Consider the following 49,310-nt stretch of genomic DNA (forward strand, 5'->3'; position numbering starts at 1 on the left):
CCGCTCTCTGCATCGCGCCCCTTCGGTGGCATCGCATGCGGCAGTCGGCTGCCCGCGCGAAGGCGGGGGAGGGGTGGCAGGAGTCCGCGTACGTCTTCACCACGCGGACCGGCCGCCCGGTCGAGCCGCGCAACCTCTACCGCTCCTTCACCCGCGTCGCCCAGTCCGCCGGCCTCCGCGTCGTTCGGCTGCATGACGCCCGGCACGGCAGGGCCACGCTGCTCACTGCGGCCGGGGTCGCGCCCCGCGTCGTGATGGAGATCCTGGGGCACTCTCAGATCAGCATCACCATGGACGTCTACACGCACGTCGTACAGGACACCCAGCGGGAGGCCATGAGTCACATGGACCGACTGCTCAGGAGGCGGTCCGGTCGTCAGTGACCACGACCGTTGATGTCAGAAGTGGATGTCAAAGGCCCCGGACCATGATCGGTCTGGGGCCTTTTCCCTTGTGCCCCCGGCAGGATTCGAACCTGCGACACCCGCTTTAGGAGAGCGGTGCTCTATCCCCTGAGCTACGAAGGCGGGGAGATCTGTGTGATCCGACGTATAGCCTAGCGGATACGGGATCCCGCCTGGCAAGGTTCCTGTTTTCCCAGGTCAGAGCGGGTCTGCCGGGCCGGGTGAGCGGCTCACGGAGCGGGAGAACGTACCCCTTCTTTCCCCATCTTCCCTCGCCTGTCCCCACCCTTCTGTCCCCACCCTGTCCCCACTGCGTACCCATCGGAGAGGTACGTCTTCGCAGGTGACGACACCCGTTCAAAGCCGCAGGTGACGGGCGACTAAGGGAACGAGGGACTACCGCTTAGGGTTCGCGGCTGCTGCCTTGCTGGATGCGGAGCGACTCCCGGGCCCTGGTGTCACTTCGAGAGAAGCCCCTCCTCGAGGACGGATGTTCGAGATCATCGAGGGATGGACGGGGGGCAGGCAACGATCTACGCCGCAGGCCTTGCTGCGAGCGTTACCCTGCTGGGCGCTGCTATTGCCTACAAGGCTGGCCGGCGGCAGGTACGTGATCAGGCGGCTGTGGAACATGAGCAGTGGGTTCGCGGCCAGCGTGAGCAGGCGTACGTTGACTTTCTTGGCGCATGCGAGCGGGCGACGGAGGCCGTTCATCAGTGCCGAGAGCAAGCGGATGATCTCCAAGCTCGTCTTGTGCGCCAGGAGATCGAGATTGGGCAAGGTCAGCCTGTCTCGATGGAGGAGGCCTGGCGTTTGTACGATGCCGCTCGGCAACCATTGAACCGGATCATGATGCTGTCGCCGGGTGTGGTGATCGAATGTGCTGTAGCGACCGATGACGCGATCTCCAGCTTCTGCTTGGCCGTGCAGCGTGTCAGCCAGCAACTGATGCTGCGCCCGGTGGAGCAAGTTGAGCTGGACCTGGCTTCGGACAAGATGAACGAGGTCCACACGGCCCGAGCGAATTTCATCAATGTGGCTCGACACGTGCTGACTGGTGGGGTCACCACTATCGCGGAGTGACGTTGGCCCCCAAGAGGTTCCGGTGTCGAGGAGAAGAAGCCCTTGACGCCGGGCCCCAGGTGATCTGTCGCGCGGACGCCGGACGGCGGGGATCTCCCGTCGCCGCCTGCTCATCGCGTCAGTCGTTTGTGAAGCTCGCGCCGTAGCAGTCCTCACAGTGCTCGGAGCACAGCATCGCTTCGCCTTGAGTCTGGCCCTTGCCACAGGTCAGGCAGGTCGCCCGGGACCTCGCAGTGAACGTCACGTTGGCTGAGCCGCACGCGGTGCAGAGCACTCCGTGTATTCGAGGCAGCTTGCCGTTCGTGTCGGGTTGGCTGGCGGCGTAGCCCTGGAGCTGGACGTGTCCGCTGGCCATGTCTATCTCGGGTATGTCCGGGCGCTGTTGGTTGATGAAGAGCCACACCTGATGGCCGACCGTGAGGTTCGAGGTCAGTGGGTGGGCTTCGGCCTGGGTTATCCAGCAGCGGCCGTTCGGCTTGCGTCCGATGCCGTCCTCGGCTGCCTCGTAGTAGGTGACCAGCCATACCGCGAGCATGTCGTCCGACAGGCCTGGTCGCATTGCCGTTGTGCGCGGGGGCGTTGCTGTCATGGGGAGAGTTCGTCCTTGTCGCGGGGTGGGGGTCAGGGCAGGGTCATGCGCTGGGTTGCGGGATTCCAGCGGCATTCGCGGTAGAGCCGGTTGAAGTCGTGCATGGCGCCCGGGTCGTCGGCGTTGCAGGGCTCGTAGCCGTCTGGGGTGGGGCGGCAGTAGTAGCCGTACTCGGTGCATTCGGACTCGCCCGGGAGTTCGCTGGTCCAGACGGTGTTGCAGGTGTTGCCGGGGTGGCAGTGGGCGCGCTGGAAGCCGGTGATGGCGCAGCGGGCGATGTTGCATCGGTCTGCGTGCAGGGTGCCTGGTGGGGCGGAGCAATCCGGGCAGCGGTCTGTGGGCGCCGGGTTGAGGTGGATTCGCGGGTCGACGGCGCTGGTGGGGGTGGAGAGTCGGCCGAGCCAGAGGGTGCGGAGGGCGTTGTTGAGGTCGCGGCTGGGGGCGATGGTGTGGAGGTTCAGGGCGCGGTGGATGAGTTCGTGCAGGAGTGTGGGCGGGAGTTGTGCTGTGGCCCAGTGCAGGGTGAGTCCGCGGGTTGGGTGTTTGCGGGTCCAGGTGGTGCGCATGCGGGCCGAGAAGGTGACCGGTATAGAACTGTTTGGTGTGTATCTAGCGATCTGCAGATAGTTGAGTTTCAGCCATTCACGTCCGGTTTCGGCATAGAAGTTAATGATGGTTCGTCTGGCTTCATCCAGTTTCAGCGTTGTGCTGCGGCGGATGTGGAGCCAACCGCCGGTAGGGGTGCTCCGGTACTGGATGAGCGGCTCGTCCTGGTCCTCGTCGGGGACGATGTGCAGGCGGTGCGGTCGGCCGAGAACGTCGAATCCTGCGCCGCGGATGAGTTCCCTTCGAGGGTTGTCGGGTGTGGTCTCGGCGAGGCGTGAGAGCTGGCGGTAGATCCATGAACGGCGTCGTTCGACGAGGGTGGCGGCGTCGGTGTCGGTGGTGGAGTGCGGGCCGCGGACGATGATGTTGCCGCCCTGGGTGACGGTGACGGCCAGCGTGGTTCTGTTGCTGGTGCGAACGGTGACGTCGATGGTGCCGACGCGTACGGTGCGGTCGCTGGTGGGCATGGTCGGGGATCCTTGGGTGGGCGGGATTGGCTGGCTGACGGGGCTCTGGTGCGGCTAGTGCTGGTCGCAGACCCAGGTCTGCGGGGTGCCGTGGACAGGAAGGTCGAGGATGTGTCGGCGGGTACGGGTGCAGAGCTGGCAGGTGAGGTCGAAGGCGCGCAGCATGCGCAGTGGGCGTATTGGCTCGTCGTCGCGAAGGGTGATCGGCGAGTCGTGGCCTTTGAGGTGGAGGAGCCATAGCGGCTGAAGGTGGCGCTGCTTCGCGCGGATGGTCAGCGGGCTGTCGTTGCCGATGAGGGTGAACGTGTCGCCTTCTTTCAGGGCGGTGGCGGGGATGGTCGGGGTCTGTTCGACGGTGACGATGAAGCCGTTCGACGTGGTGGTGATGACGGTTCCTTGATTTCGGCGGGTGGGGCAGTCGGGTGGAGGGGGCGCCCGTTCCGGGGCGCCTTCTGTCGGCGATCGCATAGGCGTGGAACGCGGCGCCCCCGTTCCGATGTGTTAATTCTACTATGAATGAGGAGGGCGTCAAACTCGTTCATGCAGGTCACAGGGGTGGGGTGTGGCTTCTGGTCAGACCGTCGCGCTGTCCGGATACCGCTGGACGGTGGCGAGCATCAGAGCGAGCCCTCGGGCGAGCTTGCGGACTTCGCTGCTGTACAGAACGAGCTCGACGGCCTGTCCGTCAGTACCGACATGGAGGCGGTCGCTGTGCTGGGCCCGCAGCGACTTCGCCTCGTAGTGCCCGGGCCGGGCACGTGCCCAGTCCTCGGCGCCATGGAAGCGCCCCTTCTGAAACCAGGAGCGATCCATGGCCGCCTCGACGAACGTGCCCCATGCCCGAGCAGGCACGCCTGCGGCTTCGACCCTCGCGGTCGCCCCCTCGTTGTCGACCACGACGTACCAGCGGCCGAGCACCTCGCTGTCGAAGCTGAGGATGTTCCCGTAGCGGGCCTGCAGTGCCGGCCACACCATCCGAATCAGTTCCACCGCCCGGTCGACGGCCGCGGTCTGTGCCCTCTTGTGCGAGGCGACGGCTGCCTCCCACGGCTCTCGGTCGGTGGTGAAGCCGTCCTGCTGCTCGTAGTTGGCCACCCTGGTGCTCGCGCCCTTGTCGATGAGTGCGTATCCGAGGTCCTCGGCGTAACCGGGAGTCATCTCGGTGATCAGTTCGCGGCCGTCGTGGACGGTGTGCAGACGGAGGTAGCGCACGTACTCCTGCTCGTCGGGAAGGGGGCCGACGATGTGCGGGTTGCGCTGGGCGAATTCAGTGGGGACCAGTTCGTCGCCTTCGGCACGCTCGGTCCAGGCGCCGCTGGTCGTGACGACCTGCGAGAGATGCTTGGAGACCTTCGGGTACCAGGTGGCCTTGCGGCGGTTGATCTTCATGGGTGTCTTGTGCCGATCAGGAAGCGGTGGTGTTGGCTGCGGGGGTGAGGATCTCGGTGCCGGTCACGGTGTGGAGCACGTTCACGAAGGTGCTGGCCGTCAGGTCGGACAGGTCGAGGTAGGCGATGCGGATGCCGCGTACGTCATCGGCGTGGATGGTGGCCCTGCCGCCGGGCCAGCGCAGATCTGCGACGCCGGGCACCGAACCGTAGGCCACCTGCGCCTCGGGGCCGACCAGTTGCTCGGCCGTGGTCATGAACGCCTTGAGCGCGCTGAGCGTACGGTCGGTGCGCACGCTGAGGTCGGCGAGGATCCGGGTCCACGCGGGCAGGCCCGTGGTGTGGATGGCGTCGGCGACGGCCTGCGGATCCCCGATCGTGCCGGTCACTTCGTAGCGGTGGTCGCTGCGGCGGGGCCAGACGAAGGCATGCGTATGAGACAGGGAGACCTTGACGGCGCCGAACGCGCGTACCGGCGTCGGGGTAGCGACTTCCAGTGACATGACGGGGCCGTTGAGGAGGGCGAGGTCGCTGTGCCCGCAGCTGTCTGCTGTCCAGTCGGGTCCCAGCAGGGCAGCAAGGGTGCGGGTGTAGTCGAGCGCGGAGCGAGCAGTGCGCATGGAGCGGTTCCTTCGAAGCGGCGGGAAGTGGGAGACGGTGGGCTGGGGCCCGGCGGGAGGCTCGTGGTGGGAGCCTCCCGCCGGAGGACGTCAGGCTGCGGCCGCCAGCGGCTCGTGGTCCTGGCTGTCCTCAAGGTCCTCTGAGTCCTCGCTCTGCTCCGGCTCGTCGTCCCCCTGAGCGCCCGCCTTCTCTTCCTCCTGCTGGGCGCGGCCCTTGGCCACGGTCTCCGCTTCGACGGTGCTCAGCGCGTAGCCCTCCGCTTGCAGGAACGTCAGCCACGCGACGGTCTGCTCATTGATGTGGTTGCGCCAGGCGGCGTCGTCCATGTGCTCCACCTCGTAGGCGCCAGCGACATGGGCGAGCAGGACCCTCCAGGAGCGCGCCGGACTGGTGCGTGCGATGACCGCACCGAACGGGTCGCCCACCCGAGTCCACTGACTCTTGCCCTCGTTGGGGTCCTCGACGCCGAGGAAGCGTGCGGTCAGGTCGGTCCTCTTCCGGCTGACGTAGTTCTCGTACGCGTAGCTGGTGCCGGTGATCATCGAGAGGATCAGCGGCCACACGCGGGTGCTCGCCTCGGGCTGCTGGCACAGATCCTTGATGAAGTCCGCGCGGACCTCGCGGGCCTGCCTCCACGCCTTGTTGTTCGCGATGACCAGGCGCCGCTCCGCTTTGGCCGCCTCCTTGTGCGGGCCTGCCTGAGCGGTGTCCTTCTTGGCGGCCTCGGGGGTGAGCGGGTGGCCGTGGCGGTGCCAGGCGGTGCACAGCCAGATCACCTCGGCGTCGTTCGGGGAGACGCACGCCGCGTGACCGGGGCAGGCGTTGTGGGTCTGCGAGGTCTGCGGGGCGCCGTCATCGGTGAGGAGGTCGGCGAGCGGCCTCGTGCTGGTGTTGGACCAGTTCCACCGCCAGTCGACGACCGTGACCTCCGCGGCGGTCAGCTCAGCAGCCTGCCGGGCGCACTTGTCGGTGAGTTCCTTCTCGGCACGCAGGCCGGCAAGGGCGTGCTTCCAGTGGCCGCGCTTGGCGTTGTTCTCCCGCCGGTCACGCGCCTTGGCCCGCGTCAGGGTCCACAGGGCGTCCTCGACGCTTTCGACTTCCTGGAACTCGGCCAGTTCGATGAGGTTGAAGTCTTCCTCGATCGCCTCGGCCAGCGACGCGTCGGAGAGTTGGGCGGCCTTGCTGGCGGCGCCGATCTCAGCAGGCTTGAAGCCCATGGCGCGCGCGTTGCGCATCTTGCGGGCTTTGGGGATGTTCATGAGGGAGAGCTGCCGGGCGGCTTCGATGTCGTCGCGGACGGTGGCCTGGCGGCGGTGCTTGTTCTCGATGAACGACACCGTCAGTGCCGCATCGTCAACCCCGGCAAGGTCGTCGCGGACGATCGCGGGAACGAGCCGGTACGGCTTCTTCTTCGCCCGGGCCTTCTTCGCGGCGGCCAGGGCCGCGTTGTTGCGGCGCTGGCCGAAGATGATCCCGAGCTTGCCTTCGCTCTCGCCTTCCTGCGGGCGCAGCACGAGCGGGGTGAGGACACCGAGTTCATCGACGCTGGCCTGGAGTTCAGGGTCGGGCTGGGTGGTGTCCTCGCCGTCGGTCTCGGTGCGGTCCTTGCGGTGGTTGTACGGGTCGACAACAAGGTCGTGGGGATCGACCCAGACGAAACGGCCGGCGAATCCCTCGACGCTTTCCGGGCGTACGTCGGTGGTGGTGCTCATGGTGGTGGTCCTTTAAGTGAGAGGGCGGGCGCGAGATGAAGTGCGCCCGCCTGCTGTGGTGCGAGGGCCGGGCTCAGGCGGCAGCCGAGGTGCGGCGCTTGGCCGAGGCGGACCGGCGTGCCGTGCTCTTCGGCTTGGTCTTGGTCTTCGCGGCCGGGGCGTCGGTGCTGTCCTCGGCCGGAGGCTGGACGGCGGGAGGGACCGGCGTGCCGTTCGCCCGCAGCCGTAGCCGAGTCCCGTCGAAGGCGGGCAGCAGCACGGTGCGGATCGCGGTGAGGATCTCCTCCAGCGGCTCGGCCGTGGTGAAGCGGACCCCGCTGCTGTACCGCACTCCCTTGGGCAGCCGGGTGTTCTCACCGGCCGCACCGTCAGAGCCTCTCGTCTGCTCGGGGGCGGGGCCGCCCACGGCGAAGGTCTGCACGGCCCGGCCCTGCCACAGGCGACGGATGCCGATGGACCGGCCGTCGGGGTGGACGAGGCGGATCGACCTGTCTGCGAAGCCCGCAGGATGGTCGCCGGTGTCCTTGCTCCACCCGTCACCGAGGGCCTCGACCAGAGAGCGAGGTAGCAGGTACAGGTCGATCTCACTGAGGACGGCCGGCTCCGGTGCTTTGGCAGGCCCTGTGTCGGGGCCACTGATTCCGACGGCGTCTTGCTCGGCGGTGATGGTGCTGGTCACGGGAGTGTTCCTGATCCAAGAGAGGTGTGAGACAAGGGAGTTGCCGCTAGCCGGCAGAGGGCTTGCCGCCTGTGCGGACGACGGACGGGACACCTCCTGGGGCGTCTGGCTCGACGGTGCGGATCGTGTTCACCGCCTTTTCGCTCAGGTCAGTGAGGAGGTCCTGCTGGGTGAACCCGGCGAAGATGACGGGCCCTTGGACATCGGCGATGAGGGCTGCTTCGTCAAGGAGGAAATACAAGGCGAGGGCCGCGTACGGGTTCGGCCGCTGGTCTTCACGGACTTCCGCAGCCAGCGCGACGGTGCGCGAGCTGTCTGCGCCGTGTATGTAGCGGAGAGCTTCGGCGTCGTCGCCGAGTGCGTGGTGGACCTGGGTGCGCTGGACGGTGTCGTTGGTGCTCAAGTGCAGGTCGGTGATCGTGCCGTCGGTGGCGACGAGCAGGGCGTGAACGGTGTCGGGCATGACGGCCTTTCTGTCTGTAGTCGTTGAGGCACCCCCCAACGTCTAAGTTAATTCTACTATCAATAAGGGGTGGGTCAACTGCGTTTGTGCAGGTCAGGCGGGGTGGGGTGGGTCTACGCTGCAGGCGAGAGGGCTTGCTCCATCAGGTGCTCGGCCTGCCGCAGGGCGGCGATGATCCGAGCCTTGCCCAGCACCTCGTCGCGATGATCGAAGACGGCGCGTGCCTCCTTCATGGCGTCTTCGACGGCGTTCGGGTTCGCCAGGGTGTCGGCGCAGGCCACGGTGACCCGCGGGCCGAGCTGCCAGATGATCGAGTTCACTGCGGCGCAGGAGGCTGCGATCTGATCGATGTCGACCATCGACCACTGGAAGTCGGCAGGATCGAGGCCGTGTTCACGGATGTACCGTGCGGCCGAGCGCAGCAGGCCCCCGCGGCTCGCGTACGCCGAGGCCGATGTCGGCGATGGCATGGAGGTTCGCCTCGGCGATGGCGTCGGCGACTGGCGGAGGGGTGTGATACTCGCCGAGCCCCTGTCGGGCGCCGTGGGAGCGCAGGCACGTCATCACGGGCGACAGGACGTCTGTCGCCGAGCGCAGGAACGGGTCCTCGTGCGCGGTCAGGTCGAACAGGCCGCGCTTGAGGGCGGTTTCGGCAACGGCCCGCACGGCCTGCGTGCGGTACTCGTCGACCTCGTCGTTCAGCCACTCGTGGAGGATCCGCGCACGTTCGATCAAGTCGGGGCGGTGCATCCAGTGCATCGACCAGATCTCGCGCAGCATCTCGATCAGCTGTGGGCCGTCCTGGGCGAGGATCTGTGCCTTGAGGTCCGGGCCGTTCGGGTCCTTCTCGCGGATCAGTGAGAGGGCGGCAACGACGCCGATCGGCACCTCGATGCCCGAGCCGCCGTGCCGGTTGTGCCACCGCTCGGCCACCGCTTCACCGATCTCCAGGGCGCGCCGGTGCGGATCGCGCACAGGGTGTGGGCGAGGTGTCCGTCGGGCGCGCGGCCTGGAAGGTGCGGCCAGCTGTGCCAGTGTCGGCGACGGCGCCGAGGGAGCAGAGCGTGCAGGCTTCGCCGCCGCGGCAAAGGTGGCGGGTACCGGCTCGGGGTCGGCGGTGATCTCTGCGAACAGATCGAGTTGCTGGGTCATGGCGAAGCCGCCTTCTATGGGTGGAGTTGGGTACAAGGCGACCCGCCCCGGGCGGGGCGGGTCGCGGCGCTGAGGGTGCTGTGAGTGGGGAGTCCGGGGTTCCCCTCACCCCTCGATGGTTAATTCTACTACGGTAAGGGGTGAGGTCAATCACGGATGCCCAGCTCAGGAGGGGGGTTAGGCCTGATCGACCCAGACCATGCCGTACGGGGTCTGCCACAGCCAGGACAGTCCCGCCTTGTGGATCTCCGCCCGGACCCTGTCCCACCACACCCGACCGAAGCGGTCGGTGTGTGCCTCGACGGCCCAGGCGGCCGACGCTGCCGCCTCCGGCGCCCGCAGGATCTCGGCAGCCGACTCCCCGAAACCGTGGACCCGTTCACGCAGACTCATGTGCAGCTCGGCAACCTCGGTGCGCCAGAACTCGTCACGACGGCGCTCGTGGCGCTCGTACGACAGCGGCCACCCCCGCTCGGTGATCGCCCCGTTCTGCTGCAGCGCGATCCAGGCCGCCGCCCGCTCACGCGAGAGCACCGCAGGCCGGAACATCACTTCCATCACCTCGAGTTCAGCGGTGTCGTCCGCCCGTATCCGCGCCCCCATGTGGGCCGCGTTCGCGTCATGTCGCGCCTGGGCGCGCTCCCGTGCCGCGTTCTCAGTCCGGGCATCCCACACGGGAACGAGGTAGTTCCACGTCGTGTTCGTGTGCTCCGGGTGTGCGTACGTCACCTTCCACAGGCCCCGCATGTGCGTCTTGTCTCCTTGCTGGTCGTGCTGTTCTGGCTGGTGCCGGTGTTCGGGCGGCACGTCTACTGGGGCACCGGCGCGGCCTTGTGCTGGGCCACCCAGTCCTCGAAAGCGCGCGGGTCGACGGTGCGCAGCTGCTGGACGTAGAGCCCGGCCATGCGGGCGTGCAGGGTGGGGGCCTTGTCGGTGAACGGAACCCGCACCGGCAGGTGCCCCCGGCCTGACGGCCACGTCAGGCGGCTGGAGTCGGGTGCGGCAGCCGCGATGTACCAGTCGAGGTTCGCGACCAGCCGCACGGGCAGCTGGTCTTCGACCGGCTCGTCCTCCATGGGCCAGATGCCCTCGACGTCGTCGGCGAAGAAGTCGTGCGGACTGCCGACCGCTGCGTCGTGCGGCATGTTCACCCAGACGTGCTGGCCGTGCTCAGCATGCGGTTCGACGTCGATGACGGTGCGGTTGTAGGCCAGGCACGTTCCGTTCGTCTTCGACAGATAGAGGACGGCGACGCGATCACCGCGCTCGTACTCACTCATGTGGGCAACTCCGGTTCTGTAGCGGCTACTTCGATGCGTGCCGAAGGGCGCGGACGGCCTCGGCGCGGGCTGCTGTGGCCGGGCAAGGGCCGATGAGTGCCCGTACGTGGGCGACGACCTGGTCGTGGTCGTCCTGGCGGACGGCGCGCTGCAGTCCCTCGATGGCCTGCGCCACGTCGTCCACGCTGGTGGGGTGTCCCCGCCGGCACGGGCAGCTGTCTGCCCTGTACGCGGACAGCGCCGTGAGCAGAGGCGAGTGCTGGTCCTGCGGGACGCAGCCGCGATGACGCATCGCGGGCCGCGCACGGCGCAGATGGCTGTAGAAGCGCAAGACGGGCTGGCCGCACATCAAGCAGGCGACGGGCCACAGCACGTCGCTGCCCGGATACCCGCCAAGCGGCGCCCAGCCGAGCTCGTCGATACGGGCGACAGCGAGGGCGGCGGAGGTGACGTTGCGGAGCGTGGGCCCCAGCCCCGACAGATAGACGCCGAGCTCATCACCTGCGGCTCCGCCGACGGTGCCCGCCAAGCAGGCATTGCTGATCACGGTCGCGGTCTCCTCGGGCCGGATCATGCGGCGGTGTAGGCGCGCAGGACGGCGTACGCGGCGGTGATCGAAGTGTCGCTGGTGCGCAGAGCAAACGGCGCGCTCGGCTCGGCGGCGTTCGCATAGTGGAGGATCTCGAGCGGCCCGTGTGCCGGATAGAGGTTCGTGAACCCGTCCCGGGGCGGTGCACCGTTGATTTCGGGGAGGGCGTCGAGGACTGCGCGTACCTCCGACGGAAAGGGGTCTGCTGCGCCTTCGGCGAGGGACGAGGGCCTGGTCAGCGCGGCGCGTCCGCAGTGGATGGCCCGCTCGGCTGTGAGCCGGTTCATCCGGACGTTCACGCTCAGGGCACCGGGGCGTGGCGAGCGCATGTGGACGCAGAGGGCCGGGTTGGTGCTGTCCCCGCCCTCCAGTACGAGCTCTGAGCGTGCGGCTGTTCCTTGCGCCACGGCGGGCAGCCGGGCGTCGCGCAGCGGGAGGCTCAGCAGTCGCAGTGCCGCCAGGGCATCCCGGCGACCGAAGTGCGGCAGCACTTGGCCGTGGATCAGCTCTGCGATCTTCCCGCCGTTCGCGCTCTCCATCGGGGTGGTTGCGGTGAACGGCTTTGCGGGCTGGCGCGGCTCGCTGTCCTCGGAGACGAAGGCGCTGACGCCGAGTAGGCCATCACGGTTCTGGAGGCTGCAGCGCAGGCCGAGTGGGTGGGTCACGATCGCCGTGCCGAGCAGCCCGGTCACGACCCATTCCGGTCCGAGCGCGGTGGCGGTCTGTTCGGTGAGAGTGAGCAGGCCTGGAGCGACGAGCTGAGTGTCGTAGGGCATGGAGTGCTTTCTTCCGAAGTGCCGTTCCGTATCCGCTGATTGCGGTGAGGAGGGCGGCTGTGGGCGTGGTGAAGGGGTGCTGGTGAAATCTGTCCAGCACCCCCTCGTTACTAACTATTCTACTATGATTGGGGGTGGAGGCAACTGCGAAAGACCAGGTCAGGAGGGGGGTTACTGCGTGGTGGAGGCGGCGAGTGCGGCTTCCATCTCCTCGGCACTACGGCGCCCGAACACCTCGTCGTAGGTGAGCAGCCACGTCCAGCCGTCGAGCTTGTTGTCCGAGGCGCGTACGACACCCCCGCCGATGCCGTTGTGGATGTGCGGGATCGTCACCGACTTTGCGTTCACGCGAAGGACCTCGAACCAGGTCCGGCCTCGGAGCGCGAAGTCGCCCTTCTTGAAGTCGGCCTTGGACCACACCTTGAAGCCGTTCTTCTCGGCCTCGGCGATAACCGCTTCCCAGTAGGCGATTTCCTCGGTGAGCTCCTCGTGCCGGATCACGAGCTCCTGCACGGTGTCGGGGTTGGTGACGTCCCGGCAGTAGCCCCCGGCCGACTCTCCGCGCTGCCACTTCTGAACCCGCCGCAGGTCGGCCTGAAGCTTTTCGATACGGCGCAGGGTCCGCCGGGGCGCTTTACGGAACTGCTCGTACCCTTCAGCCGCCTTCTGGCGTCCGGACCAGTAGGAAGCCTTGCCGCTTTCGCTGATGCTCGTCCGCATCGCATGGTCCATGCGTTCGACGTCGCGGCGGGCGCGACGCTCGGAATGGTGCCCGACCAAAATCGGCTGCCCCATGGGGATGCCGTCGGCGATCTGGTGGCCACGCTGGTACGCGGACTCGGAGCGGGCAGCCGCATTGTCGGCGTAGCCGCTGAACAGCTCCGCCCGCCCCTCGGCACGCTCGACACGGTCCGCCTCGGCTTCGGCGAAGCTACGCCGGTCGCTCTCGTCGACCTTCACGTTGACCTCGAAGCCGGCCTCGCGCAGGGCGGCCGCGGCCGCGTTGATGTACCAGGTCTTGGCGGCACGGTCGCGGGACTGCCGGATGCCGAGCTGACCGATGGAGGGGAAATATCGGAAGCCGTGCCGGCGGACGATTTCGTAGACACCATCACCCTTCGCGCTGCCCTCTATGAGGGTTCCCTCGCTGCGTGTGTGGATGATCTCGATGGTCACTGTCGGGGTCCTTCTGCGAGTTCAGACAGGGTGAAGGGGATGAGGGCAAGACCGGTGTGCCAGCCGCCGAAGATGTCCTGCGCCGCCCGGTGAGCGGTGCACAGCTGATACCAAGTGCCTTGGCCAGCAAGGGCTTTGGACGCAGCAATGCGGAACGCGATCGCCTCACCGCGCGCATCGCGCAACGGCTTGTTGCCGTGGCCGCGCAGCCACACGCAACCGCCGGGTCTCACGACGCCTCCGGCGTCTTCGCGCGGGAGCACAGGAGAAGAGCCGTCTCCAGGGACACCAAGAAGTCGTCGCGGTCGAAGGCGAGGGACGACGCGGCATGGCGCGCCGAGTGCGGCCCGGCGCAGAACGCTTCCGCGTCCCCGTCCGGGTGCTGCTCGGCCCACGAGGACGCGTACTGGGTGAAAGCCCACGCGTACTGGCCTGCGGACGTCGGAGATTCGAGCTCGGCCGCCGTGGCCGAGCGGGCTTCCCACGCGGCAAGGAGAAGCACCTGCCGTCGCACTTCCGGGCTGGTCAGAGACCACAGGCTGGGCAGGCCGAAGACGACCAACGCCTCCTCCATGTTGTTGTCCACAGCGGCTATGGCCTGGGCCAGGAGGCGGTAGAGCGAGAGGATCTCCTGCTCGCCGTCTTCGCTCTCGCTGTTGCTGATGTTGTCCTTCACGGGCTTCTCCTTCGTGAGTGAGGGTGTGGTGGCCCAGGACGGCCACCCCGTGGTGCGGGATTCGGGGTTGTCGGGGCCGGGCTGGCGCGAGAAGTCGCGGGCCGCGTGCACCTGGTACTCCCACGAGCCGTCCGGCCACGGGCCTTCGCGGCCGATGACCGTGGCGGTGCCGTCCGGGAGACTGCGGGCCCACTGCTGGTTGATGTGCGAGACCCGCGTGCCGATCGGCAGGGGATGGCCCGTCACAGGAGCTCCGATTCGCCGAGGCCGTGTGCGTGGCAGGCGATGATCTCGGTGCGGAGCCGGTGCCTTGCACGGCGTCTGAATGCGCGGCGGGCTCGTCGCGCCGCCTGGCGGGTGGGAAAGTCGTCGCTGCGGCTGCGATCGCGCAGCCCGATACGGCCGATCTCCCGCGAGGTGAGGATCACGTCGCGCCCCCGGCGGCGCGCGCGGCTTCAAGATGACGGGCCGCGGCGATCAGCGTGCATGCCTCCGCGTCGCGGCCGAGCAGGACCAGCCCGCACACTTCGAACATCAAAGACCAGTGACAGGCCGGAACCTCGTCGGCGAACTCCTCGAACGTCACAGCCTGTTTGGCCCGGCTACGTCGGGTCCAGGCGCGGTGGACGATGCGCTGCATCGTGTGATTGGCCCGGCGGGTCTGGGTGCTGTTGAGGCCGAGGCTGCTGATGATCTCGGCGGCCGCCTCAAGCGGCAGGTGCTTGTCGAGCACGGTGGTCGTCGTCTTTCGGGGATCCGGAGATAGGGGGGCGCTGCTGTCCGGGGCTGCGCTGTGGCGCAGCCCCTCAGCGGGTGTCAGTACGCGGCCAGGCCGAAGAACAGCCAGCCGTCTGTTTCGTCGTCGGTGGTGACAGGCAGTGCGCCGGCGGGCCCGTACTTGGCACTGACCCGCGGATCGTCGCCGTCGAGCAGTTGCTTCGCGCGCACCACGGCGTCCTGCTCGCTGCGCTTCGGCTCGTCGAGCAGCGTCACCCCGTCCTTCTCGGCGATCGTTCCGGTGAAGCCGGAAGCCCCGTACTCCCACCGGGCTTGCTCGCGGGCGGCGTTGAACGCCGCTTCTATGTCGGTGCCGGTGGCGGTGGTGTAGAAGTCGACGGAGCCCATCAGGAGCCCTTTCAGTGCGTTGAGATGACGGCATGGCGCGGCCCGCCCCGGAACGAGGCGGGCCGAAGTCGCGGAGCGTCAATGGATGTGAACGCGAGGCCGGTTGGTGCGCATGACTCGTGCGCGGGCAGGCTGCTGGCCGTCCTGCTTGCTGTAGATCTCGGCGAGCACACGGTCAGCGCCGACCACCGCGGTGACCGCGTCCTCGAGTACGGAGCTGCGCAGGTCCGGGCCGAGCGTGCTGAACCATGCCTCCATCGCGGCGCCGTCCTTCTTCACCAGGCCCAGCGTGACCGCGTAGGCCTCCCAGGCGTGCACGGTCATGTGCGCGGCCCAGGTGATGGCGGTCGCGGCCTGCTCCTCGGTGATGTTGTGCATGGTGGCGACCTGCAGAACGGCGAGCGGGTCCGGCGTCATCGTGGGCATGAGCGATGCTTCCTTTTCTCGTCTTTCAAGCGGGAGCTGGGCGTATTTCCCCCTCCCCAACTTAGATTAATTCTACTATGCCTAGAGAGGGTGTCAATTGCGTTAATGCAGGTCAGGGCCCTGGAAGGCGCCTCGCGGCGCGCCTCTACGCTGCCGCGCGTGCCTGGCGGCCGGTGCGAGAGGCACGCTTGCGGATGCTTGCCGCGCCCGCGCGCCGCACCTCGGCCCGCTGTGACGTCACCCGGCACAGCCCGCACAACGGCTCCCCGAGCCGCTGGTGCGCCTTCATCCCGCTGCTCGTCCCGCACGTTCCCGCCTGCGAGGCCAGCTTCGACAGCGCGGGCGCCCCCTCGGCCACAGCGACGGCCCGTCCGTTGACCCACGTACGCGCCGCGCACACCCCGTCGAACCGGTTCGCCTCCGGCCGCACCCGCTCGTAGCACTCCAGCACGAACGGGCACAGCTGCGCGCAGCCCTCCATGAGCGGCCCGCAGGCCTTCATGACGTCACTGGGCCTGCTGCGGACCAGCTCCTCGCTGGGCACGTACCCGTCGAGGCCGGCGCACGGCGCGGCGGCAGTCCAGGCAGCGGAAGTAGTGGAGGTGATCACGGGGAAGGGCCTTCTCGTTGTCGCGTGGAATCAGAACAAGGCGGGCTGCGCCTTGGCGGGCGGGCAGATGGCATCCAGGGCGGCCGACGCCTTCAGCTCCAGGCCGCTGGCCCGGCGTGCCCACGGGCGGTAGAACAGGGACGTCCACAACTCAGGCGTACGGAAGGGGACCGGGCCCGGAACGTACGCGGCATCGTGCGCTGCGACGGCCTCAACCGCCGCACGCAGAGCCCCGTAACGGACGGGCGTCAGACGGGAGTTCACCGTCCGATGCACGTCCTGCCAGTACACGGTTCCGGACCGTGCACCGCCACGAGCATCGACGTCGTAGCGAAACCCGCACCCGCTGGGCATGGCCGACCAGCGCGTCAGGCATCCGGCATCCGGTTCCCCCTCGAGCCGGCGGACGCTGCGGGTGCGCTGCCCCTCGTCGAACTGCTTCTCGCCCCACTGGATGCGAGCTCGAAGATCCGGCAGGTCGATGAACTCCAGGAGCAGCGCCGGTGAGAAGAAGTCACGCACCGCCATCTGTATGTCGTCCTCGTTGAGGTTCACGCCCCGGCCCCGGCGGGTTCGCGGAGATGAGAGCAGGCGGCGAGGTGAGCCGTCGCAGCCTCGACGAGCGGCCTCAGGTCCAGGTCCCCTGCCTCGTAGCGGCACGGATGAGGCGGCAGGCTGTCATAGACCACGCACCGCCAGGCGGGTGCCGGCCCGTCCTCGGGCACGTGGCTCAGGTGCCAGCCCGCGAGCGTCCCGGGGGTCCAGCGGTTGAACGGCAGGGCGTCTTCGCCGGCGACCACGAACAGCGTGCCGTCGTCGGCAAAGGCGCATACGGCCAGGCCGCCGCGGGTCTCTACGTACGGGTGTAGTCCGGCCTCTTCCAGGGCGACGTGCACGTCGCTGTACACGGCGAGAGCGCGGCGCTCGTCCGGCCCGTAGTCGGCGCGGATCGCGGTCACCTCGGCAGTCACATCAAGCATGTCCATCCATCCTCCACGCTGGTTGTGCACTGGCCTATTTTTTCCAGTGCACAACCAGCTTCAATTACTTGACCTTCAGCGCCACGCGCTTGGTGAAGTGGTCGCCGAACCGGCTCCGCAGCACGCCGACCGCCAGGTCCAGCGTGTCCCATGCACTCTGCGGGATGTCCATGAAGAGCACCCCCGTCAACGGCAGATCACCCTTGGGCTGCTGTGTGAGCGCCAGCGCCTCCCATCCCTTGCCGCCCGGCCGGCGCTGAGCCTCAACGGAGCTCTCTCCGTGATAGGCGATCACTCGCACCTCGTCGCCCCGGCAGGCCACCTGGAACATGCTCGCCCTGGTGAATGCGTCAATGAGTTCATCGTCGGGCATGTAAGCGATCCCGCGGCAGATGGAGCCGTACTTCATGTGTGCCTCCCAAAGTGAGTGGGCCCTTCCTGCTCATATGGTTAATTCTACTATGTACGGCAGGGATGGCAAATCGGCCGTGTGTGGACCGCGGCACATTTATACATCAGCCTATTTCTGGCGGTGACTCTACCTCCCCGCCACCAGCCGCAGCTTCCCGCCTCCCACTCCGCATGGCAGCAAGCTGCTGCCGCGCCACCTCCGACAGCCCCTCCACCCCCGGCTTACGCCGCACCTGCGCCAACACCCGCTCATTCGCCTCCCGCTCACGGGCCTTGAACCGCTCCTTCTCTGCCCGTTGCTGCGACGCCCGCTGCTGCCTCGGACTCGTGCCACAGCCCCGGCACGAACGGCCCGGCTCATCCGGATGCGTCGGACACGAACCCGCCGCCGTTGCGTCGAGCGGAGCGCCAACCGGCTCCCCTGCAGCGTCAGCTGTGGGGGTAGGGGGGTTCTTCTCTGGATATTGGCTCTGGTTACTAACTAGAACGCCCGAAGATCCGGCGTCCGGTGAACCGGCGTCCGGAAAACCGGCGCCCGAAAACCCGCCTTCGGTCCCGTCGGCCGCCTCCCCGTCATCGCCCAGCCCGCCTCCGGACGCCTCCCCACTGGGCGCCGGGTCCCCCTGATCCAGCTGCTTCTTGAGCATGCGCGCTACTCGCCGCGCCTCCAACTTGCGGTACTCCTCGGCCGCCCACTCCTGCGCCGTGTCGTACACCTCGGTGATCCGGCTCAGCGTTCCGTCCGCCAGCCGCTCGGTCACCACCCGGTAGTAGCCGAAGTCCTTCAGCTCGCGCAGCGCCGTCTTGATCGCCTCCTTGCCCTCCTTGCCCGCGCTCGCGATCGACTCGGCACGCACCCTCCACTCATCCGGCTTCGAGATCAGGAACGCCAGCACGCCCCGAGCCCGAAACGACAGACGGGAGTCCTCAAGGGTGGCCGTCGGCAGCACCGTGAACCCGGTGCTGAGGTGGCGGCGCAGAATCGACACGGAACATGCCTCCAAGGCGGCAGTAGGGCTTCGAAAGATCAAAAGAGAAGGCGAACCCCACACCGTCCGTGCGGGGCCGCCACAGAGGCCGTCAGGAGGTCTTGCGGGCCCGGCTGACCTTGATGGTGCGGGCAGTCTTCTGACCGGCTGCCTTACGCCGGGGCACGACCATGCCGGCCCGGCGCAGAATCTGGATCATGGCCTTCTCGTCCGGGACCATCGGCACGACCAAGTCGGCGTCCTCGAACTGCTCGACCATCGCAGCGACATCCGGCTCCTCCTTGTCGTTGCCGCCGCCCCACCCCAGATGGTTGTCCCCGTAGTTGCCCTCCGGGGAGTCGTCGAGCATCGCTCGGGCCATCTCCTTGACCCGCTTGGCCTCCCGGAATCGCTCATGAGCGCGCACATAGTCGGCGAGCGCCTTCGCGCGGCCTTCGTCGTCGTGGACGAGAATCGTCTGCGCGGGCCGCCCCGGCGGCACACCCGGCCAGCAGGCATGGACAAACGGGCAGTTGTCGCAGATCACCGACAGGCCGGGACCGTCATGGTCGCGCCGCAGCTCCTCCGGGCAGTCCGCCTCCACGACACGGTCCACCCACCAACGCGCCTGAGCAGCCAGCCACTCATCGAAGACGAACTCCTCGATGTGCTCCTCGCCCGTATCCCGGCACACAAAGCGGAACCGGATGCGCTGCACGTCGATCGGGCCGAGCCTGTGCAGGTATCGCTGGCCAGGAACATCCGCGAACCCGACCGTGCGCAACAGGTCGGCGTACAGCAGGATTTGCCGCATCTCTGCTGCTGTCGGACCGAACCTCACGACCCGGTCCCACACGCGGCTCGACTTCGTCTTCACGTCCTCCACCGTCAGGTGCGCGGCAGGCTCGGCCGGACGATGCCGCTTGGGCAGCCGCGCGGCCGTGGCGGCATCGAGCTGTACGACATCGATGTGCCCGCGCAAGGTCCCGTCCGCGACGGTGCGCTCGATGAGCCACCCGTACTCGCGGCGGGCATCTTCGAGCAGACCCTGGTGGATGTACGTGCCGAGGATCGCGGCGCGCTTGTCCCCGGCGTTCGTGCGCTCGGTGCCGGCCAGGATGTATCCGGCGCGGCGTGAGCAGATCGTGTCCGACGCCCCCAACTGTGTCTGCACAGAACGGGGTCGGCGGGCATCAGCGGAGTGCGCTGCATCCCAGATCGACAGGGAAGCAGGCGCACTGAAGGTGGTGGCGGTCACAGCAGTCTCCAGGAGGGCACGCCGGGGCCCGACCCGTCACAGCGGGCCCCGGCGACGCAGGGTGTGAAGGTCAGGCGGCGGCGAACTCATCGGGCGGCAACTCCTCGAAGTCGCCCGGGTCCTCGGCGGCCCGGTCCTGCTGCTCAGCTGCCGCCGCCCGAAGCCGCGCCACGTCATCGCTCGTGGGGTCGCTGAACTTCTTCGGGTTCTTGACCTCGGCGGCCATGCGCTCGATGGCGGCGCGCACCACGAGCACCTCGGTGCGGCTGAGATCCTCGTCCGATTCGACCTGACGCCACAGCTCCTTCAAGCCGTCGACGCCCTGCTCGGCAGCCTTGTGGACCTTCGGCATCCACTGCTGCGCCAGATCCCCGGTCAGCTCCGGGGCGACCTTGGGCTGGTTGTGGATCGAGCAGCCCATCAGACCGAACACCAGCCTCTCGACGGTGAAGCCCGGCAGGGTCTTCGGCTTGCCGCTGCGCGGCACCTCGAACTTCAGCGATCGGGCACCGATGACCTGCGGATCGCTGTCACGCTGAAGCCGAACCCACACCGTCGCGTCGTAGGCGAGGGACTTGTGGCCCTCCACCCGCCAGTCCTTCGTCTTCGGGATCGGATCGCCGTTGCCGTCCACGGCAGCCACTTCCTTGCCGCGGGCGAGCAGGATCACGATGCCCGGCATGGTGCGTACGAGATACATGACCCGCTGCCACCGTTCGGATGCGTCGTTCCACAGGTTCATGGAGGGCCTGATCTCGGCATCCGGGTCCTGGCGCAGCTTCGCCTCGTTCTTCGGTGTGCGGTGGGCGCGCTCGTTGGTCCAGTTCACGAGCATCCGCCACAGCATCGACACCGAGTCGATCACCAGGACGACTGGCTTCTCCTTCGCTGCGGCAGCGCGCCTGGCCTCGGCGTGCACGGCTTCGATCTGGCCGAGGATGTCGCGGTAGCTGCCGTTGTGCTCAATCAGTAGGTAGTCCGCACCCGGCACGTTCGCGTACTCATCGGCTGTGTCTTCGCCGAGCTCCAGCCAGTACGCCTGGCCGGTCTGCTCGGAGCCGGTGAATGCCGCAGCCTGGTGGCTCTTGCCGCTCTTCTCTTCGCCCTCGATCAGGACGATCGGCCACGGGATGACGCCGGTGGGCTTGCGGGTGCGCAGGGGTGGCACGGTCGTGCTGGACACAGAACATCTCCAAGAGACTTACGGGAAGATGGACACTGGCCTATTTCTAGGCTGTGTGGATCTTCCTGATCTCGAACAGGGGGGACCACTCGGGGTGCAGGTCGATGAGGCGTCGCGCGTAGCGGCTCCGGAAGTCGTTGTTGAGCTTCCAGGGCTCCCCGCGGGTGGCGAGTCCGTACTGCCAGCGCAGGACCTCGAACAGCATCCCGATGCCGATGCGCTTCAGCCCGCGCTCGATGCAGTCGGCGGTGAGGCTCTCCAGGTGCTTGAGGATCCAGGGGTTGAGCTGGTCGAATGCCTCGAATCGTTCCTGGATCGTCAGCTTGCCGCCGGGATTCTCGGGTTGCTGTATGGCTGCGATGGGCAGCTCTAGCTGCACGGCCACTTACCCCTCCTCGTTCGATGTATCGCAGCCTATTTTGCATGTGGTCGGCGCGACCTGTGCGTGCACCCTTAATGGATGAAGTTAATTCTACTATGGATCGAGGGGGAGGCAACTCCACCGAACTGCTCCAAGGCAGCGAATCCGGCGGACGCGACGACGCTACGAACCCGCTGCGGCCTTGCCTCGCGCGGCGATCGCCGACCCGGGCCCGTCATAGCGGCCCTCCCGCAAAGCGGCAGCAACATCCTCCTGCAGCTGCCACACGCCACCACGGCTCTGCGTCATCGTGTGCTCGGCGCCCTCGAGGACGGTCGACAACAGCCACACGGGGGAGCCCCCCAGAAGGTAGTCCTCTGCCGGCAGCATTCCGTTGCCACGGTTGCGGGCGTTCGCTGCCTGATGCTGGCTGATGCCGAACAAGGCTGCGTACTCCTGCAGCCCCACCAGCGGCGGCAGCTCGCCCTTCTTCATCGGACGGACCGTCGCCTGCTGCTCCTCCTCCAGCTGGGCAAGGAGCGCCTCATCCAACTGCCGGCCGCGACTGCCCGGCGGCAGCGCGAAGTCCACAGCCAGACCACCGGGCCAATACGGCTTACCCGAGACGATCACGGCATCCTCGTAGGAGACGATGCCGGCCGGGATCCACCGGTCGCTGACCGCCGTCGGCGCAACGTTGTAGATCTTCGCGAACTCCTTGCGGCCCACGATGAGCGGCTTCGCCACGACGGCCTCCTTCCTGCTGCTCCACTGTCCGGGACATAGCAGAATAGCCGCTACGGTGGCGAATCCCGCACGCGAGGGAGCGCCGCCGGTAAGGCGCTCACTTGCTCATGCGTCGCCGCGCGTTCCGTTCCGCCTGCGGCGGCTCATCGCCGTAGAGCGCGGCTATCACCAGGTCGCGCTGCCCGCGGAAAGTGCGAAAGACCTGCTGGCGTACAAGATCGCTACTGATTCCGGTCGTGCCGATCTGCCCTGTCTCGACCAGGCGCGTGAACAGCGTGTTGTCGAGGTATCCGGGCACGTTCTTGTAGCCGAACCGGACCGCGCCCTGCCGTCCATCCTTCAAGCGGGGATCCTCACGCAGCGACTCGAACTGGCGCCGGGAGAAGTACATGCCGTGAATCATCTCCGAGGTGTGCGGCAGTACCGACCTCGGGTGACAGAGCTTGATCCAGCTCGGGTTCGCGTCGAGTCGCTGCTCACCATCTCCGTCTGCCACGCTCGCCGCATACCGGTCCAAGGCCCTCATGCGGCGCAGCTCCTTCGCAAGGTTCCGGTCGCCGGTCGGGTAGTAGAAGCCGCCCTTCTCCGCATCGAGCTTCTTGTACTGAACGAGGACCATGCTGTTCCGCGAGACGTTGTAGAAGATGACATCGCATCCCAACAACCGTTCCGCTGTTGCCCGGTTGGCGTTCCCGACGAGCAGCGTTCGTCCATGCTCGCGGAACTCTCGCCACGCGACGTGATCAGTGGCCTCGCTCAACCAGCCCCGCATCGTGTGCGTGTCATGGGCGATGAGGTGATCCTCCAGCGCCGGCTGGGCAGCCATCGTCTCCGGACGGCCAGCTCGGACCTGAGGCTCAGACTGACCCCGGCCCTCCGGAGACGATGACTCCGTGACCCAATCAAGGAAGAGCGGCGGCGTCCTGTCGTCGTAGAGCTCCTCCGCGGGAGGGTCCCACTCGGCCAGATCAAGGGCCCGGAAGCCCGCCATGCGCGCAGATATCAAGGTGCCGTCGCGCTGCAACGAGACCGCCTGGCCGGCACGCGAGGTGCCGAAGTCCCAGGACGAAATGGCGCCCTCGATCTCATCGACGGCGTCGCGGACATCAGGACGACGCTCCAGAAGAAGGCGCCGCAACTCTGAGCCCGCGGTCTTGGTCTGCTGCCCCTCTGCAACAAGGTGACGCTGCAGATGTCCCGGCACAGCATCGAGCAGTTCAGACAACGGCACCGGATGTTGCAAGCGACGGACATGCGTGACGCGCAACTGCTTCACCGAGTCTGCTGCCTTGCGGCCGCGAACGCACTTCCCGACGTACTTGACCTCGTAGCGTCCGTACTCGTCTTGGGCTGCGATCAGGGCCAAGTGCCGCCCCTTGAAGTTCAGTTCCTCCTTGCGTATGAGTGTCCACTCCCATTCGAGGCGCCGAGACCGGTGGATCTCCTCGAATGCCCTGACGTCTTCGTACTCGTAGCTCTCGCACTTGATGATCGCGACCATGGCTGCATTCTGACCCAACTCGCCTACAGAGAAGCCAGCTTCACCCAGAGCAGGTGGCCTCTACCGTGCCCCTGGGCGCCTGCCCTCCCCGGCAGTCAGCGGACGGATACGCGGCACCAGATGGCACAGGATCTTCCGAAGTCGCAGCCAACTCGAACCAGGTCGTCTTGCCAGCCAGCTCCCGGTAACTGCCCCAAGCAGCCGCCAGCACGTCCACGAGGAACAGACCGCGCCCGTGTTCGTCGTGCGTCGGCGGGACCTTGGCCTCCACATCTCGCGTGTCGGTGTCCGTCACCTCAACGCGGATCCGTCGGCCCGTCCACCGAATGCACACCACGCACGGCGCCATCGTGTGCACCACAGCATTGGTGACCAACTCGGCAGTGAGCAACTCAAGGTCATCCAGTGACGGAGCCTGCTGCCCCAGGTCCAGGCTCTCCACTCCCTCGCGTACGAGGCGACGCGCTGGCCCCACAGCCTGATCGTCGGCAGCGACCTTGAACGCGTAGGGCAGTTTGCGAAGGGTGAGGCGCAGCGTCATGAGACCTCCTCGGAGTGGCCGCGGCCTCCTTGGGGTCAGGCCGCACGGGCTCCGTGACCGGCCGAGTGCGGTCCGCCGGTGTCGGGACCTCAATTTGGCAGCCTGGGAGAGGCCGCACCATTTCGTCGGTGATATCACTCCCGTGATCCACTCCAGGTTGGGGCGGCCCAGTCATACGTGATCACTCGCGTGCAGCGAGCCATGCCTCCAGTGCCACCGCCGGGCGGCAGCCGGACGCCGCTTGCTGAGCTGAGCGTGCGGCTGTGCAATGACGGTGGAATGCACGGTGACCCCCGCAACAGCGAGGGTCACCAACTATTCGGCGAGTATCAGTGAGCCTTGTCGTAAGCCTCGCGGACGGCGGCCGACACGCGACCACGGTCGTTTACCTCGATGTTGTTGTCCTTCGCCCAAGCCCGGATTGCCGACGAGTTGGCCTCGCTGCCAGGCGATGCCTTGGCCTTCCCTTTTGCCTTCGCTGCGCCTCGAATCCTTCGAGTGCCGCCAGCTTGGATATAGGGGTTCAAGAGCTCCAGGAGCTTCTCGTAGTTCTCATCCGTGAGGTCGATCTCGACCCCGGCTCCGTCGATGAGGATGCTGTGCGTGGCGATGTCCGACGATTCCTCGCCAGTCAAATCGTCGACATATGTTGTGACTACCTTCTGGGCCATGAGGGGGATCGTAGGACACGCAGAGGTACATCCCGCAATCGCAAGCAGCCGGGCTCCGGCGCTGCTATCTCTCCGTTCCGTCACCAAGGCATCGAGGCGCTCAGGCTTCAGCCCTTGTCGGCGTAAGGAGGATCGAGCAGTAGAGCTTGGCGGGTCTTTCGATCCTCGACGCGCTGAATGGCTTCGCCGGTGCCAAGGACCGCGGCGATCAGGGCGAGGATCAGTCCGGTCGGCAGGTCCTGAACGTAGTAGGCGATCAGTGACAGTGCCGCGGCGGCGATGGCGTACAGGCGGGTGCTGTGGACGTGAATGAAGTCGATCAAAGTGATCAGTTCCCGTATGCGAGTCGGTGCAGGAGGTCCCAGCCGCGGCGTCCGATCGAAGGATCGTTGGGGCGGCCGGTGGTGAAGAGGTTGTGCTTGCGGTTGAAGCTGGCCACAGCCTTCTGGCTCTGCGGCCCGTAGTTGTCGGAGAGCGGCACCGAGCGGTCGAGCCAGCCGGTGTCCTTCAGCGCCTGCTGAAGACCCTTCGCAGACGGTGACGAGCGGCCCGGAGCAAGACCATTCGGAAACGGAGGCGGCGTGTACGTCCCACCGGCGGGCTTCCCGGGGATCGTGAGCTTCTGCCCAGCCGTGATGACGTACGGGGCCGTGATCTTGTTGGCCTGGGCAAGGTGCTCCCAGCTGACACCGAGCTTCTTCCCGATGCTGGAGAGCGTGTCGCCGCTCTTGACGGCGTACGTTGCTGCACCGCCATCCTTCGATCCCGTATCTGAACTGCCGCCAGAAGGCTTCGTCTTCAGGCGCGCGGCGACCCGGCCGCGGAGCCAGCCCATGGTGAAGCCCTTGGGGTCGACCTTTCCGGGCTGCCATTCCTTGTGCCCGATCACGCTCGCCGAGCCCCAGCCGTGCGCGCGGGACAGTGCGGCCGAGACTCGCTCGATCGCCTCCAACTGGGCTGCAGGCCACGGGTCACGACCGTCGCCGAGGTTCTCGCACTCGAAGCCGTAGAACGCCGTGTTGCCGTCGGTGTCGGCCTGGTTCGGCGAAGGAAGGGGTCGCTCTGCGGTGACCGCACGGAGCACGTCACCGTCACCACGGCCGGCATGGTTGGCACGGCCGTTCCCGACCAGATGGACCGTGCCGTCCTTCGCGATCACGCCATGGCAGAGCGGGCCTGGCAGCCCCGCATATCCGCGCTCGCAGATGCTGACGGTGTTGCTCGTGCCGGACGTCACCGTGTGGTGGATCATCACGCCACGGACGGGCCCCCAGGGACCCTTGTGGTTTCGATTGTGGGACCGCCAGCCAGAACGCTCGACGACACGTACGCCTTCAGCGTGCAGTGCCGCTACCAGCCGGTCAGGAGTGAGAGGTGTTGCCAACTCGGCGCTCGAAATCTCCCCGCGCCCGAACTTGATGTTGAACCTGCTCGCCCTCGGCTTACGGCGATGCCCCGCGCGAGACGATCCACAGCTGCAAGGCCATGAGGAGCAGCGGGGCCACGAAAGAAGAGATCACCAGACGCCTCGTCGCCGCAGCCTGCGTCTGGTCCTCCCGGCGCTGCTGCTCGGCCCGATCCAGACCCTGGTCGTGCTCACCGCGCAGCCCGGAGAGCCCTGCCTCGACTTGACTGATGCGCTGATCGACCGCCCGCTGATCAGCCCGGTATACGTCCTGCGTGACGACCTGATCGAGGCGCGCGGCGAGCTGGGCGAGGTCGCCGCGGAGATCCTCGCGCAGCTGCGAGACAGCACGGTGCAGCTCCCACAGGGTGGGCTCGGCACTCGGCGGCACGGACACCGCAATCACTCCCGGCGGCCCCGTGCCCTGCTTCGATCGTACGGGGCCCAAGAAAGCCTGCGATTCTTACGCCGAGGTGATCGCCAGCGACGAAATCCGGTGGCAGCGCGCGCCGCCTTCCTGCCAGCTTGTCTGGATGCTGCTGATACTTACGGGATCGAGCTGCTCGGGTAAGTCCACGCTCGCCTTCCCCGTCGGGGAACGGTTTGACCGGCTCGCTGTCCACGAGATGGACGAGAGCGGGGTCCCGCAAGCCCCTCCCCGGTACTGGCGAAACCACATCACCGAGAAGTGGATTCAGCGCGCGCTCGAGTACCAGGCCGACGGCATGGACCTCTTGCTGACTGCCCAGACTCCGCTCGGCGAGATCCTGGCCTCGCCGTCCGCGCCTCTGCTGGACGGGATCGCGATGTGCCTGGTCGACGTGGCCGATGCTGAACGACGTAGGCGTCTGGATGATCGTGATCCGGGACGCTGGTCGGAAGCCGCCATCGATGCGTACATCAATTGGGCGGCCTGGCATCGGGGGCACGCACAAGATCCCGAGCACCGCCCCGAGGTCATCATCGGCACGGGCGCACCCAATATGGCTTGGCATCGGTGGACGTCGTGGACGGCCAACGATCCGCGGTGGCAGACCCACATCCTCGACACCACGGACCGTGACAGGCAGGACTGCGTCGCCGAACTGGAGCAGTGGGTTACTCGGATGCGCGCGGATTTCCGGGCCCGCCGCCATCCTCTGAGCTTTGGCTGGATGGGATGAACCCCCACCCACAGATGCATTGCCATGCTCGGTGGACCGGGTGTGCCTGAAGCGGGAAGTGGCACGGAGCCGCCCTCGTACCGGCTTTACTCGCCGTCGATGAGGTGCGCGGAGAGGAAAGGGGAGAACGTGCCGGCAGGAACGTCGGGGGCCACGCCGCACATGCCGTCGGAGTCGCCGGGGACTTTGATCCACAGCAGGTATTCGGCGCCACCGACGCCGATCGAGGAGGGGACACCGAGGCGACGCCCGCCCGGGTTGCAGTAGTCGACGTGCTGCCCGCTTCCGTCCATCGCGCCGTTGCCGTTGCGTGAGGTATCGATGACGAAGCGGACGCCTGGAGCGCCGCGTGCTGCCAGCTCCCGGGCAACCTGATGCCCGTAGGTGCAGGAGACGTCCGTGGAGTCGTAGTTCGCCACCCCGATCGCGAAGCCTGCCGTACGGGCTACCCCTGCTGCGGCGAGCCGGGCCGCCATCTCGTCGGCCCGGATCCAAGTGGCGTTGCCGCCATCGAGATAGGAGCGCACCAGTGGGCACGAGGCCAGGGCGCCCGCAGCGTAGGCGACCAGCTGCGTGCGCTCGACGCGCATCGCCTCAGTCGGAAGGCTGCCGATCTGGCTGAGCGAGTCAGGTTCCACGATCACGAGAGCAGGCCGGTCGCCGATGCCCGCAACGAAGCCGTCAACCCAAGCCCGGTACTCCTCCGGAGACTTGGCGCCGCCGCTGGAGTGGCCGCCGTTGTCCCGGTTGAACATGTTGTACGCCGTCAGGATGGGCAGCCGCCCCACAGCGGCGGCCGCAGTCACATAGGCGTCGACATCACCCTGGACACCCTTGTTCCAGTCGCCGAACCACTTCGCGGCAGGACGTCGCACCAGAGCCTGGGTGATCTTCGCCGACAGCGGATCGTTCGAGTTGGCGGCCACCCACTTCGCAGCATTGGAGTCCGGATCAACGTAGAAGCCCTCACGGGCCGTGGACGAGGTGAGCCGCACGTCGCTGAGGTGCACGGTGACCGCTGTCCCCTGGCCGAACTGGAAACTCACCTGCCCGGCCGTGGTGTCGATTCTCGAGGTGAAGGGGAATACGACATGAGTGTCGACCGCGGGCAGCGTCACGGTCCTGTCCAGGGCAGCGGTCCACGGGTCTGCCCCGAGCCCGACCTGCGCCCGGAGGGTAGTCCCGGACTGGCTGGCGCGGGCGGTGAAACTCAGCGTGTACGTACAGCCGGACCGCAGGATGATGTTGTCCTGCCCGAAAGAGGCATCCCAGAGATTGGCGGCGTCAGTGGTGGCGGTGGCCTCCAAGCCGTCGCCGGGCGCGGCCAGGGTGACCATGGCCGGGTCGCCGGACCACCAGCCGGTGGTGCCGTCGGTGAAGGTGCCGTTGATGACGAGGTCTCCGTACAGTGCGGCCACGAGTAGCTCTGCTCCTTGGGTTACTTGATGTAGGTGACGCGCAGTCGCGGCGGATGACCTTGGCCGATGCCGTCGAACATGCCGTACGAGGTCTTGTTGGTGGTGTTCGGGTCGATCGCAATGCCCCGGAACTTCGACGAATCGAAGATCGAGGTGATGTCCACCCACTGACCGCTTGCGCGCGCCCACTTGGTGACGGCCTTCGAGCCGGTCTGGTCCGCCGAGAACTTGCTCGGACGTGAAGCGTGGCCGTGGACCTTGAGGACGGCGGTGCCGCCGGAGGCGTAGTACCAGTGGTTGGCGTACAGATACACCTCGACCTTGACGAGCTTCGCACCGGCGAGATCCTTGGCGAGGCTCCCACCGAACCCCACGAGCGCGGCCTGAGTGCCGTTGTCCGCCGAGAAGTAGCCGGCCACCATGCGGTTGCCGTAGTACGAGTTGTATCCGGACCGGTTCGCGTAGCTCCCCGACCAGGACGCGCTGTACTCCCGCTTCACCTTCACCGGAGGGTCAGGGACGACAGCGCCACCAGTGTTGTAGACGCCCGTGTCCGGTGCCTGCTCACCGATGTCCTCCACACTCAGATGCCCCATACGGCCCTTCGCGCCAGTGAGGGTGACCTGCTGGCCTGCAGGAGCGCCGCTATCGCTGGTGAACGTGAGCAGCAGCCGATTCCGCCCGGGCCGGATCAGATCATTCGGTGCGCACGGACCGATCAACTCCAGCCGTGCTTCGCGGCGCGTCGACGTGAGCGGATGGCGGGCCTCTTGCAACTGCGTGGAACTGATCAACGGCGCGGAGGCGTAGCCGCTGCGTAGCCGAAGCACCAGGGAGCCGCCGGTCTGGGAGCATTCCGCGGTGCCGTTGTAGACCACGCGGTACATGCGGCCCTCTTCGGCGTCGAAGGCCAACTCGACGTAGCCCATTTCGGTACCGGTGGTGGTCTTCACGCCGGTGGCCATCCAGTCCATGGCGACGATGCCGCGTGGCCCGTCATACAGGTCGGTGAGGTCGTCGCCGCCGATAGTGACCTTCCCCGCGACGTTCAGGTCCTGGAATGAGGCGTCTCCGGTCGAGCCGATCGCGGCGACCCTGGTGGTGCCGTCCCGCAGGGTCAGGTAGTTGGCTTGCCCGGAGACGAGCGAAACGACCTCTTCCCCGTCCTCGTCGTACAACCTCAGTCCCTGCGGCCCGAGTTCAGCCCGGGCCCCGCCGGTGACATCCCCGAAGATCGTGTGGGCCTGCGCGTTGTCGAACACCACCCACCCCGCGGTCGCGGCGGATGCCTCCAGGCACAGCACCGCGCGGGTCGTGCCCTGCGGTGCGGCCACCTGACCCGTGATGCGCTGCCACACCCCCGGCGCGTAGCTGGTGGCTTCGGCGACTCCGTAGCCGAGGATCTCGCCGGTGCTGTTTTCCCAGCGGGCTAGGATCTTCACGGCCTTCGCGGCAAGATCGTCGGACACCAGCACATCGATGCCGAGGAACAGCTGCGAGGCGGCCAGCACCGGCACAGTCGCCAACGGCAGCGTCCAGTACGTTTCGGCTGCGGCAGTGCAGTCGAGACGGATCCCGACCCCGGTCCGGTTACCGGGAGCGAACGACCACGCCGTGCCGCCCGCTGCGACAGTGTTCGCCGTGGCCGCGCCCTCGAACCCAGGATCCGGCACCAAGTTTGTGCCCTGGCCGACCGCAATGTGGTCGGGGGTGACGGAGCCAACGGCCAGGTGCGGGGTCGCGATGGCGCCGACCGCGATGTGCCCCTGCTGGATGACCTGCTGACCGAGATCCCCCGACACCGCGCGCCGGGCCGACGTACGCACGGCATCCGAGGCGACGCTGGGGATGCCGGAGGTATTCACTGCGACCAGCCGCACCCACAGCGGCGCGTAGTGGTTCACCGAGATGGTGACCGAGGCGCCGGAGGCGGCCTCGATAGTCGCGGTCGGCCACCGAGGATCCGCCTGCATGCTCGCCGACCTCAGCACATGAACCTGGACGCGCGACAGATCCAAGGGGGCCGCTTCTGCATAGGTAAAGGCGCCGTCCCAGGTGACTCTGAGCCCTCCAAGCACCGGTTCCACCTCCGGTACGGATGGGGCAGGTGGACGCGGGCCGTTCACTGCGATGACGCCGCTGGTCCCGTCTGGCTGCTGGCCGATGACCGCGCGCAGGGAGCCGCTCTCGTCGTATACGTCGACGGAGCCGTTCTCCAAGCTGGCGTTCGCCAGCTTCGGGGCGCGGATCGCGGTGCGGAGCAGCTTCTCCAGGCGGGCGAGACGAGTGCCTATGTCGGTGGGCAAGAGATGGGTCCTTGTTCAGGCGGCGGTGGCGTACTGGTGGGCGCCGGACGGTTCGAGTCGGAGGGTGGAGGTCTCCCCGGCGTCGGTGTCGGGGCGGATGGTGTAGCCGGTGATGCGGCACCAGCCGGACCACGTGCCCCACTCATCGCGGACGAAGACGTGGACGTCGTCGCCGATCTGCCACGACCCGATCGGCGCGGCCGGATGATTGCGGACGGTGATCTCTTCGACGTGGCCGAGGTTCTGTCGCCACGCCCGCTCGGCGCGCGCCCGCTGTGCGAGAACGTCACGGCCGCGGACGTCGGGAAGCTCGAGGACGTGCTCCAGGCGGAGCCGCTTGTTGCGTACGGCGTCGATGGCGCGCTGTTGGGCTCGGCCTTCGCCGGCTCCGGTGGCGATGACGACCTGCGCGTACTCGTCGGCGCTGTACGTGACGGGAGTGGAGTCGGTGATGTTGGTGTCGGTGGAGAACGCGATGTCCGTACGGCGTGCCCCAAGGCGCGGATAGCCGACCCGGATACGGCGCACCGGGCGCCGGTTTGCATCCCACCAAGTGGTGCAGGTGTAGTCCGGGGAGTCCGGGGTCTTCACCAGATCATCGAGCAGGTCACCGAGGACCGGGGTTTCCCACCAGTGCGAGTGCCACGGCTCCGCGGGTGTGCCCACCGTCGCCTTCGACGTGGTGGCGTCCACAGTGATGCCCAGGCTGCCATCGGGGATCGACTGCGCGTACGACACGATGTCCCGCATCACCCGGCACGGGTCGGTGTTCACGTACGGCCCGCGACCGCCGAGCTCACCGTCCAGGTCGTGGCGCTTGTGCAGGTACGAGGTCCAACCCGCGGCCTCCACCGGCAGCTTGTTGCCCTCGGGTTCGGCCTGCCAGATGAGCCCGCCCCACCGCAGCAGCCCGTCCCGCTCCACGTACAGCAGGGCGTTGCCAGGATTCTGGGTGAGCTCGGGCAACGACGACGCGAGCCGGGGCGACAGCGTGCCGCGCAGCTCTCCCGGCCCATTCAGCTCGGGCCCGAACTCGACGTTCTTCAACGGGAGATCGTGCGACAGCCACTGCCCCGTGAGGGCGTGCTGGATCAGGTACCGGTACGCCACAGCAGGTCACACCGGGCCTTCGGTGAACTCGATGTCCGCGATGATCGACGTACCGCCGTCGACGCCGAGGTCGCCCTTCCAGTCCTTCGACATCTTCGCCTGCATGTACAGCGTCTGCGTCGTCCCCCGGTACGAGGCCGGCAGCGTGATCGTGTCGGCGACCACAGCAGTCGAGCGCCGCACCACCTTGCCCTGATTGTCGTCAACGACCGTGTCCTGGCCCTCGATCGTGCCGAACACCGGCTGCAGCCTGCCGTACAGCGAATCGAAGTCCATCCGTAGACCAGCGAGCGTGATCGTAAGGATCAGCTTCGTCGCCCAGTCGGGCACCGGTATCTGCCAGCGCGCCTCAGACGGCCAGTCGTGCCACTTGTCGTCGTCCTTCCACGCCTTCGTCAACTTCGACGGATACGCCGTGTACAAGGTGCGCTCCCGGCGAGGGTTCGCCACCCGCCGCACGTCGCGGATCATCCCGGCCGTCACCGTGCCCGTGCTCGCCGGCAGGTCGACTCGGGCCAACGCCACACCCGTCACACCCTTGGGCGCCGACGACACGGTGGAGGACACGTTGGGGATGACGTCGAAGAAGTTGATCGCATCCGTCGCCGGATCCAGCCCGCCCTCGAACTCGGGGTCCTGCACCCGCAGCACGATCAAGTCGGAGCGCGGCGTCGCACCGGTGGGAGCGATCGGGACGGTCGCGGTGCCGATGTTGTACGCCGTGTACGAACCCTGCCACGTCGACGCCTTGCCCCTGATGACAGCGGACCCGTCAGCGATCTGCACACCGCCGCCGGGCACTGGCAGAGGTGTCACCTTCAGGTCTGTGGCTTCGGTGACGCCTTCAGAACCATGCGACAGATCCTTGATCATCTGCCGGAACGTCTGGGCGGAGTGGGTGGCACCGTTCACGAGCAGCGGGGCTTGGGCAAGCGTCATCGGGCGGGGGTCTCCTTCGGGTCAACCAGGGTCTTGAAGGCGTCACGCCACGCCACCTTCAGGCGGGCGGATGCGGTCGGATCGGAAGCGGTCCAGCGGATTTCCGAACGTCCCGGAGGCAGGCGGAAGTCGCCCAGCGGGGACGTGGTGGCGAAGGTGCCGCCGTTCTTCCTGGTCACGGTTCGCTGGCCGGGGCGGGTGTCGACCGTGACGTGCTCGCCGGCGGGGATGGTGATGCTGAGGTTGATCTGCCGGCCGGTCTCCACGTGCGTGATCACCGGGTTCGCGCACGGCCCGTAGATGGTGATCACCGGGTGGGCGTCGATGTTCCCGTTGTTGGTGATCCAGCCCGGCCGGTTCTGACCGGACAGGCTGCCGTCGCTCACGTGGATGGGGGCCTGCACCGGGGCGGTGAAGCCGCCACCGGACAGCCACCCGAGTTTCAGCTGCATGCTCTGCTCGGCGTCCGCGTAGTAGCGCGGATCAGCAGTGAACTCGACGTCGAGCGGCACCCATCCAAACACCGCCTCCTCCCACGACGCCTCGGCCTTACGGAGCCGCCCGTACAGGACACGGACCGGTGCGCCAGGCCACTTGATCCGCAACGGCATCACCGCCCCGCCGACCGTGCGCACCCGAGGATCGTCTGCGGCATCCTCGATCTGGGCCACGATGCGGGCCGCAGCAGCCGGATCACCGGGCGTCTTCACGCCGCAGTCGATGCGCAAGGTGCGAGCCTCGTACCAGTCCGGGCTCATCCACACGCCATCCGCAGCGGGACGCTCGACGACCTCCCCACGCACACCGGGGCGGGCCAGCCCTTCGATCCGGGCGATGGGGATGCTGGTGCCGTGGCCGAGTCGTATCCCGGCGAACTCCAGCTGGAAATCCCTGAGTTCCGTGCTCACCGCAGAACACCTCCGCGGCGGGCCCGGCGCATCTGATACGAGACGGCGGAGGCGATGTCGTTCGCGGTCGCTCCGGCACGTGTGACGTGGATGGTCTGCTGGCCGATCGCCGGCGCCTGATGCACCACCACGACCTGCGACCGACCCGCCCCGGCATCCACCAGGCGCTTGGGGGTGAGCCCGTATCCGAAACGGTCCGCGGTCTCGGTCAGTACTGCGGTAGCCCGGCCGCGTTTCGCGACCGCGTGCGGGATGTACGACTCGGCGCGAGTCTCCGGCTCGGCGAACTTGATCAACCCGTTCCTCGAGGAGTACACCCCCGGTTCCCAGATGCCGCCGTTCGCGTACGCCTTCCCGGCATTCGCCTTCACCAGGTCGGCAAGGAACCGGTCCGCCTTACTGCCCGTGGCCTTGATCTGGCCCTTGCCGCGGTTGGCGATCTCGATGATCCGGTCCTCGTCGAGCCCTGCCTTCTCGGCCACCGCGTGGATGCCGCGACCCTTGGCCAGGGCGCCGATGAGCTTCACGAAGTCGCCGAGCTGATCCGAGTCGAGGGTTTTGCCCGCTGACTGGGCCGCGCTGTTGGCCTGCTTCGCCTTCTTCTTGTCGCGTACGGCCTGGGCGGCGAGCGCCTCAGCGTTCTCATCGCCCTGCTCCGCCAGCCGCGTGGCCAAAGCCCCGTACCCGCTGGAGGCCAGCTTGGCGAGGTTGTTCTGGAACGTCGTGGAGTCCTTGACCGCGTTCTTCAACTGGCCTGTGTAGTCGGCCAGCGTGGCCTTCGCGGTGCCGGCGAGCTTCGTGAGCTGCGCAGCCATCGACTTCACGTACTTATTGGAGCCGCGCGCCATCTTGCGGGTGAGCGCGACACCGTCCTCGCCCATCTCCTCCAATGCCTTGGCGACATCGGTGCCAGCCCGCCGCGACACGGTCGCCAAGTCGTTGCGCCAGGCCGAGGCGGTGCGGACGGACTTACGCAGGTTTCGTTCGAACATGCCGAGGTCGAAGTGCTCCTTGCCGCCCTTGCCCTTGCGCTGCGATTTAGAGACGACATCGGACACCGAGAACCCGGAGCCGCCGAGTGGCTGGTACGACCAGTTCGACAGACCGCCATCCGCGTACCACTCGATGCCGGACGGGTCACCGCCCAGCCGCCGCACGATCTCCTCGGTGATCGCCCTCGACCGGGGCCGCTTCGACCTGCGAAGAGGCACATAGCCCTCGCCGTGCGTCTCGGGCTCACCCCACACACGCCACGATCCGGCCGGTGCGATTTGCGCGATGTGGTTCTCGCGGACGCCACCATTCGCGTAGTAGTCGATCACCGACCCGCGCGCCTGTGGGGCCTGGATCGCGTCCGGGACACCGTTGCCGTCCCGATCCCAGCTCGTGGCTCTGAGGGACACGCCGACGCCGATGGTCCGGCCCGTGATCCCGTTGATCGCGCTCTGAATACTCCCCGCCGCCGAGACGGGCCCGCTGGTGGGCACCGTGACGGTGACGTTCTTGCTGCCCGGGATGTCGGCGACCTTGATGCCCAAAGCTTCGAGCTGCTGCCGAGCCTCGCCAGTGGGCGCGGTGAGCGTCACGGTCTTGCCGCCGGGTACCCCGGCGATCTTCTGCTTGACCGCCTCCAGGCTGTCGATCGTCGCCTGCGTCGAAGCAGTGACGTTGACGTGCTTACCGCCCGGAGTCTGAGCGATCTTCGAGATCAGCGCATCCAGATCCGTGCGCGCCAGATCAGTCGGGGCAGTGACCTCCACACGGCGGTCCCTCAAGTCCTTGATCTTGAAGCCGAGCTTCTCCAGATCCTCGCGAGCATCGTTCGACAGAGTGGAGATCGTGATGGTCTTCTGGTCCGGCTGAGCCTTCAACGCCTGCTGAACCGCGATGAGTTCAGCCATCGCCTCATCCATGCCGGCCGTCTGCAGCAGGATCGACACCTGCGAGGGGACCAGACCGGCATTGTCGGCGAGCTTCGCCGCCTGCTCGGCGGACAGGCCGAAGCCCTCGGCCGTGGAGATCGCCGAATCCCGGGCCGTCTCCATCTGCTTCTGCGCGGCTTGCAGCGCCTCGGGAACGGACTTCCCGCTCGCCTCCGCGTACTGGTAGGCGGCGAGCGCGGCGTCCGCGGAGTTCGTCGACAGGCCCTGCAGCAGGTCGTACAGCTTCTGCCCGTTGCGGGTGACCGTGGACAGCGAGCCATCCATGTTCAGCAGGGACTTTCCGTATCCCTGGGCGTTATCGACGCCGCCCTTCAACGCCTCGGTCGCATCCGACACTGATCGGTTCAACCGTGCTTCGGCCGCGGACAGGTTCACCGAGCCGCCGGCCAGGATGTTCAGCGCGTCATGCAGGGCCCGGGCACGGGAGTCGGCGTCTGCCGTCGTGTCCGACAGGCGGCGCATCGCGTCGGAGAACTTGCCGAACGGCCCCACCGCATCGGCTGCGGACCGGCCCGCGGCACCGTTCACGTCGGCGAGATCGCGGGCGTCCTGCACCGCCTGGGACATCTCGCCCTTCACGGACCCGAGGGCCTCCGCGGCGTCGTGAGCCTTCTGGCCCACGTCGTTGTACATGACGCCGCCGCCGCGCACCGGCTCCAGGTTGATCGCGGCGACGTCCTCCATGCGTTTCTGGAGCTTCCCGAGCCCGTCGTCCTGACTGAGGTAGGCGTCGGTGAGCTGCTTGATAGGCACACCGGCGTTCTTCATGACGTCGACCAGGCGTTCCTTGCCGTCGAGGACCTTGGTGTCCATCAGTTGCTGGGCGGCTGCGGTACGGACGCTCTCGGTCACGGCACCGTTTGACTCGCGCAGCGCCTGGGTGAGACTGCTGATCCGCGACTGGTGCTCGGCCGCCGCCTGGGCGGCCTTCTGCTGGTGGGAGGCGAGCATCGACAGGCCGACACCAGCAGCCGCCAAGGCCACACCCCACGGCCCGCCGAGTGCACCCATCAGTCCGCGGGCCGCGCCACCGACTCCGGTACCGATCGCACGCGCTACTCCGGTGATCGGCCCGTTCGCGTTGCGGAACGCGGACGCCATCTGTCCCACCACCGGAATGCGGGTCTGCACCACCGCGAGGGCCTGACCGATCCGGCCAATCGACTGCCCTTGCGCAGCCGCAAGGTGCTGCTGGAGACGCATCTGGTCACCGAGAGACCGGTACGCGCCCACAACAGGCCCGGACACCGTCTGACCGAGCCGCGACATCATGGGCGCGACACGACGTGCCATGAGCATCGCGATGATCGCCGTCTGCACAGGCCCCGGCAGCGCCCCGAACCCGCGCACCAGACCGGCCACCACATGCCCGATCGGGACCAGCGCGCCCGATACGGTGCCCGCGGCGGCGGAGACCAGGTTCAGTGCGGTGACGATGATGTCGAGTGCGGTACCGCCCGCATCAGCTTCTCGCGCGACATCACTGATGGCGTCAGCGACGGGAGAGACGGCGGAGCCGACGTTGCGCAGGATGTCGATGAGAGCGCGGCCGCCGTTGATGAGGACGTTGAACCCCGCGGCCGCGGTGTCGAAGGCCAGGTCCTTCAGCGGCCCGCCCAAGCCGCCGAGCGAATCACCGACCTCGTCAAAGCCCGCCGAGACGGCCTTGGACACGGACGGGCGGGCCAGCGTGTACAGGTCGTGCACGTAGTCGATGGCTGCCGCCATGCCGGGCGTGGCCGCGGCCATCCCGGAGGTCATCAGCCGAGTGACCTTCTCCAGCCCGGGTGCGGCCGCCGTGTACAGGACCTGTCCGGTGTTCGAGGCTTGGGTCTTGAGCTGGGTGACCGCACCCGCAAGGCCCTTGGTCTGCGAAGCGGCGATCTCCCCGGCCGCGCCGGTACGGGCGATCGCCGTGTGCATCTGGTCGAAAGACTCGACACCCTGATGCGCCAGAGCCGACGCACCCGCGAGCGCAGGCTTGCCGACCACGTCGGCGAGGGAACCCAGAAAGTCCTTCTGGGACATGCGGTGCTGGGCTTGCTCGAAGCCCTCGATGACCGTGCGCAGGCCCTTGAAATTGCCCTGCGCGTCCCACGCCTCGATGCCCAGCTCGGCCAGGCCCTGCTTCATCCGGGCGGTCGGGCGGGACAGGTTGGTGAGCATCCCGCGCAGGGACGTTCCTGCTTTGGAGCCGAGGATGCCGGAGCGGGCCAGCATCGCCACGGCCGCCGACGTGTCCTCGATGGAGATGCCGAGCTGGGCGGCGACCGGCCCGGTGTAGGACATCGCGTAGTAGATGTCCTGCAGCCCGCCCGAGGCGGCGTTCGCCGACGCCGCGAGGACGTCGGCGGCACGCCCGGCGTTGTTCGAGCTGAGCCCGAACTGGTCCATGACGTCGCCCAGATACCGGGCGGCGTCCGCGGCCGAGAGGTTGTCGGCCGCGGCGAGCTGCATCGCAGCCCGCGCGTTCGCGATGGACGACGTACTGGTCTGGCCGGCTTTGGCCAGCTCCAGCATCGAGTCCGCGGCCTTCGCCGCGGACGTGCCGGGGATCTTGAGGTCGGCGCCGAGCTCGCGGGCCTTCGCCGCGGCCTGCACCATCTCCAGGCCGGACGCGCCTGTGACCGCGCCCCAATTGTTGATGGCCCGCTGGTACTCATTGCCTTCCTTCGCGATCTCCGCGAGACCGGCGACGATGCCGCCACCGACCAGGAGACTGCGCAGGTGGTGCGCTTCTTGCCGGGCGCCGAGCAGCCCGTGGCGGAGCTGCCGCATCGACGCGTGCCCGTCCGCGCCGACACGGCGCAGCCCGGCACGGGCACGATCGGAGTCACGGGTCAGCGCGCGCAGACCGGTAGACGATCCGCGGGCGCCAGTCCCGATCTGGTTGAGGTGCCGGTTGAGGGTGGCGGTGTCACGGCCCAGGCCGCGCATGGCGCGGGAGGCCTGCCGGATCTCCGACAGGAGATGGGAGAAGTCCGCTCGCGCCTGAACGCTGAGCGTGTACGACGACACCTGCCGGTGCCCCTACCTCCCCGCGCCCCTTCCTCCTAGCCCCCTGCCACCCTCAACCACCCGCTACGGCACGTCGCGGGGCACCAGGCCGATCCGCACCCCGTATCCGTCCGGGCCGTCCGGGACCTGGTCCTGCTCGTGCGCGATCAGCTCACAGCCGGTGCAGCGCACGCTCGTGGTGACGTACGCGAACCGGTCACCACCCTGCTGCTCGTCCCACTCCGCGGCCCTGGTCCCGCACTGATCGCACACCGTCCGCTGATACGACGCGAACGCCAGCGCCTTCGCCCGGTCCAGCTCCGTCCAGCGGCCATCACCCGCACCAAGGAACTGCGAGTGCGGAATGCCCCAGCGGTCGCACAGCTCCAGCTCAGTACGGAGCTGTACGTCCGTGATCAGCCTTTTCCCAGCTCCACCGTCGACGTGCGCACGATCTGCTGGGCCTGCCACGCCGCCGCGAACAGCGCGTTCGACTCGGCAACCGGCCACGAGTCGAGGAGATCCTGTGCATCCTCCTCGCTCATGCCCTCCACGACGTTGTACTCGTCGTCCCGCTCAATGTGCGCGGCAGCGATCAGAGCAGCGGGGAACGTCTCTGGATTCCACGCGTCCCCGTCCTCAGCCTGCGCCTCGGTCGGAGGGAACCTCTTGATCAGCCCGTCCAAGATCGGCCGCGGCAGCGCCCTGAACGTCAACTCCACAGCGACGCAGTCGAACATCTCCTGTGCCGTCTCGACCTCCGCCTCGGCCTTCGCCGTCGCGTCGCTGTACTCGCGGCCGTTCTCTGCATCGGCCATGCGGCAGCGGGCAAGGTCTCGCAGCGTCTCGTCCAGGTGCTGCTTGGCGTCCTGGTCGTCACAGATCACCAGCGTGTACTCGGGCATCTGGCGGGCACGCAGCCGGGCCAGCTTGCTCGCCCAGTGCGCATCACGCGCAACAGCCTTGGCCGGCGGGGCAGGAGCGGTCTTGGTCTCCGTGGCCACCGGCATCACTTCTCGACCTTCGGCGCCGAGGCGACCGGCACAGCGGCGTCCTGGGTCGGCTTCTCCGTGATCGAGAAGTTCACGGTGAACTTGGCGGCCTCGTTGTCCGTCGAATAGTTCGGCGACCGCGAGCCGATACGGACCGGGAACACGTCCATCGAGCGGGAGCCCGCCACGTCGCCCTTGCGGAGGAAGACGACCCAGCCGGTGTCGTCCTTCTTCAGCAGCTGCTCGATCTCGTCGGACACCTTGTCCTCGTAGAAGCCGAGGGAGGAGTCGTCGGCCTGATCGGTGCCGGGGATCTTCGACTCGAACGTCGAGCCGAGGTCGGGGGTTTCGATGGCCTGATTCGACAGCGTCCAGCCGTCGATCGCCGCGATCGCATCCGTCAGGTCGGTGCCGGCCGTGAGCTCGGCGCGGGTAGGGACGTGTCCGGTGTCGGCGACGGTCTTGAGCCACAGGACGCGGGTCACTCCGCGCCGGGAGAACTTCTTTACCTGCAAGGTCTGCTGTCCGATTCCGGGACGGCAGCCGCACATCATGGGAGGCCCCGTCCCTCGACGTGTTGTCGGGGAACCGGCCCGAACCAATGGATGGTTGGGCGTCCGCGCGGGGGCCTCCGCGGTGAGGATGCAGGAGCCCTCACAGGGAGGGCTGCTACATGGTGATCACGATACTGTCGCCTACGCGACGATCGTCTGGTGTGGCGTCGGCAGCCCCTCTGCGAGGCCGGAGTCAGCCCGCCTGAAGATCAGAGATCAGGCGTCGGGATATGCGGGAACTGCACCGCCGCGAAGCTCACGGCGGCGGTATGCCAACGTGGCTGGCGGGGACAGAGCGATCTGCCAACGCCGCTTGGCTACGGACGTTTCCTGTTCGGGGTTGCTGGCTCAAGCCTTGCCCGGGCTGACAGCGGAGGCTCTGCCTCGAACCCTCTTGATCGCAGACACGCGAAAGAGCCGCGTGACTGTTTGCGGCAGGAGCGAGGGAAGTCCGGATCTTAAATCCCCGAAGTTAGCCTCTGCGTACTTTCGTTTGCTTCATTGTCGGCTTCAAGTGCAGCCTGCAATTCCGGATCGACGAATTCAAGTTGACTGTCGAAGCGATGTTGGAGATTGCTTACAAGTCGTGCGACGGTATTCCCGCACGTTCCCTTGTCGAGGTAGACCCGCATCCATTGTGGGCCGATTTCCAGCCGCAATCCATGCCCCACGTGTAGGTCAACTGCTTCAACCCTTGCAACGTCTCCAGATAGTTCTGGAATTCCCCACAGGCGGAATGGCCGCCTAGACGCGAAAAGGCTTGCGGTAAAGTGCTCCAGGTCGGGGATTTGGCGATTGAAGCGAATCGAAATTGGTGCGCCGCTAAAGATTGAACCCCCGTCATTTCCGACAGATGACCAGTTTATTGCCCGCGCTTCGCAGAGCTGGACAAGCCTGCTGTATCGATGTACGACTGCATCGACAAACTGGAAGTGATATTCCAGATCGCCGGAAACAGCAAAGCGCCCCATCCTGTCTACGCCTTCACTGATCCGGCCTAGATCTGGGTCGCTCAGCGCAACTTGTACACTGTCGAATGACACCGCCGAGCGATACTTCTCGTCGCTCGAAATGTGCCTCATTAGGCGCTCTGCGCCGCGACCTGCCAAGTTGATTGTTAGGTCTTGTGCAGGGTCGTCATCAGCCAAGAAATCGCGCCCGTGAAATTTTGTACGGACGCGATTTGAAATGGCGCTTGGCCATAGATTTTCTAGGTGGCCTGAGGGTAGCCACATCCAGTCGAGGTCTCGGCGCTTCTCGATTTTCTCGTGAAGGAACGGATTGATTCTCCGCATCGGCATGCTTGAGTGCACTGACCAGAAGCGACCGCCGAGCTGGTCAACCCAAACTTCTCCGTCGTCTACGAAGACTCGGAAAAGGAAGGCATCATCGGTAGCGAGGTAATTACCTGCCCCAAATACCGAACGCACCTTCTCCTCGGGGTCACTGCCCTCGCAGTGTGCTTCTAGTACTACTGTGCGTGTTGGTCCAGACGCTTCGCGCAGGCGCTCGACCATGGTCGCCCGAGTCGTCATGGCCTCTCCTCTGCCTCGTCGTCTTCGTTATCGTCACCGTCGCCCAGCTCCTGCAATAGGTCAAGCTGGTTTGGGTCCACTTGGGGCTGCCGTCGGGAGCGTGAGCGCCTCGACAACGCTTGGTAGGCCTGCGTGCGTCCCCGAGCGTCAAAATCCTCAGGCGTCCTCAGGATGCGGACTATGGTGTCCTCGCGATCCGGCCCAAGGCTGCACTGGTACGTCTCAGGGTGCTCGCGGGCGATGTGCCTTATGGCGCTGTCGACCTTCTTAAGGAGTTGTCGACGAGCGGCCCTGCCGTAGAACGGGTAGTAGGTGCAACACCCCTCGGTGAGCCGACGTACCGTCACTGTGGAGTCCCCGATCGCCGCCACCTTCACGAGCTGGCTGCGAACCGGGTTGACGAACTCGGCGTCCTCGGACTCGTGGTCGTAGGCGATATATGTCGTCGGGGGCGCCACCAAGTTCACGCCCTCCATGGGGACCGCCGCTTGCAGATGGTCGGAAGCGCCTTCGGTACGAAGCAGTCTGACTGTCTTGTCCGACACTGTGAGGAGAGGGTAAGCAACCTCGGCGGTGCTCAAGCTGAGCGATAGCCGGTCAGTGTGCTCCTCCAGGCCGACGTATAAGACCTCCATGGAGAGTTCCATTGCGTGGGGCACGCTGATTGACGTCGCCCTGACAATTGTTTGAGGGGTCACCCCGCCGTATCGTCGGGCTTGATCAAGCTCGACGTTGGCTCCGGACTTGGCTTCGCATATGACGAGGTGAGCTGAAGCCTCGTGGAACAAGATCACATCAGCCACGACGCTGCCGGTTCCATCGCTACTCAGCGGCATTTCGAGCGCAACCACGCGGAAGCCGTTGTCAGCAAGCGGCGACGGATTGATGTCGTGGGATGTGCATAGACCCAGTAGGGCATTGATGGGCAACAGCCTGCGTGCCGTCAACGTACCTCCTGGATCGCACAGTTCGGCCGTGAGCGTACTCTGCGTCGGGTGGCCGTGACTATGGCCGTTCAGATGAGCACGCACCGTTTTCAGTGTCCGCCTCGATGCGCGCGACCCGCCCGATCACGGCCGGGTCGACCGAGTAGTCGCAGGTGTCCAGGCGGATGTAGTGGTCCCGGCCGATCCGCACCGGTCTGCCACCAGCGCGGCGGCGCGGTCGGCGGCAGCATCGCGGCCCTGTCGGCATCCCACCGCGCGGCCGGACAGGCCTGAAGCGTGCGGTGCACTCGTCGGTTGGCGACCTCAAGCCATCCGGTCAGCTGCGTGTTGAAGTCGGCTGGGGAAGTGAACGCCCCGCCGGGCAGGAACGACGTCTCCAGGTAGCCGCTGGCCTGCTCGACCAGTCCCTCTAGCTTCGGGTCGCGGGGTCGGCACAGGATCACCTTGCAGGCCAGCAGCCCGGCCAGGGCGGCGAACTCATGGCCGAGCACGGCCCGCCCCTCCCGGCAGCGTCCGATGGCCGCTTCGTTGTCCCAGGCCATTGCCCGGGGCACCGCTTTCCACCCCGACAGCGATAGGGGGTCACGGTTCACGGAGCGGCGACACAACCTACCTACCCCGCTCGGAACCTCACAGAGAAGCCGAAACCTCAGGTGCACGGTCAGACAGGCTGAGATCATGGCAAGAGGGTCAGGCCATGGCTACGACGCGGCAAAAGGGGCGGGGATGGACGACAGCAGCACGGTGCGCGCGGTCGCGATCGACCACAAGGCGATCTTGCGCTCGCCCGGGCGCGCCCACAACGGCATCGCCGACTTCCTCCAGTGGCTCGACGAGCACGACATCTCTTTCGTGCTGCTCACGACCGCCCCGATCGACGCCGAGGCCGCCATGAAGGCCGCCGGCCTGCCCGCACCCGTCCTCCACCTGTCCCGCGACGACATCTTCGGCACGCCGAACCGCGGCAGCGGCGCGTGGCTCCAGACGGTCGCCGAGCGCCTCAAGCTGCGCCTGAATCAGATCGTGCTCATCGGCACCTCGGAGCTGGACTGGCGCACAGGCATCAACGCTGGCGTCGTCCATGTCCTCGCCCGCTGGGCCAATCATGTGCGGAACGCGAAGGGCATGATCACCCTGTCGGCCGATGAGCCGGACGACGCCGGTGAGCTCCTGGAGCACTTCCTGTTGGACGAGCCCCGCTGGGCCTTCAGCCACGACGACGCCGCCCGCTCCTTCAAGATCCGCTCGCTACTGCCTCCCAACGTGCGGTTCCCCCAGGCCCCCGGCCGGACCTTCGAGCTCCAGGACGTCTTCACCCGCGGCCGCACCGTCACCGTCGGCACCCAGGACGCCCGCGACATCCTGATGCTGCGCCTGCTCTCCTCCGCCTACCTCGACGGCACCCTGCCCCACCGCAGCCTCTTCTGCGTCTACCCCAGCAGCTCCCCGGGCCAGGTCAGCCAGCAGCTCGCCGGCTTCCTCACCAAAGCGAAGGTGATGGTCGGCTCCTACTACCGCGAAGACCTCCTCGAGCGCACCGGGCAGGCCCCGGACACCAGCCTGGAACGGTGGAGGCGGAGCCGAGGCGAGGCGAGCACGACGGACATCTCGATCGGCGCCCAGGCCCGCACCGTCCGCATCAACCCCAAGTACAAGGGCAAGCTCAAGGGCAAGACCGTGATCGTCTTCGACGACTTCACCACCGAGGGCAAGTCCATCGAATGGGCCCGCATCCTCCTGGCCAGCGCCCAAGCGGAACAGGTCATCGCCCTAACCATCGGCAAGTACGGCGCCTCCCGCCACACCGCCTACCAGCTGCGCCCCGGCACGACGATCGACCCCTACAAGGTCAGCTACCACCTAGCAGCCACGAACTTCGTGACGACGCCCGTCACCGGAGCCGCGGGTCCGGGCCCCGACGACGCTCTGAAGGCCACAATGTCCCACTTCATCGCCGCCGCGCAGAGCACCGAATGATCTTGCCCGCTATCCGGCCTTCGGAGCCGGTGCGGCCCGTGGCGACCGGTACCGAGGATCGAGCCGACCGTGCCCTTCCCTCCCTTACGCGGACCCCGTACGCCATGATGGAAGTGGCCCGAGAACCTCGCTTCATCCTTCGAACATCCCGGGGCCACGAGTAGAAGGACACCTTGATGGACCTCGATTGCACCGCTGACCAGCACGATCTGCTGACCCTGTGCGCGTTGCGCGCCGACGACGCCACCCTCGACTGGAGCCTGCTCGCCCGCGGCGCCCAGAGCCCCGAGGGCCTGGCCGCACTCATGGACGGACAGCTGCACGAGGACTCCCGTGCCGCGACCAAGAACCGCCCCCTGCTGCAGCAGGCCCTGACCGCCGGCCTGGACGACGCCCGCGCCCGCGTCGACGACGAGCTCGCCGCCGCCGGCAAGACCGGCGCACGCCTGGTCACCGTCCTGGACAAGGACTACCCGGCCAACCTCAGGGTGATCGGCAACCTGCCGCCGTTCCTCTTCTACCGCGGCGAGCTCGACCAGCGCGACGCCCGCTCCATCGCGATCGTCGGCACCCGCCAGGCCTCCGAGGACGGCCTGCGGCGGGCGGCCCGGATGGCCCGCGAGCTCGTCGAGCACGACGTCGTGATCGCCAGCGGTCTCGCCAAGGGCATCGACGCCGCCGCCCACCAGGCCACCCTCACGGCCGGCGGCCGGACGTTCGCCGTCATGGGCACCGGCATCGCCGCCCCGATCTACCCGGCCGAGAACCGTCCGCTCGCGAAGGCGATCCTCGCCGCCGGAGGCGCGCTGCTGAGCCAGTTCTGGCCCACCAGCCCGCCGGCGAAGTACACCTTCCCGCGCCGCAACGTCGTCACGAGCGGCACGACCCTGGGCAGCGTCGTCATCGAAGCCTCCAGCACCTCCGGCGCCAAGATGCAGGCCCGCCTGGCCGCCGAGCACGGCAAGCTCGTCTTCCTGATCCGCTCCCTCGCCGACACCCAGCCCTGGGCCAAGAAAATGCTGGACGAAGGCCGGGCGATCCTGGTTACCGCCTCCAGCGACATCACCGACCGCCTCGGCCAGGCCGCGGACATCCAGGCCGCCGGCCAGCAGCGCCAGCAGCTCGCCCTGGCCGACCTGTGACCGCAGCTCTTCCCGACCCGGCAGGTTTCCCCGACTGCCCCGTGTGCGCCTACACCGTCACCGGCACCGCACGCCTGTGCTCCGACTGCGCTGGGCGCACTCTGCAGCCTGTCGCCGACAGCCGCTGCCCGGTCTGCTCCCAGGCCGTCGCACCCGGCAGACCGTGCGGCAACCGGCTATGTGCGCTGCCGGTCTCCCAGCGGGGGTTCTCCCGCGTCGACGCGGTGGCCGTGTACTCCGGAGCCCTCCGCGACAAGATCCACAGACTCAAATACGACGGAGCGCACGGCTGGGCGCTCATCTTCGGCAGGCTCCTCGTCGGCTGGATGGAGAGCCACCCCGAGCAGATGAAGGGCGTCGACCACGTCGTTGGCAACCCGACCGCCTCGGGCCGCCAGCCGATCCAGCACATCGAGGCGATCTTGGATGCCGCCTACACCGAGGACGTCACCCGCGCCTTCCCGCTCAGTCCGCCGGGCGCGCACCGCCTGATCAAGGAGACCGAGACGCCCCGCTCGGCCAACAAGAGTCTGGACGACAAGCGCGCGGCCGCGACCGCGCACGCAGCGGCGCTGACCTGGACCGGGGACACGGGCGACATCAAGGGGACCACGATCCTGCTGGTCGACGATGTCTTCACCAGCGGGTCCCAGCTCCAGCATGTCGCGCTCCGGCTTCGGGCGTCCGGAGCCGCCGAGGTCCGCGGGCTTGTCCTCGCGCGTGTCCCCTGGAGCGGATGACTCTGGTCGAACATCGCTCCCAGCGGGGCCGACATGGAGCGCGGCTGTGCTCGTACCGGCCACGGAACTGGTCTGCTCGGAGATTGAGGAGCCCGAACCGACACCGATTCTGGGCCTGCCAGGGCGGCACGAAAAGCGGAATCCGCGAATTATCGGATGAGCAGCCCGTTGTCGATGTACGTTGACGAGCAGTCATCCAGGGCGCCGCGTCCCCCCGTGCTCGGCGCCCTGGAGCATGTCTGAAGCTGCACGACGCCCCTTCCTCAGATCGCCGCAGGCGCGTAGGCATGTCGCGACAGGTCGGCCTTGAAGGCACAAGCGGGGCATGACTGCCACGACCCTCCCAAGGGCGGGGCGGTGCTGCCTCGGACCGGCTGGGAGGCGCCATTGTCCGGCATGAGCAACATGGTCGAGCTGGCTCGCTTGACCACCGCCTCCCGTCGATCACGGCCCCAGCGATCTCTCCGTTCTCGGCGTCCGGCTGCGTCGCCAAGAAGACCTTGTCGCCATCCATGACGTGCACCTTGATCATCGAGTGCCGAAGTAACTCGTCGGCAGCGGCGCGCTGTTCACGTTCACGTTCAGTAGGTCGTGACGGACAGCTTGTATCGCTGCACTGCCGTCACGACACCGGCGTCCGTATCGGGCGGCTCCATACCGCTGTCGACTAGCAATTCCCGCGCCCACACATCCACACCCGGAATCTGGATCGCGTGCTGCCACTCGCCCTCGGCTGTCCGTCCCAGGAGCGCCTGCAGCGCCCGATCCGCTAGCCACTCGACCTGATCCGTACGGGCTGCCACAACCGTCACCTGGTAGACGAGATACCCGTCCTCCGACTTGTCCGCCAGCGGCGCCCCACCGACCTGCCCGCCCAGGGGGTAGAGCACCGTGTACGGCAATGGTGCGGGCCGCCCCTCGACGAGCGGCAGACGACCACGGCCGCACGGCTTATCCGTCGCCGTGGCCAGCATCACCTGAAGGGCTTCAGTCACCCGGGCCCGGGCGATCACAGGTCGCCTCCAGCGAAATAGGCGGCTGCCGGGCCTTCGATACTGAGCACCCCGTACCGGCACAGGCCAAGCGCATCCCACTCCATCACCCTGGGCGTGGTGAGGATGGACAAGCTGCGCTCCCCGTCCTCGTCGAAGACCTCGGCGACCACGACAGCTCGGGCGAGCAGGCCCCGCTCGTGTCCCGCGAGCACACCAGCCAGAGCATCCTCAAGGTCGGTGCTCATGTCGCTCACAGGGCCCTCGAGATCGCCGTGCCCAGCTCCCTCATGAGGAGCGGTCCGAACGTTCCGACGGCTGGCCCCAAGTGCGGGAACGGAGGCTGGTTGTAGTGCCGTCCGATGCTGTCGACACCGACAAAGCCGAACTCCAACCGGCGACCTTGCGGCGCATTCGTGCCGACCTCGGCGACGATCACCGGTCCCGCCCGGTGTACGTCGGACTGCCATGACGACCGGTACCGGCCCGTGATCACCCGTGGGCCAGGGCGGCCCGACGCGTTGCGCTGCACCTGGGCAACCAGCGCCTTCGCGCTGTGCCGCATCGACGTGTCCGCCGCAGCCACCGCTGCCTTCCCGCCATGGATCAGAGCCGCAGCCAGCTGGTCAGGGTGTGTAAACCTGCCGCCGCTCACCGCGCCACCGGCTTTCGGTTGTGCTCCTCCAACCACACAGTCCGCAGCACAGGAAAGGACGACACTTCACCCTGCGCGGTCACCCGGTACGTGCGGTTGACGGCTTGCTCGTCCCGGGCGTCGATCACCAGTACGGTGTCGTTCTCCCACACCTCGGGTGCGTCAAGAGGCAGCAGCATCCGGTAGCCGGCCCGCACCTCCTCTACCCATGCGCTGTCCTGGCCCGAACCCTTGCCACGGATGCGCTCTTGATGCGCGTGCAGGCCCGCCTTGTCCTCGTACACGATCGCTGGTGGCACCGGTATGAGATGACCGGTGGTCGGATCCAGTTCGTCATCGCCGTTGCTCCGGGTGACCTGCACCTTGTCCGGCATCAGATGACGTTCCGCGAATCGGGCCAGCGCCCGCTGATCAAGCACTCGCCGCCCACTCCCTCAGCTGCGCGAGCAGTCCGCGGGTCAGCTCACCCGGCTTCCCGTCCAGATCGTCACGGGCAAGAACGGCTTCGTCGAGCTTCTGCCAGTCCATCGCGTCCAGGAAGCCGATCACTACATGCCGGACGTCTGCGGGCTCCACGACGACATCGGCCAAGCCGTCGAACTCCAGGCCCTGCCAGCCCTGCGCCACGTACAGCGTGACCTCGGGGCCTTCGTCGACGGTCTGTGTGATCCGGTACGCCTCCACCGAGGAGGCCACATCGTGCCCGTCGACCTCAATGACCGCAGCCTCGTCAGGAGAAGCTGCGATCCGGACACGATGCACGTCAGGGGGGATGGCACTCATGCCCACGACCCTAGGTGTGCAGAGCGCACGGCCACGGAGCCAACGGAGCCGACGCCTCTGTCAGTGCCCCGTAGTACAGTCCCGGCCTTGTCGCCCAGACGAAGGGGAAGCGAGCGTGCACGACTCTCTTGCCGTACTCAACGAACGGCTCCTGCAAGAAGGTTGGAGGCCACTCAGCAACCCCGTGGACCTTCTGGAAGAGACCGAGCTGTTCGTGCCAGCCAATCCCGGCATCTACGCGTTCGTCTTGTCCGGCGAGAAGCTGCCCTACCCCAACTCAGAGTCGTCGGTCGCCTACATCGGAGAGACAGGCAATCTCTCGGAGCGCATAGCGGTACATCGCTACCACGCCCGTACCTGT

60 protein-coding genes and 1 tRNA gene are annotated in these 49,310 nt (G+C 67.2%); 7 read left to right on the plus strand and 54 right to left on the minus strand.

Translation table 11 applies throughout. The annotated features are described in order from the left end of the window. On the plus strand, window positions 1–383 hold a 383-nt coding region (locus tag AB0N17_RS38150), incomplete at its 5' end, for a tyrosine-type recombinase/integrase (protein WP_366016258.1). Between the two features lie 71 nt (window positions 384–454). On the opposite strand, the gene AB0N17_RS38155 is transcribed toward AB0N17_RS38150, so the two are convergent. Further along, window positions 455–527 (minus strand) — tRNA-Arg (locus tag AB0N17_RS38155). A 387-nt stretch (window positions 528–914) separates the two neighbouring features. Here AB0N17_RS38155 and AB0N17_RS38160 point away from each other — a divergent pair. Then, window positions 915–1,487, plus strand: coding sequence for a hypothetical protein (locus AB0N17_RS38160; protein ID WP_366016259.1), 573 nt, complete (start codon window positions 915–917; stop codon window positions 1,485–1,487). 118 nt (window positions 1,488–1,605) lie between these two features. Here the strand turns inward: AB0N17_RS38160 and AB0N17_RS38165 are convergent, their stop codons facing one another. The 36 genes from AB0N17_RS38165 to AB0N17_RS38340 all read right to left on the minus strand — a co-directional run bounded on the left by AB0N17_RS38165 (window position 1,606) and on the right by AB0N17_RS38340 (window position 26,245). After that, window positions 1,606–2,076, minus strand: coding sequence for a hypothetical protein (locus AB0N17_RS38165; RefSeq protein WP_366016260.1), 471 nt, complete (start codon window positions 2,074–2,076; stop codon window positions 1,606–1,608). Window positions 2,077–2,108: 32 nt separating this feature from the next. After that, window positions 2,109–3,149 carry a YgjP-like metallopeptidase domain-containing protein gene (locus tag AB0N17_RS38170; protein ID WP_366016261.1) on the minus strand — a complete coding sequence of 347 codons (1,041 nt, stop codon included), beginning with the start codon at window positions 3,147–3,149 and terminating at the stop codon, window positions 2,109–2,111. Window positions 3,150–3,203: 54 nt separating this feature from the next. Beyond that, window positions 3,204–3,617 (minus strand): hypothetical protein, encoded by a 414-nt coding sequence (locus AB0N17_RS38175; protein ID WP_366016262.1) that lies wholly within the window; start codon window positions 3,615–3,617, stop codon window positions 3,204–3,206. A 105-nt stretch (window positions 3,618–3,722) separates the two neighbouring features. Next, window positions 3,723–4,538 (minus strand): hypothetical protein, encoded by an 816-nt coding sequence (locus tag AB0N17_RS38180; protein WP_366016263.1) that lies wholly within the window; start codon window positions 4,536–4,538, stop codon window positions 3,723–3,725. Window positions 4,539–4,554: 16 nt separating this feature from the next. After that, window positions 4,555–5,157 carry a hypothetical protein gene (locus tag AB0N17_RS38185; RefSeq protein ID WP_366016264.1) on the minus strand — a complete coding sequence of 201 codons (603 nt, stop codon included), beginning with the start codon at window positions 5,155–5,157 and terminating at the stop codon, window positions 4,555–4,557. A gap of 90 nt (window positions 5,158–5,247) precedes the next feature. After that, entirely contained in the window at window positions 5,248–6,870 is a 1,623-nt protein-coding gene (locus tag AB0N17_RS38190) for a ParB N-terminal domain-containing protein (protein ID WP_366016265.1), read from the minus strand. A gap of 73 nt (window positions 6,871–6,943) precedes the next feature. Continuing rightward, the gene (locus AB0N17_RS38195) at window positions 6,944–7,549 is read right to left on the minus strand and encodes a hypothetical protein (RefSeq protein ID WP_366016266.1); all 606 of its coding nucleotides are present in this window, start codon (window positions 7,547–7,549) and stop codon (window positions 6,944–6,946) included. Window positions 7,550–7,595: 46 nt separating this feature from the next. Then, complete coding sequence (locus tag AB0N17_RS38200; protein WP_366016267.1) at window positions 7,596–8,012, minus strand: hypothetical protein; 417 nt, start codon at window positions 8,010–8,012, stop codon at window positions 7,596–7,598. A 113-nt stretch (window positions 8,013–8,125) separates the two neighbouring features. Then, the gene (locus tag AB0N17_RS38205; protein WP_366016268.1) at window positions 8,126–8,371 is read right to left on the minus strand and encodes a hypothetical protein; all 246 of its coding nucleotides are present in this window, start codon (window positions 8,369–8,371) and stop codon (window positions 8,126–8,128) included. A 34-nt stretch (window positions 8,372–8,405) separates the two neighbouring features. Further along, complete coding sequence (locus tag AB0N17_RS38210) at window positions 8,406–9,164, minus strand: hypothetical protein (RefSeq protein ID WP_366016269.1); 759 nt, start codon at window positions 9,162–9,164, stop codon at window positions 8,406–8,408. Between the two features lie 177 nt (window positions 9,165–9,341). Next, entirely contained in the window at window positions 9,342–9,911 is a 570-nt protein-coding gene (locus AB0N17_RS38215) for a hypothetical protein (RefSeq protein ID WP_366016270.1), read from the minus strand. A gap of 62 nt (window positions 9,912–9,973) precedes the next feature. Next, window positions 9,974–10,444 (minus strand): hypothetical protein, encoded by a 471-nt coding sequence (locus tag AB0N17_RS38220; protein ID WP_366016271.1) that lies wholly within the window; start codon window positions 10,442–10,444, stop codon window positions 9,974–9,976. Between the two features lie 25 nt (window positions 10,445–10,469). Then, on the minus strand, window positions 10,470–10,991 hold the full coding sequence (locus AB0N17_RS38225) for a hypothetical protein (protein WP_366016272.1): 522 nt from the start codon (window positions 10,989–10,991) through the stop codon (window positions 10,470–10,472). A gap of 23 nt (window positions 10,992–11,014) precedes the next feature. Beyond that, window positions 11,015–11,809 (minus strand): hypothetical protein, encoded by a 795-nt coding sequence (locus AB0N17_RS38230; RefSeq protein WP_366016273.1) that lies wholly within the window; start codon window positions 11,807–11,809, stop codon window positions 11,015–11,017. 171 nt (window positions 11,810–11,980) lie between these two features. Beyond that, window positions 11,981–12,985 (minus strand): DUF3560 domain-containing protein, encoded by a 1,005-nt coding sequence (locus AB0N17_RS38235; RefSeq protein WP_366016274.1) that lies wholly within the window; start codon window positions 12,983–12,985, stop codon window positions 11,981–11,983. Then, the gene (locus AB0N17_RS38240) at window positions 12,982–13,200 is read right to left on the minus strand and encodes a hypothetical protein (RefSeq protein ID WP_366016275.1); all 219 of its coding nucleotides are present in this window, start codon (window positions 13,198–13,200) and stop codon (window positions 12,982–12,984) included. The genes AB0N17_RS38235 and AB0N17_RS38240 overlap by 4 nt, the downstream gene beginning before the upstream one ends. Window positions 13,201–13,214: 14 nt before the next feature. Continuing rightward, the gene (locus AB0N17_RS38245; protein WP_366016276.1) at window positions 13,215–13,907 is read right to left on the minus strand and encodes a hypothetical protein; all 693 of its coding nucleotides are present in this window, start codon (window positions 13,905–13,907) and stop codon (window positions 13,215–13,217) included. Beyond that, on the minus strand, window positions 13,904–14,089 hold the full coding sequence (locus tag AB0N17_RS38250; RefSeq protein ID WP_366016277.1) for a hypothetical protein: 186 nt from the start codon (window positions 14,087–14,089) through the stop codon (window positions 13,904–13,906). Before AB0N17_RS38250 ends, AB0N17_RS38245 begins: the two co-directional genes overlap by 4 nt. After that, complete coding sequence (locus tag AB0N17_RS38255) at window positions 14,086–14,394, minus strand: hypothetical protein (protein ID WP_366016278.1); 309 nt, start codon at window positions 14,392–14,394, stop codon at window positions 14,086–14,088. Before AB0N17_RS38255 ends, AB0N17_RS38250 begins: the two co-directional genes overlap by 4 nt. Window positions 14,395–14,477: 83 nt before the next feature. Beyond that, the gene (locus AB0N17_RS38260) at window positions 14,478–14,786 is read right to left on the minus strand and encodes a hypothetical protein (RefSeq protein ID WP_365834466.1); all 309 of its coding nucleotides are present in this window, start codon (window positions 14,784–14,786) and stop codon (window positions 14,478–14,480) included. 78 nt (window positions 14,787–14,864) lie between these two features. After that, window positions 14,865–15,212: a hypothetical protein gene (locus AB0N17_RS38265; protein WP_366016279.1), complete on the minus strand. Its 348-nt coding sequence runs from the start codon at window positions 15,210–15,212 to the stop codon at window positions 14,865–14,867. Window positions 15,213–15,357: 145 nt separating this feature from the next. Then, window positions 15,358–15,822 carry a hypothetical protein gene (locus tag AB0N17_RS38270; protein WP_366016280.1) on the minus strand — a complete coding sequence of 155 codons (465 nt, stop codon included), beginning with the start codon at window positions 15,820–15,822 and terminating at the stop codon, window positions 15,358–15,360. Between the two features lie 30 nt (window positions 15,823–15,852). Then, window positions 15,853–16,377: a hypothetical protein gene (locus AB0N17_RS38275; protein WP_366016281.1), complete on the minus strand. Its 525-nt coding sequence runs from the start codon at window positions 16,375–16,377 to the stop codon at window positions 15,853–15,855. Next, complete coding sequence (locus tag AB0N17_RS38280) at window positions 16,374–16,802, minus strand: hypothetical protein (RefSeq protein WP_366016282.1); 429 nt, start codon at window positions 16,800–16,802, stop codon at window positions 16,374–16,376. The genes AB0N17_RS38275 and AB0N17_RS38280 overlap by 4 nt, the downstream gene beginning before the upstream one ends. 64 nt (window positions 16,803–16,866) lie before the next feature. After that, window positions 16,867–17,211 carry a hypothetical protein gene (locus AB0N17_RS38285; protein WP_366016283.1) on the minus strand — a complete coding sequence of 115 codons (345 nt, stop codon included), beginning with the start codon at window positions 17,209–17,211 and terminating at the stop codon, window positions 16,867–16,869. Between the two features lie 106 nt (window positions 17,212–17,317). Then, on the minus strand, window positions 17,318–18,202 hold the full coding sequence (locus AB0N17_RS38290) for a hypothetical protein (RefSeq protein ID WP_366016284.1): 885 nt from the start codon (window positions 18,200–18,202) through the stop codon (window positions 17,318–17,320). 91 nt (window positions 18,203–18,293) lie between these two features. After that, window positions 18,294–19,439 carry a hypothetical protein gene (locus AB0N17_RS38295; RefSeq protein ID WP_366016285.1) on the minus strand — a complete coding sequence of 382 codons (1,146 nt, stop codon included), beginning with the start codon at window positions 19,437–19,439 and terminating at the stop codon, window positions 18,294–18,296. A 70-nt stretch (window positions 19,440–19,509) separates the two neighbouring features. Continuing rightward, window positions 19,510–20,622, minus strand: coding sequence for an AAA family ATPase (locus AB0N17_RS38300; protein WP_366016286.1), 1,113 nt, complete (start codon window positions 20,620–20,622; stop codon window positions 19,510–19,512). Between the two features lie 46 nt (window positions 20,623–20,668). Next, complete coding sequence (locus AB0N17_RS38305; protein WP_366016287.1) at window positions 20,669–21,007, minus strand: hypothetical protein; 339 nt, start codon at window positions 21,005–21,007, stop codon at window positions 20,669–20,671. A gap of 159 nt (window positions 21,008–21,166) precedes the next feature. Continuing rightward, window positions 21,167–21,730, minus strand: a complete 564-nt coding sequence (locus AB0N17_RS38310) for a hypothetical protein (protein WP_366016288.1) — start codon at window positions 21,728–21,730, stop codon at window positions 21,167–21,169. Between the two features lie 97 nt (window positions 21,731–21,827). Beyond that, window positions 21,828–23,231: a hypothetical protein gene (locus AB0N17_RS38315; protein WP_366016289.1), complete on the minus strand. Its 1,404-nt coding sequence runs from the start codon at window positions 23,229–23,231 to the stop codon at window positions 21,828–21,830. 40 nt (window positions 23,232–23,271) lie between these two features. Next, window positions 23,272–23,772: an ATP-binding protein gene (locus AB0N17_RS38320; protein ID WP_366016290.1), complete on the minus strand. Its 501-nt coding sequence runs from the start codon at window positions 23,770–23,772 to the stop codon at window positions 23,272–23,274. A gap of 329 nt (window positions 23,773–24,101) precedes the next feature. Next, complete coding sequence (locus AB0N17_RS38325; RefSeq protein ID WP_366016291.1) at window positions 24,102–24,443, minus strand: Lsr2 family protein; 342 nt, start codon at window positions 24,441–24,443, stop codon at window positions 24,102–24,104. 107 nt (window positions 24,444–24,550) lie between these two features. After that, on the minus strand, window positions 24,551–24,766 hold the full coding sequence (locus tag AB0N17_RS38330) for a hypothetical protein (RefSeq protein ID WP_366016292.1): 216 nt from the start codon (window positions 24,764–24,766) through the stop codon (window positions 24,551–24,553). Window positions 24,767–24,771: 5 nt separating this feature from the next. Beyond that, on the minus strand, window positions 24,772–25,827 hold the full coding sequence (locus AB0N17_RS38335) for an N-acetylmuramoyl-L-alanine amidase (protein WP_366016293.1): 1,056 nt from the start codon (window positions 25,825–25,827) through the stop codon (window positions 24,772–24,774). A gap of 58 nt (window positions 25,828–25,885) precedes the next feature. Continuing rightward, entirely contained in the window at window positions 25,886–26,245 is a 360-nt protein-coding gene (locus tag AB0N17_RS38340; RefSeq protein WP_365834437.1) for a hypothetical protein, read from the minus strand. 76 nt (window positions 26,246–26,321) lie between these two features. Here AB0N17_RS38340 and AB0N17_RS38345 point away from each other — a divergent pair, with 76 nt between their 5' ends. Continuing rightward, window positions 26,322–27,011 carry a hypothetical protein gene (locus AB0N17_RS38345; protein ID WP_366016294.1) on the plus strand — a complete coding sequence of 230 codons (690 nt, stop codon included), beginning with the start codon at window positions 26,322–26,324 and terminating at the stop codon, window positions 27,009–27,011. Window positions 27,012–27,097: 86 nt separating this feature from the next. Here the strand turns inward: AB0N17_RS38345 and AB0N17_RS38350 are convergent, their stop codons facing one another. From AB0N17_RS38350 to AB0N17_RS38405, 12 genes are all read right to left on the minus strand, one after another. Beyond that, on the minus strand, window positions 27,098–28,429 hold the full coding sequence (locus AB0N17_RS38350; protein ID WP_366016295.1) for a glycoside hydrolase family 6 protein: 1,332 nt from the start codon (window positions 28,427–28,429) through the stop codon (window positions 27,098–27,100). Window positions 28,430–28,449: 20 nt separating this feature from the next. Continuing rightward, window positions 28,450–30,735 (minus strand): hypothetical protein, encoded by a 2,286-nt coding sequence (locus AB0N17_RS38355; RefSeq protein WP_366016296.1) that lies wholly within the window; start codon window positions 30,733–30,735, stop codon window positions 28,450–28,452. 15 nt (window positions 30,736–30,750) lie between these two features. Then, window positions 30,751–31,845: a hypothetical protein gene (locus tag AB0N17_RS38360; protein WP_366016297.1), complete on the minus strand. Its 1,095-nt coding sequence runs from the start codon at window positions 31,843–31,845 to the stop codon at window positions 30,751–30,753. A 6-nt stretch (window positions 31,846–31,851) separates the two neighbouring features. Continuing rightward, entirely contained in the window at window positions 31,852–32,784 is a 933-nt protein-coding gene (locus AB0N17_RS38365) for a hypothetical protein (protein ID WP_366016298.1), read from the minus strand. Continuing rightward, window positions 32,781–33,692 (minus strand): hypothetical protein, encoded by a 912-nt coding sequence (locus AB0N17_RS38370; protein WP_366016299.1) that lies wholly within the window; start codon window positions 33,690–33,692, stop codon window positions 32,781–32,783. The genes AB0N17_RS38365 and AB0N17_RS38370 overlap by 4 nt, the downstream gene beginning before the upstream one ends. After that, window positions 33,689–38,653, minus strand: coding sequence for a phage tail tape measure protein (locus AB0N17_RS38375; protein WP_366016300.1), 4,965 nt, complete (start codon window positions 38,651–38,653; stop codon window positions 33,689–33,691). Before AB0N17_RS38375 ends, AB0N17_RS38370 begins: the two co-directional genes overlap by 4 nt. 63 nt (window positions 38,654–38,716) lie before the next feature. Continuing rightward, a complete protein-coding gene (locus AB0N17_RS38380) occupies window positions 38,717–39,103 on the minus strand; it encodes a hypothetical protein (RefSeq protein WP_366016301.1) in 387 nt (128 codons plus the stop codon). After that, window positions 39,049–39,636 (minus strand): hypothetical protein, encoded by a 588-nt coding sequence (locus AB0N17_RS38385; RefSeq protein ID WP_366016302.1) that lies wholly within the window; start codon window positions 39,634–39,636, stop codon window positions 39,049–39,051. Before AB0N17_RS38385 ends, AB0N17_RS38380 begins: the two co-directional genes overlap by 55 nt. Before the next feature lie 5 nt (window positions 39,637–39,641). After that, on the minus strand, window positions 39,642–40,139 hold the full coding sequence (locus AB0N17_RS38390) for a hypothetical protein (protein ID WP_365834417.1): 498 nt from the start codon (window positions 40,137–40,139) through the stop codon (window positions 39,642–39,644). A 497-nt stretch (window positions 40,140–40,636) separates the two neighbouring features. Then, on the minus strand, window positions 40,637–41,713 hold the full coding sequence (locus AB0N17_RS38395) for a hypothetical protein (protein ID WP_366016303.1): 1,077 nt from the start codon (window positions 41,711–41,713) through the stop codon (window positions 40,637–40,639). After that, window positions 41,710–42,660 carry a hypothetical protein gene (locus AB0N17_RS38400; protein WP_366016304.1) on the minus strand — a complete coding sequence of 317 codons (951 nt, stop codon included), beginning with the start codon at window positions 42,658–42,660 and terminating at the stop codon, window positions 41,710–41,712. Before AB0N17_RS38400 ends, AB0N17_RS38395 begins: the two co-directional genes overlap by 4 nt. 89 nt (window positions 42,661–42,749) lie before the next feature. Continuing rightward, complete coding sequence (locus AB0N17_RS38405; protein ID WP_366016305.1) at window positions 42,750–43,202, minus strand: hypothetical protein; 453 nt, start codon at window positions 43,200–43,202, stop codon at window positions 42,750–42,752. Window positions 43,203–43,386: 184 nt separating this feature from the next. Between AB0N17_RS38405 and AB0N17_RS38410 the strand changes: the two genes are divergently transcribed. The 3 genes from AB0N17_RS38410 (at window position 43,387) to AB0N17_RS38420 (ending at window position 46,519) form a co-directional block, all read left to right on the plus strand. Beyond that, window positions 43,387–44,637: a hypothetical protein gene (locus AB0N17_RS38410; RefSeq protein ID WP_366016306.1), complete on the plus strand. Its 1,251-nt coding sequence runs from the start codon at window positions 43,387–43,389 to the stop codon at window positions 44,635–44,637. Between the two features lie 176 nt (window positions 44,638–44,813). After that, window positions 44,814–45,779: a DNA-processing protein DprA gene (locus AB0N17_RS38415; protein WP_366016307.1), complete on the plus strand. Its 966-nt coding sequence runs from the start codon at window positions 44,814–44,816 to the stop codon at window positions 45,777–45,779. Next, complete coding sequence (locus tag AB0N17_RS38420) at window positions 45,776–46,519, plus strand: ComF family protein (RefSeq protein WP_366016308.1); 744 nt, start codon at window positions 45,776–45,778, stop codon at window positions 46,517–46,519. The genes AB0N17_RS38415 and AB0N17_RS38420 overlap by 4 nt, the downstream gene beginning before the upstream one ends. A gap of 581 nt (window positions 46,520–47,100) precedes the next feature. Here the strand turns inward: AB0N17_RS38420 and AB0N17_RS38425 are convergent. The 5 genes from AB0N17_RS38425 to AB0N17_RS38445 all read right to left on the minus strand — a co-directional run bounded on the left by AB0N17_RS38425 (window position 47,101) and on the right by AB0N17_RS38445 (window position 48,949). Further along, complete coding sequence (locus tag AB0N17_RS38425) at window positions 47,101–47,532, minus strand: hypothetical protein (protein WP_366016309.1); 432 nt, start codon at window positions 47,530–47,532, stop codon at window positions 47,101–47,103. Further along, the gene (locus tag AB0N17_RS38430; RefSeq protein ID WP_366016310.1) at window positions 47,529–47,759 is read right to left on the minus strand and encodes a hypothetical protein; all 231 of its coding nucleotides are present in this window, start codon (window positions 47,757–47,759) and stop codon (window positions 47,529–47,531) included. Before AB0N17_RS38430 ends, AB0N17_RS38425 begins: the two co-directional genes overlap by 4 nt. Before the next feature lie 5 nt (window positions 47,760–47,764). Then, window positions 47,765–48,097 carry an HK97 gp10 family phage protein gene (locus AB0N17_RS38435; RefSeq protein ID WP_366016311.1) on the minus strand — a complete coding sequence of 111 codons (333 nt, stop codon included), beginning with the start codon at window positions 48,095–48,097 and terminating at the stop codon, window positions 47,765–47,767. A 65-nt stretch (window positions 48,098–48,162) separates the two neighbouring features. Further along, window positions 48,163–48,585 carry a DUF6093 family protein gene (locus AB0N17_RS38440; RefSeq protein WP_366016312.1) on the minus strand — a complete coding sequence of 141 codons (423 nt, stop codon included), beginning with the start codon at window positions 48,583–48,585 and terminating at the stop codon, window positions 48,163–48,165. Further along, a complete protein-coding gene (locus AB0N17_RS38445) occupies window positions 48,578–48,949 on the minus strand; it encodes a hypothetical protein (RefSeq protein ID WP_366016313.1) in 372 nt (123 codons plus the stop codon). The genes AB0N17_RS38440 and AB0N17_RS38445 overlap by 8 nt, the downstream gene beginning before the upstream one ends. 115 nt (window positions 48,950–49,064) lie before the next feature. Here AB0N17_RS38445 and AB0N17_RS38450 point away from each other — a divergent pair. After that, the coding region (locus AB0N17_RS38450) for a hypothetical protein (protein WP_366016314.1) at window positions 49,065–49,310 on the plus strand (246 nt) is incomplete at its 3' end.

Source organism: Streptomyces sp. NPDC051133 (genome assembly GCF_040682635.1).
GTDB lineage: Bacteria > Actinomycetota > Actinomycetes > Streptomycetales > Streptomycetaceae > Streptomyces.

What these genes read in the sequence shown, in the direction of transcription:
- AB0N17_RS38230 (WP_366016273.1), bottom strand. Translation starts at nt 11,809, where the DNA reads ATGCCCTACGACACTCAGCTCGTCGCTCCAGGCCTGCTCACTCTCACC.
- AB0N17_RS38410 (WP_366016306.1), top strand. Translation starts at nt 43,387, where the DNA reads ATGGACGACAGCAGCACGGTGCGCGCGGTCGCGATCGACCACAAGGCG.
- AB0N17_RS38285 (WP_366016283.1), bottom strand. Translation starts at nt 17,211, where the DNA reads ATGAAGTACGGCTCCATCTGCCGCGGGATCGCTTACATGCCCGACGAT.
- AB0N17_RS38315 (WP_366016289.1), bottom strand. Translation starts at nt 23,231, where the DNA reads ATGGTCGCGATCATCAAGTGCGAGAGCTACGAGTACGAAGACGTCAGG.
- AB0N17_RS38260 (WP_365834466.1), bottom strand. Translation starts at nt 14,786, where the DNA reads ATGGGCTCCGTCGACTTCTACACCACCGCCACCGGCACCGACATAGAA.
- AB0N17_RS38220 (WP_366016271.1), bottom strand. Translation starts at nt 10,444, where the DNA reads ATGAGTGAGTACGAGCGCGGTGATCGCGTCGCCGTCCTCTATCTGTCG.
- AB0N17_RS38265 (WP_366016279.1), bottom strand. Translation starts at nt 15,212, where the DNA reads ATGCCCACGATGACGCCGGACCCGCTCGCCGTTCTGCAGGTCGCCACC.
- AB0N17_RS38175 (WP_366016262.1), bottom strand. Translation starts at nt 3,617, where the DNA reads ATGCGATCGCCGACAGAAGGCGCCCCGGAACGGGCGCCCCCTCCACCC.
- AB0N17_RS38200 (WP_366016267.1), bottom strand. Translation starts at nt 8,012, where the DNA reads ATGCCCGACACCGTTCACGCCCTGCTCGTCGCCACCGACGGCACGATC.
- AB0N17_RS38210 (WP_366016269.1), bottom strand. Translation starts at nt 9,164, where the DNA reads ATGACCCAGCAACTCGATCTGTTCGCAGAGATCACCGCCGACCCCGAG.
- AB0N17_RS38365 (WP_366016298.1), bottom strand. Translation starts at nt 32,784, where the DNA reads ATGACGCTTGCCCAAGCCCCGCTGCTCGTGAACGGTGCCACCCACTCC.
- AB0N17_RS38165 (WP_366016260.1), bottom strand. Translation starts at nt 2,076, where the DNA reads ATGACAGCAACGCCCCCGCGCACAACGGCAATGCGACCAGGCCTGTCG.
- AB0N17_RS38320 (WP_366016290.1), bottom strand. Translation starts at nt 23,772, where the DNA reads ATGACGCTGCGCCTCACCCTTCGCAAACTGCCCTACGCGTTCAAGGTC.
- AB0N17_RS38445 (WP_366016313.1), bottom strand. Translation starts at nt 48,949, where the DNA reads ATGAGTGCCATCCCCCCTGACGTGCATCGTGTCCGGATCGCAGCTTCT.
- AB0N17_RS38160 (WP_366016259.1), top strand. Translation starts at nt 915, where the DNA reads ATGGACGGGGGGCAGGCAACGATCTACGCCGCAGGCCTTGCTGCGAGC.
- AB0N17_RS38395 (WP_366016303.1), bottom strand. Translation starts at nt 41,713, where the DNA reads ATGACGACTCGGGCGACCATGGTCGAGCGCCTGCGCGAAGCGTCTGGA.
- AB0N17_RS38170 (WP_366016261.1), bottom strand. Translation starts at nt 3,149, where the DNA reads ATGCCCACCAGCGACCGCACCGTACGCGTCGGCACCATCGACGTCACC.
- AB0N17_RS38180 (WP_366016263.1), bottom strand. Translation starts at nt 4,538, where the DNA reads ATGAAGATCAACCGCCGCAAGGCCACCTGGTACCCGAAGGTCTCCAAG.
- AB0N17_RS38205 (WP_366016268.1), bottom strand. Translation starts at nt 8,371, where the DNA reads ATGGTCGACATCGATCAGATCGCAGCCTCCTGCGCCGCAGTGAACTCG.
- AB0N17_RS38215 (WP_366016270.1), bottom strand. Translation starts at nt 9,911, where the DNA reads ATGCGGGGCCTGTGGAAGGTGACGTACGCACACCCGGAGCACACGAAC.
- AB0N17_RS38405 (WP_366016305.1), bottom strand. Translation starts at nt 43,202, where the DNA reads ATGGCCTGGGACAACGAAGCGGCCATCGGACGCTGCCGGGAGGGGCGG.
- AB0N17_RS38280 (WP_366016282.1), bottom strand. Translation starts at nt 16,802, where the DNA reads ATGCTTGATGTGACTGCCGAGGTGACCGCGATCCGCGCCGACTACGGG.
- AB0N17_RS38185 (WP_366016264.1), bottom strand. Translation starts at nt 5,157, where the DNA reads ATGCGCACTGCTCGCTCCGCGCTCGACTACACCCGCACCCTTGCTGCC.
- AB0N17_RS38190 (WP_366016265.1), bottom strand. Translation starts at nt 6,870, where the DNA reads ATGAGCACCACCACCGACGTACGCCCGGAAAGCGTCGAGGGATTCGCC.
- AB0N17_RS38430 (WP_366016310.1), bottom strand. Translation starts at nt 47,759, where the DNA reads ATGAGCACCGACCTTGAGGATGCTCTGGCTGGTGTGCTCGCGGGACAC.
- AB0N17_RS38415 (WP_366016307.1), top strand. Translation starts at nt 44,814, where the DNA reads ATGGACCTCGATTGCACCGCTGACCAGCACGATCTGCTGACCCTGTGC.
- AB0N17_RS38325 (WP_366016291.1), bottom strand. Translation starts at nt 24,443, where the DNA reads ATGGCCCAGAAGGTAGTCACAACATATGTCGACGATTTGACTGGCGAG.